Genomic DNA, 55,901 nt, shown 5'->3' on the forward strand with positions numbered 1-55,901 from the left:
TCCTTTCTGTCTGTGGTTTCTGTCATTGTTTTTATTTTCAGTATACTTAATTATTAATTTACAGTCAACTTAAATTTTTAAGTTCTACAAACCCACCAAAAAAGGAGCGGAAAAACTGACAGATAGAACAAAATAAAAAACTTCTTTTCGAAAATTAACCGTTACTTTTATCCCCTGCTATATTTTCTGAAATTTTTTTATTTGATACATCAGTACCTCTTTCTCTCGGGAATTCGTTTCTTTGTCTAGCCATTCCAAAGCAGCCGAAACATTGAGTTCAAATCCTTTCCCAAAATAATTGAGCATTTTTTCATGAGAGCCACAAAACGGTCTGGCAATCACTCTTTTTACATTATCTTCTATTGAAAAATTCCAGTTTACGCTCAAATTTGCCGTCAACAAAGATACTCCATTATCAAAAATAGGAGCCGGTACAAATATACCATCCTGAAATACAACTGCCAGATTATTAAGATGTCTGTCTTCATTTAAAATAATCCAGTCTAACGTAAAAATTTTCTTCATATAATCCGTAATGTCAATTAAACATGTTTGTTTTATAAAGTTAACCACATACCCAATCCGTTCTTCCATTGTTTCCATTCGCCCAATCACTTCAGATAAATCTTTACCAAACTCATTATAATAAAGTCTGTAAAAAGTAATTAATTCTTCTCCTGGATTTAAAAAATTTTTACTTCGACACCCCATATTTTGGTTAATATATCCTTGCTCATATTCTACATATTCACTCTGTTCCAAAGTAGAAAAACTTAATAATTTAGAACACAAATATTCTGTTCTTCCTTCATGTCCTCTGTTATCTTTTTTGTACCAGTAATTATCTTTTCTATATTTGATCTGACTTCCTTCACTTGTTCCTGACTGAATTACAATATATTCATCACTGATTGTTTCCTGAAACATATTCACCTCACTAATACATCCTTACTTGTAAGCTTCTCTCCCGGAAATCTGAACCATATATAATCATTATAAGATACGCCATGAGTCTTACGCACGATTTCATATGGATTATAATACTTAAGTCCCAAATGCCTCAGAATTTCATCAATATCTGCTCTGTTTCTATCCCAACAACGCAGTTCTAAGATTTTATTTAACTGATACCTTGTCATATTCTTATCTGCAAATAGCTGCTTTAATGGATGTTCCACGAATCTGGAAACTGTAACTCTGCCACCTTTTACATAAACTCTTGCTGTGATTTCATCTTTCCAATATACTTCAAAGGTATAATCTTTCAATAGAGATTCTTTCTCTCTTTCACGCTCTAATGACTTAACAAAAGTCTCTAAAGGTTTTTTTAGTTTTTCTAATTCCTTCTTATTTTCCAACAGTTCCTGTTTACGAAGCAGATTTTGTTCTTCTTTCCAGATAATTCCCGGTTGTACAGGGGCAAGATATCTGGAATGTACTTTCCCTTCTGAACGCCATTGTTCATAATAATATATTTTTCCTTTAACCGACTTCGTAATGATAGATTTCCGATGCAAATCCATTGTTCCAAGTTCATATCCAATCATACGAAGCTTCTGTTGAACATCTTCCAATTCCTGTTTCGACTGCCTGTAAATACTTTCAGATCTTTCCATTCCTTTTTCCTCCAGACATGCACCTTACTAGTCTCTATTTTTATGTTATCATACAATATCATTTTTTTCAATTATGTAGGATATGTTTTTAATACATAAAAATAAAGAAAAAACTTCTTTTCAAAAATCATAATAGATTTTAAAAAGAAGTTTCTCTGTATAGCATTTATAATCTTTTATATATCTGTCCCCTATTTCCTGCATTAATTACAGTTACAATCAATTTTACATTCTTTTTTACATTCTTTTTTACATTCCTCCAGAGAATATTCCTCCTCTTTCTCCGGATCTGTATCATTCAATAATTAACTTACTTCTGCGGGATCATGGCAACCTTTTTCCACTGATAGGTTCCATTATCGACTGTCATTACTGCCATGGTGATCTCCTGGTCGAAGCGTCTGGGGCCGCAGCTTCCCGGGTTTAGCCATAGACGGTTGTCTATCATTTTTTCGAAGTATTTATGGGTGTGTCCGAAGATGACTACCTGTGTGTCTTTTAAATCCCAGTCCACATCTTTTTTATTGTGGGTCATGAAAAATTTTACGCCTTCTATGGTGAAGTGTAAGGTTTTCGCCATTCCTTCTGCCCACTCCTTGTCATTATTTCCGCGGACTACATAGATGGAGCCCATCATACGAAGCGTATCCAGGATTTCCGGTTTGTTTACGTCACCTGCGTGGATAATGCAGTCACAGTCTTTTAAAATTTCCAGTATTTCCGATCTGAGCAGGCCATGAGTGTCTGAGATAATTCCTATTTTCTTCATATATTATTTCCTCACCGATTATTCTCTTATAGGCAGTTTTCTAATTTCATCATTCCATGTTTAATTTTCATCAAACAGTTGTATTTTTCCATATTCACCATCATACCCCGGAATTCTCTTCACTTTTCCGGTTCTTACATTCTCAATTCCTTCTGCAATCCGTTCTCCTGCACAGGATTTAATATCTTCTGACGGTACGTTTCGCAGAATGTCGAATTCTGTTCCCAGTGTCTGAATCATCTGTTCAAAACATCCCTGTACTTTCTTGCTTGCAGTGGAATATCCCATACATGCAGAAATTACTTCCGGCAGAGGTACAAGACTTTCATATTTCTTGCCGTCTTCTTTCACAAAACCTTCCGCTCTGTCTGCAAGCTGTTCTACTCTGTGATCTACGCCCATGGTCAGCTTCTTTCCGCAAACGGGACAAATTCCACCCATACGTTCTGCTTCTACAGGACTTAATGATACACCACACTTTCTGTGTCCATCGAAATGATATTTCCCCTCTTCAGGAAAAAATTCTACTGTTCCTTCCAGTCCCTGGCCAGTCTGAATTGCCTGATAAAGTCCCTCATAGGAACAGTCAATATCCAACAGATTCGCCTCACGTCCCAGCTTAGACGGAGAATGTGCATCTGAATTGGATACAAGTTGATAGCGGTCCAGTTTGGAAATTCTCCAGTTCATAGCCGGATCAGAGGAAAGTCCGGTTTCCAGTGCATGCACATACGGTGTCAGTTCCTCGAAACATTCCTCTACAGAATCAAATCCTGATTTCGCACCTAATACAGAGAAATGGGGTGTCCAGATATGAGCCGGGATCAGAATTCCTTCCGGACATACATCCATCATCATTTCCAGAAGATCATGACTGTCCAGACCAAGAATCGGGCGGCCGTCAGAGTGAATATTTCCAATTTTCTCCAGACGCTGAGCCATGGCATCTGCTGCCTCCAGACTTGGAAGCAAAATCACATTGTGTACTTTTCTGGTCTTTCCGTTTTTCTTATAAATAGAACTGATTTCCCCGGAAACAACAAAACGTGTTCCTTCTCCCGGAAATTTCCGGCTATCTTCTTTTACATATTCATCTCTGAGACGATACAGGCCGTTTCCCTCTGAAACAAGTCTCTCCTTCAGTTCTTCTCTCCATACCGGATGCGTGAAATCACCTGTTCCGATCAGAGAAATCCCTTTCTTTCTCGCCCAGAAATCCAGATTCTCAGGCGTACCTTCTTTACTTGTCGCCATGGAAAATCTGGAATGAATGTGCAGATCAGCTATTGTTTTCATTATTCATTATAACCTCCATCCATTCTCTTTCAGCCATAACTTGTACGTTTCATACTCCGGCATTACTTTTTCGACCTCGTCCCAGAATGCCTTCGAATGATTCATCTCTTTCAGATGGCAGAGTTCATGTATCACTACATAATCCAGCACTTCCGGCAGTGCAAGTATCAGTTTCCAGTTAAAATTCAGATTCTTCTCACTGCTGCAGCTTCCCCATCTCGTTTTTTGCTCTCTGATGGTGATATTGCGGTAAGAAACGCCCATGAGTCTGGCAAAATAAGAAGCTCTTTTGGTAATCGTTTCTTTTGCTTTTCGTATATAGACATTCCGTTTTGCCTCGCTCAGATCTGCACTCAATGGCTTCTCTTCCCTGTATTCTTTTGTCCGTTCCAGACATCCCAGAACCCACTCCTGCTTCTGGTTTACAAATCTTTTGATCCGCGGCAGACCTGTACGGAGCGGTGCACGGACAATCACATTTCCATCCCTGCGCACCTCCAGAGTCATGGTTTTTCGGGCACTTCTTATAACCTGATATTCAAATTCTCCGCAGGTGAATTTCTCCTGATTTTTCTCTGTTTTATCCATATCCATTATAATCATTCTTGTCTTTTCATATGTCCCCACCCACTATTTATTGCTTTTCGCAATTGAAGCAGGGGCTTACTTGATTTATTTTTTGTTTCGAATTCTCTCATCCATATATTTCTCCAGCTCTGCCTCCAGAGCATCCATCTTTTCCTGTGTTTCCGGCAATGCATAGGGAACTCTGTCCTTAATCCGTTTCACATAGTCATGTTCACGCATAATCTCATATGTTTCCGAGAAATTGATGTCATAATACTGTGCAATATAGGAAATCCAGTAGTCCATTTTTGAAACCCTGTCTGAAGATAATACAGATTCCTTTGCCATACAGGACTCCCACACCTTTGGCGCGATCACTCCTTCACCAACACCCTTCTCATCCACTCCCAGAAGTGTTTCCATGGACTCTTCCAGTTTTACCCTGCAATTATCCAGCTTGTCTGCATCCCGAATTAATTTTGCATGAAGCAGAGTTCTCTCATCCGTAATTCCTTCCAGTTTGAAATCACTGTGTTTTTCAACTGCAGTACAGATCAGACTGTCAAATCTGTCATCCTTCACAAATCTGCGGATCATTTTCTCCGGTCCGAACAGAAGCTGTGCACCATATGCTGCATGCTCCATAGTTCCCGGTTCAAAGCTGTCAAATCTCCTGATCTGTTCAAATCTGCCAATATCATGGAGCAATCCGATTACCTTCGCCAGTTGTACATCTTCCTCTGTTAATCCCATACGGCGGGCAATGTCCTCTGCAGCATCAACCACTCCATAAGTATGTACGATTTTCAGATGAATCTTATCATCCGCTCTGTCATATTCATCCAGATATGCTTCAAAAGCAGCTTTTGCCGTATCGAAATCTCTTGTTAAGTCTAATAATTTATCCATTATTATAATCCCTTCTTTATTTCTATTTAGACTACTTTACACAAAAACAGCTAATATATACTTTGCATAAATTATAAGGGCTTTATCCAAAGAATTACATTTTCTCAACCATTATTTTCTGCTTCCATACACCTTTTCTCACAATCATAAGATATACCTGAAACGATATGGAATCACAGTCATAAATGAAAGGTTCTTCTCTGTAGATCAGAGTCTGAACATTCGCTGCTTCCAATTCTTCTTTTCTTCGTTCCGCTTTTTCCATCAGTTCATGCAGATATTCATTCTGTTTCCTTCCAAAATCTCTGTCCGGATAGACCGAAGCTGCTTCCCTGATTTTTTCTCCCAACAGAGTAACCACCGGTAAATGACTGCTCCTGCAAAGCATTCCGGCTATCTTTCTGGTATTTGATATATCTGTTTTTTTTTCATAACGCCTGAGCATTTTTCCCAGTTTTTCATCTCCCGCTTCCGTTGCCAGTTCCTGCATAACTGCCAGAGCTTCCGCCGTTGCCTCCCATGGGTTATCCACCGGAACAATATACTTCTCCGGTACTGCCGGATAAAAAAGATAATTTAATGGTGGAAAATCCCGCAGCATCGCCAGCTTTCGTTCCTGTTCAGTACAATATTCTTCTCCCAGATACTCATATTTATCACGCAATATAGCAATCTGGTACTCCATTACCCTGAGATTTTCATAGCCCTTCACCCAGAAATGTCCCAACTCTCCATAGTTGTACAAATGTGTTTCCAGCAAAATATCTTCAAAAAATACAGTAAACACATTTCGCCCCTGATGAACCACCAGAATATACTCTGCCTCACATAAATCCCTGTCTGCTCTCTCTAGAGAACCCTCAAATTCCCCTTTATAATCCCTGACATAATTTCCTGTCATCCTGGCATTTTTCAAAACCAGAAAACTCTCTACCGCATCATTCATCAGGTAGATCAGACGTAGCTCTCCACTCTCTGTCTGTCCGGTAAAACCGTCCGGAATATCCACAAACTCACACAGTTCCTGCTCCAGAAGTAGATTTAATTTTTCAAAATTGTCTTCCATTATATCTTCCATCCTTAATTCCTGCTGTTTCTGTACAATATCTTTCGCCGATTCTGTTTAACACACTTGATAAGAGAATCCATTGCATCGTTTCATGGAATTACTGCAACGCAGAAGCAGGATACATTTGCACAATTTTACAGATATATTTTATGATAGCACTAATCATATTTTCTGCCAAATAGAAAAATTTTTCTGTCCAATAAAGACACTGGTTTTACGCCCTGTTAAAGAAAATACCAGTGGTGAATTTGCCGAACAGATTCTTGCCGATCTGATCAGACAGGGATATAGCGGGGAAGAATTACTTGAGAAATTTAAACAGGCACAGCGAAAAGTCCGTCCGGCAGTTGAAGCAATGCTTGCCGAAGCAGACCAGGTCGCAGAATCTAAATCAGGAGGATACTCCTTAGAGGATGTTTTCGGAACGGAGGATGAAAAATGACACAGGTACAGATCCTTCCACCTGCAGCAAAATTTCTGAAAAAACTCAAAGATAAAAAGCTGAAATCTCTGTACAAAGAAGCTATTGAAATGATATGTGAAGATTATTCCATCGGCGAAGAAAACACAGGTGATCTGGCAGGAATGTACGGTTATGATATTTATTATAATAAGACTAATTATGAACTGGCATATAGGGTGAGACAGCTTGATGATCTGATAATCATCGTTATCATGGCCGGAACCAGAGAAAATTTTTATGAGGAGTTAAAACGTTATATGTGCACTATATAACAGTACATATTTGTATCACCTTTGTCATTTGTATTATTATCAGAAGTTTCCTGATGCTTCCAAGTGCTTTATATATGTCCATAATAATTTTCAGACAGTCATTCTTATAATATTTTTCTTCTCCCATGGAAACAATACCGCTTTCACATATATCTATATTCAGCGCTTGAAAGTACCAGGAATAATAATTTTTTTCACGTACAAAATCTCTAAAACCTCTTCCTTGTTTCCATATCCTGATTGTATCACACAGACTCCCGAAATCGCATGCATTCACACAAACAACTATATTTCACTACATATTTAACCATTTTTTCCAATCTTCCTCACAGATAAATTGCATCCCGTCATTTTTTATAGTATGATTATTGAAAATACAGTTCATTTTATCCATCTGACATATCCGACAGATATTGTCACTGACATAAGAAACTACAACCACGTTAATAAAGGAGCTTAATCCAATTTTGAAACTTGCAATCTGCGAAGACAACCCTTCACATTATGAAATAATACATACTATTCTGCAAAAGTATCCTCCGGGATTTTTTAAAATAACACATTTCACATCCGGTGATGAATTTCTCCGGGCTGTTGCTGAAAATGGATGCTCTTATTCCATTGTACTGACAGATATTGATCTTGGTTCTGACACTGTAAATGGCATCTCACTTGCAGAAAAGATCAACCATATCAGCCCGGACACTCAGATTATTTTTATCAGCCAGTATCTGCAATATGCTACCGCAGTATATGAGACAGAACACACCTACTTTATCCATAAACAGCAGATGGAAAAATATCTCCCTCTGGCTCTGAGAGCAGCATGCCAGAAGCTTGAGAAACTGCATACACGATATCTGTATTTCTCCGGAAATTCACGCAATTATCAGGTGCTCTGCTCCGATATTCTTTATCTGGAGCGGAATCTGAGGCAGACCACCATCTATACCAGAACAGGAACATATACAACAAAAGAAAGACTGACAGCTCTTACAGAAAGAATGAAACCTGATTTCTGTCTCTGTCATAACAGCTTTGCCGTTAATCTTCACGCTGTACGTACTTACAGTCATAAAGGCATTATACTTTCTGATAATACAGAGATCCCTGTCAGCAGGTCTTATTACCAGCAGTTTAAGGATGCTTTTGCTTTCATGATGCTTGCCAGTCACAGGGAGGTGCCGTAAATGGGCAGTCATATGATCAATCTATTTTTGTGTATTCTATCCAGCCTTTATCTGTGTTTTGGACTGCTTTACTTTTACTGCAGGATCCTGCCCTGCAAACGCAAGATCTCACTTCCACTTTTTTTGTGTCTGTCAGTATTTATGGCACTGTTATTTTGGATCAAGCGTGAATCACAGCATAACGAAATTACAATCGTATTTCAGCTTACAGCATTTCTTGTAACACTTTTTTTATTCCAGGCATCTTTTATGAAAAAATTAGCTGTTTATTTTATTTTCCAGCTGCTGATAATCTGTCCGGAAATTTTATGTACCAGTGTTTTCATAGCACTTCATAATCTTTTTATACCGACCCATATCTATACTCCGCACAATCTGATATCCAGCTGTTCACCTGTAGAATATTTCGTCATTGAACTCTCCAACATCCTGCTTGGCCTGTTTCTTCTCTGGAAAATATCAGAAATCCTGCGACAGTGTATAGATTATTTGAAAATACTCACCTTTTTACAACTGTTACTGCCACTGGTCGCTCCGGTTTTTCTCAATGTTATAATTTCCCTTCAGAAAAAGCCCGTAGCAATTCTGGCTCTGAGCATCATTTACTGGATCATATGCATCGGCAATTATCTGCTGTTTCTGCGTGCAGTCCGTTCTTTAGCCCAGCAGCACAGGGAATATTTACAGAAAAAAATGGAAATTGAGTTGATGAAAAAGCAGATGAATGATTCCGTTCAGTTAAGTAATGAATATGCCAATCTCCGAAAATGGAATCACGATATTGAGAATCACATCATGTCTGTCATGTATTTGATGAATATGAAAAAATATGAGGAAGCAGAAACATATACCGCTTCTGTTCTGTCCCGGCTTAATTGCAGACCACAAGAAAAACAACCAGAGGAGAATTGCAGTCATGAAAAAGAACATTAAATTGATTCCTTTATTTCTCTTCCTCTTTATATTCCAGTTGTTATATTTTCTGTCTACGATTTATACAGAAAAAATTGATCATATGTTTCTGATCCTGGCAGTGTTTATGATTCTTATCTGTATTCTTTTATACTGCGTGCTTTCTGATGTGTTAAAGAAATCCAATACTGAAATGGAACTGGCTTTTCTTCAAAAGCAGAAACAATTAAAACAGGAACAGGATTACAGTCTTCAGATCCGCAGACAGGATACTCAGGATTTTCAGGTCAAAACTGCACAGGGACTTCAGAACTTCCAGTCACTCCTGGAGCAGGGAAAACATGAGCAGGCCGACACTGCCATCAAAAATCTGAATCAGACTTTTCAGAAGGATCGTTTTCATCCTTACTGTCAGAATAACCTGTTGCAGGCAATCCTGGAAGGGAAACGGCTCCGCGCCAAACAGGAACATATCCAGGTGTCCTATGAAATCCTTTTACCGGAAAAGATTTCCATTGATACAACTGACCTGAGCAGTATATTTTTTAATCTTCTGGACAATGCTATCGAAGCTTGTAACGCTTCCGGCAATCCTGATTCTGAAATCCGGCTGTCTGCAAACATTTCCAACGGATTTCTGACTGTGTATATGCACAATACCAAAAACCCGATGCAGACTTTTACACATAAGACTACAAAATCAGAACCGGAGGCTCATGGATATGGGCTTTCTATTATTGAAGATATCTGTCAGAGGTATAATGGCTCCTATCAGTGGATTGACCATAATGATACTTTTGATTCCATTGTCTTACTACAGATAAAAAATCTCTGAAAAAAGGAGGCGCTTTCCATGCCAGTTACTCCCACAATTGAAGTAGATGATACCCTGAAAGAACGAAGTTCTCACGGCTCCTTTGAGCTTCCCATAGAAACCTATACAGACAACTGCCAGATCTTCCATTCTCTCTATAACCACTGGCATGATGAGATGGAACTGATCTATATTGAATCCGGCAGCGGTCTGGTACGTCTGAATAAAGAGATTCTCCGCGTCAAGTCCGGTGATCTGATCATCGTAAACCGTGGAGTTCTTCATGGCATAAAAACAGATCTGAAGAATATCCTTTATTTCAGAAGCATTGTATTCGACCTGAGCTTCCTGTCCGGTCCGGTGGGAGATTTATGTCAGGAACGTGTCATTTCCCTGCTGATGGAAAATCAGGCGGAATTTACGCATATTATTTCTCCAGCAGACAGCAACTATGAAAATATCTGCCAGCTTTTTGATACAATCCACACCTGCCATAAGGAAAAAAAGCCTTATTATTTTGTAAAATTAAAAGCTCTGTTTTTCAGTTTCTTCTATGAAATGCTCATGGGAAATTACATCATTCCTGCGGATAAAGAACAAAATAAGAGTCTTGCTTCTATTAAAAAGATCCTGGACTATATTAACCTGAACTACGCCCAGCCCCTCAATGCCGCAGACCTTACTGCCATGTCAAATTACAGTGAATACTACTTTATGAAACTGTTCAAACAATATACGGACAAGACTCTGATTGCCTATATCAATGACCTGCGCATCGAGAAAGCCAAGCCTCTGCTTCTGCACTCCGATTCCTCTGTCACAGAGATCGCACTGGAAGTAGGTTTCAACAACACCAGCTATTTCATCAAGAAGTTCCAGCAGGCAACCGGAATGTCTCCTCACAAGTTTCGCAGAAACCTGTCATAAAATCGCAATTTTGTTGTATTTTTTTAAATTGACTGCTGATATAGTTATAGATGTCAGGAAGAGAACTTCTCTTCCTGATATAAACCAGAAAACAATACACTATTCAAAACTAAAAAATAAGCAATCTAACTCATAAAAAACACATATTCATTTCAGAAAGGGAGATTACGATGGAAAATTTAGAAAAGCTCATCTATGACCTGTATAAGAAAAATGCACGCCAGTGCACAAATGAAGAAATTTACAACGCATTATTGATCTATACAAAAAATCAGCTTTTTGAAAAAGGCTATCAGGATGGAAAGAAGAAAATCTATTACATTTCCGCAGAATTCCTGATCGGTAAATTATTATCCAACAACCTGATCAATCTGGGAATCTATGATGATGTTGCTGCATTCTTAAAAGAGAATGGAAAAGCCATCGCTGACATCGAAGAAGTGGAACCGGAACCATCTCTTGGAAACGGTGGTCTTGGACGTCTGGCAGCATGCTTCCTGGACTCCATCGCAACTCTCGGTCTTCCGGGCGAAGGTATTGGTCTGAATTATCATCTGGGTCTTTTCAAACAGCTCTTTGAGAACAGACTTCAGAAAGAAACTCCGAACCCATGGATTGAAGAACACAGCTGGCTCACACCTGCAGGTGTTTCCTATACTGTACCGTTCCGCGGATTTTCACTGAAATCTTCCCTGTACGATATCGATGTTGCAGGCTACAATAACAAATCCATTCATCTGCACTTATTTGACATTGATCTGGCAGATGAATCCATGGTTCACGATGGAATTTCCTTTAACAAAAAGGACATCCTTCACAACCTGACACTGTTCCTGTATCCGGATGACAGCGATGATGACGGACGTAAGCTCCGTATCTTCCAGCAGTACTTCATGGTATCCAATGCTGCACAGTTCATCCTTGACGAGGCAACAAAGAAAGGCTGCAACCTTCATGACCTTGCAGACTACGCAGTGATCCAGATCAACGATACTCACCCAAGTATGGTCATTCCGGAACTGATCCGTCTCCTGACAGAGCGCGGAATCGACTTCGACGAAGCTGCTGAGATTGTATCCAAAGTATGTGCTTACACAAACCATACCATCCTCGCAGAAGCTTTGGAAAAATGGCCGATGGACTACCTTCTTGATGTAGTTCCTCACCTTGTACCGATTATCGAAAAGCTGGATGAGAAAATCAAAGCAAAATATCCACAGGAAAATGTAGCCATCATTGACAAAAATAATCTGGTTCACATGGCACATATGGATATCCACTATGGATTCTCCATCAACGGTGTTGCTGCCCTGCATACAGAAATCCTGAAAACAAGCGAGCTGAAAGCTTTCTATGATATTTATCCGGAGAAATTCAATAACAAGACTAACGGTATCACATTCCGCCGCTGGTTAATGCACTGCAATCATCCGCTGACAGACTATATTACCTCTCTGATCGGTGATGAGTTTAAAACAAATGCAACTGCACTGGAAAATCTCCTGAAATATAAGGATGATGACGCAGTTCTGAACAAGCTTCTTGAGATCAAAACAGAAGCTAAGAAAACCTGTAAAGAATTTATCCTGTCCAACACAGGTGTTGAAATTGATGAGAACAGCATCTATGATATCCAGATCAAACGTCTCCATGAGTACAAACGCCAGCAGTTAAACGCTCTGTACATCATCAGCAAATATCTGGAAATCAAGGGTGGAAAGAAACCATCTCAGCCTGTAACCTTTATCTTCGGTGCAAAAGCAGCTCCTGCTTATGTAATCGCAAAGGATATCATTCATCTTCTGCTTACACTTCAGGATCTTATCAAAGATGATCCAGAAGTTGCACCACACATGAAGCTTGTTATGGTTCAGAACTACAATGTATCTGCAGCTGAGAAATTATTCCCTGCATGCGATATTTCTGAACAGATCTCCCTGGCTTCCAAAGAAGCAAGCGGTACAGGTAACATGAAGTTCATGCTGAACGGTGCTGTTACTCTGGGAACTATGGACGGCGCTAATGTTGAGATCAGTGAACTGGTCGGTGAAGATAATATCTATATCTTCGGTGAATCCAGTGAGAAAGTTATCGAGCATTACGAGAAAGCAGACTACTGCTCCAGAGATATCTATGAAAATGACAAACGCATCAAAGAATGTGTTGACTTCATTGTAAGTGAAAAGATGCTGGCACTTGGCCATAAAGAAAATCTTGAAAGACTGCATCACGAACTGGTAAGCAAAGACTGGTTCATGACTCTGCTTGACTTCAACGATTATGTTGAGAAAAAAGATCAGGCACTGGCTGATTATGCCGACAGAAAAACATGGGCAAAGAAGATGCTGGTTAACATTGCAAAAGCCGGATTCTTCTCTTCTGACAGAACTATCGAACAGTACAACAACGATATCTGGCACCTGACACCGGCGAAATAATCGTACATCATAGTTATTATCATATAAAAACTAACAGCAGGTACTGTATATTCAATGGAATATACGGATACCTGCTGTTTTTTGTAAATTCTGTAAAGTCCTTACCATCCATTTTTGTTCCCGGCAACATACCTTACTTCGATTTTACTTCAATAAACCTTACCTGATTCTTCTCAAATGAATGGACGAATATCCACAATTTACTTTGCTTATTTATAGCAGAATGACAATTTCATAGTTTAAGTATCTTTATAGTAGTTTAAATATCTTTATAGTACGCCGGCGAGATAACATCTGCCTCTTTGCAGGAACAGCCATTTTCATAGCAGTCACAGCAATCACAGTTAGAACAATACATATGTGTATCCGGGATATAAAATAATCCTCCATAAAGCGGTGATGTACGCAACTCTTTTGATTCTTTTTTACTGTTCGCGAAATGAATTCCATTAGAGATCATCATGTTTTCCGGTTCGTACTGCGAGAAATCAAAATAATGTTCCTGAGTTCCATGATGTGGCACTTTAATGCACCAGTAATGCTCATATAACGGCAACTTCCCATCATAATTTTCTGCGATCATCTTCAAATGTCCCGGCTGTACATCTCCGGTAAACAACAGGTTCAGTTCTCCATCTCTTGCATTCTGAAAAACAATACTGATCTTATGTTTAAACTGTCTCAGATTAACTTTATTTGTATTCAGAAAACTGAGAAGCTCTTTGAATTCAGGTATCGCTTTAATCCTCCGAAACTCCCGGTCATAGACATATGCCAGAGAAATCTTCTCCTGTTCTTCCTCTGTCTGTGCCTTTCCTTCCTCTGTCATAGACCAGATGATTCTGCGCAGTTTTTCTGCAAAATTCAGCAATTCTTCCATAACCGCTGCAAGATTTTCGTTTTTGCAGATCTCATTATATACCTCATCTGTTTCTCTCTGAATGACATCCGTATCCGGCCATAATGCCTGATATTTATCCTCAAAAATCTTACCTCGAGAAAGCAGTTCCAGATTCTGTCTGTTCTCCAGAAGTGCATCCACCAGTGCAAAAAGGCTGACCTGACGGCTCGGAAGCCCTGACTCCTTCAGCAGATCCGCCAGAAGCAACAATACAAGTGTCCTGCTCATTTCTTCTTTTGAAAACACATCCGGCAGATAAATTTTCCCAAAATCCAGAGAACTGTCTCTGTTTTTCATCATATAAAGAAGTCCCGACAGATGGTCCATATGAAAATGTGTCAGAAGCAGGTTCTTACAGTTAATCGTAGATAAATCCGAAATGATCACATCAAAGATTTCTCTTCTCGGGCGCCCCTCTATTCTGCTGTTATTAGTTCCGAAATCCACCAGCAGACTCTTTTTTCTATCCCGGAGACAGAAGCAGTCTCCGAAACCTACATTATACATTCGTACTTTCATTCTTTTCCCTCTTATTTTAAAATAAAATGATTCTTTCTATAACTGATAATACCCTCTTTCTGCATCCTTGACAATTCCGCCGACAATGCACTTCTGTCAACTGCCAGATATTCAGCCAGCTGCTGTCTGTTAAATGGAACAGTAATATCATTGCTATCCTGTTGTCCTGCCTCACTTGATAGATAGGCAAGCACTTTTCCTCTGATTGTTTTCTTGCTGATCTGGTCGATTTTTCTGGTAAGTGTGAGATTTTTCTTTGCCAGGATCCCTACCAGATTTTCTACCAGTCTGCGGTGAAAGTCACAGGCTGAGGTGCAGGTCTGAAGAACTCTGTGAGCATTCAGCATCAGAACCTGAGATTCTTCTACTGCTATCGCACTGACCAGGAGAGGCATTTTCTCCATACATGCATATGCCTCCCCGAAAAGCTGTCCTTTTCCAAAACCGGCAAGAATCTGTCTTTCCCCCCAGTAGTCATCACTGATGATCTGAACTTTTCCCTCTATGATCATTCCAAAATTCTCTGTCACTTCCCCTGCCTGGAAAATGTATTCTCCTTTGCGGTATGTTTTGACAGCGGCATTCAGGCACTCCAGCAGACTTGTTATTTCTTCTTTTGTAAATCCCCTGAACAGACGGGATCTGCATAGAAATTCTGTATCTATCATATAGTTTTCTTTTCGTAACTGTGAAGGTACTGAACAGTTACTCCTTTTCATTATTTTTTATATGCTTTGTTGTAAATACAACGGCTGATTTTATTTTAATATAGGAAAATCGGAAATGCAAGCAGAGCTTGTTTATGATATTATAGAAATACAATAAAATATGAAACGGAGTTAGAAAATATATATGACAAAACAGGAATTAGCCCTTGAGGTTATTGAGCGATTGAAAAAGGAATATCCGGATGCGGATTGTACTCTGGATTATGATAATGCGTGGAAATTATTGGTAAGTGTGCGTCTGGCTGCACAGTGTACAGATGCGAGGGTGAATGTGGTTGTGCAGGATCTGTACGCAAAATATCCTACAGTAGAGGCTCTTGCAAACGCCGACGTAGCTGACATCGAAGCAATCGTGCGTCCTTGCGGACTGGGAAAGAGTAAAGCCAGAGATATCAGCGCATGCATGAAAGTTTTACATGAACAGTATCATGATAATGTTCCTGATGATTTTGATGCTCTGCTGAAGCTTCCTGGTGTGGGAAGAAAGAGTGCAAATCTGATCATGGGAGATGTGTTTGGCAAACCTGCGATTGTTACGGATACACATTGTATCCGTCTGTCTAACCGTATTGGCCTGGTAGATGGTATAAAAGATCCTAAGAAGGTAGAAATGGCTTTGTGGAAGATCATTCCACCGGAAGAGGGAAATGAGCTCTGCCATCGTCTGGTTAATCATGGACGTGATGTCTGTACAGCACGTACAAAGCCATATTGTGATAAATGCTGCCTTAACGATATCTGTGCAAAGAATGGTCTGAATCAGTAAAGCGGACATTCGCAATCCGCTTCGCTACTTGCTCATGAACGCAGTCGCTTCGCGATCTGCGTTCAAACTAATCATTTATTTTCTTTTATATCTGACTTGATACCCCATGGGCTGCTTTTCCACAGGCAGAGAATCCTGCATGCAGGATTCTCCGCCTATGGCGGGTCGCTTTAGCGCTATAATTCCTCTCCGCAACAGTGTGCTCCTGCCCGGAGAGCTTTTTATTATTTTTATTATCATAGGAATTTTACTTATTTTGTTCCAGGCTGGCAAAAAAGAGTTCATAGAAGTCATCTTCCCCTGCCAACTTTGGAGAGTTCTCTCCTCCACCGTTTGTACTTCTTCGCATAGTAGCATAGAATTCTTCGCCGGCGGTGATCAGATCCATTTCATAAATTTCATATCCAAGTTCCCGGCACTTGACACAGAAAGCATCCAGTGGCTGTTTTTCTTTTCTGGTATCCATCAACTGTTGCCAAATGTTACGGTCTTTCAGTGCTTTTTCCCTTAATTCGTCTAACATTGCTCCGATTTCCATAATAACATTCCTCCTTTATTTGCTGCTGTTTGTCAGTTCATAATAGAATATATACTGCTGCATCACGCCTCGGAAACCTTTATATCGTCGATTTGGAAATCCACGTTTATAATGAGCATCCAGTGCCTGGCGGATGTGAGTATCGATAGGAAAAGCATCCAGCTGATGCAGTCCAAAAAGGCAGATGCAGTCTGCTACTTTCTCTCCAACCCCATATAGGTTCAGAAGCTCCTTTCGTGCATTTTTATATGTCATGTCATAGATACTCTCTAAAGATATGTCACCAAAAAAGACTTTCCTTGCTGTATCCAGCACATATTTTGCCCGGTACCCCAGATTACACTCCCGCAATTGTTCTTCAGTTGCAGATGCCAGGGCCTGTGCAGTTGGAAATGCATAATATTCTGCACCTGTACTGCTTTCTTTTTTCTCTCCAAATTCCCGGCTGATATTTTCAATACACTTTTTTATTCTTGTAATATTATTCTGCTGTGAAATCAGGAATGATATAATCATCTCCCACAAATCCTGCTGCAGAATACGGATTCCGCTTCCCATCTCACCTGCTGCAGTCAGATATTTATCTCTGGGATTGATTTTCTGTATGTATTCATTATAATCATGATCCAGATCAAAATACCGGATCCAGAAGAAAATAAAATCCTCTTCCGGACAGAAGAAATTGACAATTCCTCTTTCCTGTGTCAGTTCCAGATATTTATCTCCCGCAATAACCCGGTAACGGTCATCACCAATTTGATCCATTCGGAAACACTGCCCGGATCTGCAGATCTGACCCAAATCAAAATTGTCCATTTCTATTGTAAGCATCCCATATCTCCCTCTTACATTTCCGTTTTTTATCCATTATCACTTGCTGAATATATGAATGTATTATATACTATTCTCGGTATAAACGTAAACCAGAATCACAAAAATATCATTCCGTTTACCATACAGAAAAATATAACGTTTCGTTATGACAGAAAGTGAGGAGTTTTTCAATGAAATTTATATATCCTGCGGTTTTCCGCAAAAATGAAGAAGGCAAATATAAAGCATTCTTTCCGGATCTGGAATGCTGTGAAGCAGAAGGCGACACTCTGGATGACGCTATTGACAATGCAAATGAAGCAGCTTATAACTGGATCTATGCAGAAGTAATGGAAGATGAAATGGATCTTCCTGCAATTTCCGATGAATCCGACCTTGATCTTCTGGAAGGTGATATTGTAAGAAATATTCAGGTCAACATCCGTATGTATGACGGCTGGGATGAATAGTCTTATCAACTTGCAATATCAATCAGATTATATCCTGAGCAATAACAGGAAATTACAGAAATCCAACTCCGTTATGTTAAAATATTTTTAACATTAACGGAGTTTTTTTATTATTTTATCGTATTAAAAAGGAGGTCTTTATCATGAAAGCAAGAAGTTTTAAAAAATTTTTCGTAAGCATCGCTCTTAGCGCAATTCTTACATTTTCATCCACCGCTGCTGTTTTTGCAGCAACTGCACAACTTTCACTGGCAGAACAGTCTGCAAATTCAATTCAGGAAGACACAGATACTCCTTCTGTTGATGATTCTGATGCGCAAGCGGCAGCGGCTTCCTATCTTACTTCTGGATCCGGTATCCAACAGGTTGCTGCCTCTGTAAATTCCATAACCGTTCAATGGAGTTCTGTTTCAAATGCTGATAAGTACGCTGTCAGTATCAGCAATTTTAATTCATCATCTTACCGATTTCTGGGATATGTCGGTAATACCCGAAATAAAGTCACGATAAATAAATTAAAAGCCGGTACTGCCTACAACATAAAACTTACTGCCTTAAATTCATCCGGAACAGCAATAAGCTCCCGCACAGCCGGATGCACAACACTTTATACCAGTGTAAATATTAAATCATCTTATGCTGCCGGAAATGGATATACTTTCAATATGGCTACTGTAAATCCTTCAAATTCCATCAGCGGATATAAAGTTATCTATCAAAGCTACGCTTCTAAAAAAGCTGTTACAAAGTACTTTAATACCAGATATTCCTTTACCCTGCCTATGTCCGGAACTGCATTTTATCAGGTGAAAATTTATCCGTACATCATTCTGAATAATAAACGTTATGTAAGTTCTTCAGCTACAACCAGATACGTTGCTACTGGTGTTACACTTCAGAAAGCGGGTAATACAAGCACTTCAATGTCTGTAAAATGGAATAGAATTTCCGGTGCAACAAACTATACTGTTTATATCAAATACCCGGGAAACAGTTCTTTCAAAAAAGTGAATACAACTACTTCCAACTCATTCACTCTTACAGGAATGAAAAAGAATTTCAAATATGGAATTAAAATAATTGCCAATAAAAAAGTCAAGAACAAAACATGGCATTCCTATGCTAAAGTATATAATATGTCTTTAGTTTGACCACTTTGGATCATGAATTGTTATTGACTTTCTCATATCAAAGTGTTACAATGTGAGCAATTAAGACAAGGGGTGCTTGTGTAAGCAGGCTGAGAGTAAGCTGTATCGCTTTAACCCATAACCTGATTTGGATAATGCCAACGTAGGGAAAGTTATAGTTCTTCCGGACTGCAGTATGCTTGTTGGCGTATTGCAGTCTTTCCTTTTTTATCCGAAAAAATCCAGGGAAATTCATAATAATATATAAAAAATATATTTCTTCGGATATTTTTACGTTCATATATTGTCATATAGATCACTTCCCCATCTTAATTATTACGACAGACCGGGGGCACCACTCTCTGTCACATCGCAAAAGTTTACCCGAAAACTTACGAATATGCGCAGGTGCAAGTCCCTGCTATATGCAGGAGGCGCAGTTCATTTAGAAGCCCACAGTGCAGGGCAAGGAGGAAAAAATGACACAGTACACAACACAGATGGACGCAGCGCGTCACGGAATCATCACACCGCAGATGGAAATCGTAGCAGAGAAAGAACATTTTGATGTGGAAGAATTAAGAGAACTGATTGCAAAAGGACAGGTCATTATCCCATGCAATAAGAATCATAAATGCATCAGTCCAAGCGGTGTCGGTGCAAAACTGACTACCAAAATCAATGTAAATTTAGGTGTTTCCAGAGACTGGAAAGACGTTGATATGGAATATGAAAAGGTACATTCTGCAGTAGAAATGGGTGCAGAAGCAATCATGGATCTCAGCTCTTACGGTGACACCAGAAGCTTCCGCCGCAAACTCACTTCCGAATGTCCGGCAATGATCGGCACCGTTCCGATCTATGATGCAGTTGTATATTACCACAAAGCTCTTGGAAAAATCACATCCGAAGAGTGGATTGATATCGTTCGTATGCATGCAGAAGATGGTGTTGATTTCATGACTATCCATTGTGGTATGAATCGTGCAACTGCAGCACGTTTTAAGCAGAATAAACGTCTCATGAATATCGTTTCCAGAGGCGGTTCTATTATGTTCGCATGGATGGAAATGACAGGAAAAGAGAATCCATTCTATGAACATTTTGATGAAATCCTTGATATCTGCAGAGAGTACGATATCACCTTAAGTCTCGGTGATGCATGTCGTCCGGGATGTCTTGCTGATGCAACAGATACTGCCCAGATCGAAGAGCTGATCACTCTTGGCGAACTCACAAAACGTGCATGGGATAAGGATGTTCAGGTTATGATCGAGGGTCCTGGACATATGCCAATGAACCAGATCGCAGCCAATATGGAAATTCAGAAAACACTGTGCCATGGTGCTCCTTTCTATGTACTTGGACCACTCGTAACAGATGTTGCTCCTGGATATGATCACATCACATCTGCAATCGGAGGAGCTATTGCTGCATATTCAGGAGCTGCATTCCTGTGCTATGTAACTCCTGCTGAGCATCTTCGTCTGCCAAATGCAGCTGATGTAAAAGAGGGTATTATTGCAGCTAAAATCGCAGCCCATGCAGCTGATATTGCAAAAGGAATTCCTGGTGCTGCCGATTGGGATTACAAGATGAGCGAAGCCAGAAAACGCCTTGACTGGGAAGAAATGTTCAAACTCAGCATGGATCCGGAGAAAGCAAGACGCTATCGTGCAGAAGCAAAGCCGGAAAAAGAAGATACCTGCAGTATGTGTGGTAACTTCTGTGCTGTAAAGAATACAAATCGTATTCTGGATGGAGAAATCGTTACTATTTTTGATGAATGATTCCTTCTTTTATCAGGAGGGGCTTGTACCCCTCCTGATAAAAGCCACATTTTCGAATTACTTTATTCATTAGTAATCGTCGAATAAATGTGGCTTTTATATTTCTATACACGCATAATTATATCTGAAAAATCCTTATTTTTTATCCATATGATTTCCGTTTATATCACAGAAATAGTCCAAAACTAACACTCTCTTATTTAACCAGATCAAGTAAAATTTCTTCCATTTGTTTCAAATATTCATACAGCTTAATATGTTCTTTTACTATATTTTCATCATATCAGACATAATACACCCACCAGCAGCACCTCGTGCTATCACTTCAGATATCTGCTCTGTTCCTGGATGGATTCCACCTATTGCATACACCGGAATCGTCACAGAATCACAAACATCCCAAAGAAACTTCAGTCCTCTTGGCGGAAGTCCTTTTTTACAATTAGTTGTATAAATGTGACCGGCTGTAAGGTAAGTTGCACCCAATTTCTGTGCTTCCAGGGCATCTTCTACAGAATGAACTGAACATCCAATTCCCCGGAAATTCACAAGTTTTCCTTGGTATTCTTTCAGAAGAAATAACGGAAGATGGATAAAAGGATGTTCCAGTTTTCTGGCTGTATTTATATAAGTATGAAGCATACAGGGAACATCATATTCCCGGCAGATGTTCAATATTTTCTCTGCCAGAAGAAGATATTCTTCCTCCGGCAGATCTTTCTCTCTCAGTATTATTGCTTTAGGATGACAATTGCATACTCTTTCTATCTGCTCCGGAAAAGGACGTTCACACAGAGATCTGTTGGTCACCGCAATCACATTTTTATAAAAATCAGAGGTACACATAATCATTCATAACCGGCTGAAGATTATGATCCAGAAGCGCCTGATAAACCTCATTTACAGATCTTCCGTCAGAAATCTCAAACTGGTCATCTCCTTTATCTTCTATGTCTTCTACATGGCTTCCGATTCCTGTACTTACGCCAGCTGATATCTTTGTTGCCGCGATACTTACCAGATTATCTCTCACACACTCGCATTCCCTTGTAGAAACAGTAATGCTTGCAAATGGCATAAATAATCGATATGCACATACTACCTGAAGCAGCTGTGGCTCATGTACATCCATCGGATTGATTCTGTCATTATTAATGATCGGGCGAAGTCTCGGGCAGGAGAAAGCAATCTCTGCATGAGGGTATTTTCGCTGGAGCAGCCATGCATGATATCCCGTTGCAAAGGCATCTTTCCGGAAATCATCAAGTCCCAGAAGTGCTGCAAATCCTACTCCTCGCATTCCACCTTTTAATGCACGTTCCTGCGCATTCAGACGATATGGAAAAATACGTTTATGTCCTGCCAGATGCAGAGTCTCATACTTATCGGAATTATATGTTTCCTGAAAAACAGTTACATAATCTGCTCCGCATTCATGCAGATACGCATACTCATCAGAGTTCATCGGATATACTTCAAGACCAATAACTTTGAAATATTTTCTTGCAATCTTACATGCTTCTCCAATATATTTTACGTCCGATTTCGCTCTGCTTTCTCCTGTCAGAATCAGAATTTCCTGTAGTCCTGTCTTTGCGATTGCAGACATTTCTTTATCAATTTCTTCTTCATTTAACTGTGCCCTGCGAATCTTGTTATGGCAGTTAAATCCACAATAAATACAATAATTTTCGCAGTAATTAGCGATATAAATCGGTGTAAACATATATACACTGTTTCCAAAATGTTTTCTTGTTTCTATCTGTGCTGCCTGTGCAATCTCTTCCAGCAACGGCAATGCTGCCGGAGAAAGCAATGCCTGAAAATCTTCCAAAGTACGGTTATCATGCGCCAATGCCCTGCGCACATCTGCTGCCGTATATTTATCATAATCATATTCCTGCATTGCGGAGATTACCTGCTCCATTACATCTGACTCTTCCAGAACTTCCATTCCAGGAAGATATTTCATATGATCGATTCTGTTTTTTTTCATGTCCTCCAGAATCACTTCATTTACAATACTTTCATTAAAATGTTCCCCGTGTTCTGGAATTGTTTTTGTTTCTGCTTCCATCTTATATTTCCTCCAAATTTATGTAATATGTTATATATACTAAATAAAAATATCTTAATCATGAAGGAATCCCGTCAGCGGAGAAGATGCACTGCCGCCTTTGTCTAATGTACGGCCAAGACCAGACAGATAAGCACTTCTTCCTGCTTCAATAGCTTTCTTAAATGCTTCTGCCATCACCTGTACATCCCCAGCTGTTGCAATCGCAGTATTTGCCATTACTGCTGAAGCTCCCATCTCCATGGCTTCGCACGCCTGGGAAGGTCTTCCGATTCCTGCATCTACAATGATTGGAAGGTCAATCTCATCAATCAGAATCTGTATAAATTCTTTTGTGCAGAGACCTTTATTTGATCCAATCGGAGAGCCCAGCGGCATGATACAGGCTGCTCCTGCGTTTACCAGATCTCTTGCAACATTTAAATCAGGATACATATATGGCATTACCACAAAGCCTTCTTTTGCAAGAATCTCTGTTGCTTTGATTGTCTCATAATTATCCGGAAGAAGATATTTAGAATCATGCATAACTTCAATCTTTACGAAATCTCCGCATCCGATCTCTCTTGATAATCTGGCGATACGGACTGCCTCCTGTGCATTTCTTGCTCCTGATGTGTTCGGAAGCAAGGTCACATTCTTTGGAATATAATCCAGAATATTTGCAAGTCCGCCTTCATTTGCGCGACGTAAAGCCAGTGTAATAATCTGTGCATCCGCTTTTTCGATACATGCTTTCACCAGATCCAGTGAAAATTTACCTGATCCCAGAATAAAACGGGAGGTAAATTCATGTCCTCCTAAAACTAATTTGTCCTCGTATTTCTTTTCATTATTTGTGTTTGCAATTGTACTCATTATTTATGTCCTTCTTTCCTGAAATATCATAGTTGTTTAACCGAATCAAGTAAGTCCCCTGCGGAGGTTGCGAAGAGCAATAAGCAGTGGGTGGGGACTTACTTGTATCAGCAGCTTCCGCCACCCATAAAGCTTACTATTTCCATTACGTCTCCATCCTTCAAAACAGTGCTCACATACTCTGTTTTTGGCAGAATTTCTTCATTTAACTCTACTGCGATCTGACTGATCACATATCCATTCTGTTCCAGATATTCTTTCACAGAAAATACACCCGGCAGTTCTTTTTTCGTTCCGTTTACTGTAAACATGTTCCTCTCCTTTTCCGGAAATAAATGGGAGTAAAACAGACATTTTTCCATATTTTCATATCAACGGAACAATATGGAAGAATTTCCAATAGTATAAAAAAGGAGTCCACAAAAGAATGTACCCGCGGTGGTGCACCCCTTCATGAACTCTGTTCACTCTCATTTTTCCAATATTCAATTCAAGTCTACCAACAAGTTGTTTTCTCTTGTTGATACACTATAGCAATTCCACAAAATAATGCAAATTGCTGTAGTTACTGTTCATTTTATATTCGGTAACTACTCCTGTTTCAGATAGATATCATATAGCCACATAAAAAAGGAGATACCAAAGTATCTCCCGTAAATTCACTATCATATACGTTCCTACGTTGGCATTATCCAAATCAGGTATAAGGGTCGAAGTTGATGACTTCCTCTCAGCCTGCTGTCACAAGCTCCCCTGTTCTTTTACAGTAATAAAGTATAATATTTTGCAGTCCACATGTCAACTACATTCTAAGTTTTTTATGAAACTCCTGCAGAGTATCTTTGAGACAGAAAATAAATAATGCCGCCACAGTGAGAAAACTAATCCCCGCACAGACAACCGAAGGATATACCAATCTCACAATTCCCGTCCATACAAGAACTATTGGAATCAGTCCCGCAACACCTGCCTGAACAAGATAAAACAGGTATTCTTCCCGTTCCAGACGGTTCACTTTTGCAATTACAGGAATGGAAAACTGTACCGCCAATGCCCCAAAAGGAAGAACAAAATCTACAGACCAGCCTCTCCATCCGATAAACCAATCCCAAAAAATTGCTATCACAGATATGATCAACAGCTGCCACATTTCATTCTTAAGAATGTTCCTTCTTTTAAAATATGCTACCATAACTACCAGCCAGGCACAGGCACATCCCGCCCCTGCAAACCAGAACCAGTTTAACATACCGGTGGTCATAAAATTAATCATCCCACAGACCACTGCTATCGCCAGACACAGAAAACTGAAAGTCTGAACAATTCTCTGGTTCTCTTTCTTCTCCAGTTTCTGTTTCTCTCCATATCCTGGAAATTCATTCTTCAGTTCCCGATGAGCAACTTGTTCTTCACCAAGCATTCTCTGAAAATTTCTCTGAATACTGTCATCCGGTATCTTGGAAGTAAATCCCACAACCATTTCATCTCCATAAGAACAGGAACATATCTGGAGTGAATTGGGACTGGCAAATATCCCAAAATGCTGAATGTATTCTTTATACTCTTCCGGAAGACGGATAATACCAATATTAGAATAAACTGCAGTAATACTTCTGCTTCCCAGATTAGCGCCTATCATCAGGAAATATTTCTTAATCTCCAGCGGAACAGCTCTCACAAAAGGATTCTTTTCGATTCTTACATAGCCATTCATATGCATGGCAATTTTATCTTTCACAAGTTCCTGCTCAAACTGCCTTTTTACATCTGCTACTACTTCTTCAAAGGTTGTTGTTTCTGAAAATGTATATCCGACTTCAATCCAGCCAAAGAAGTTTGTCATGGACTGAGATGGAAAATAATTTCTCAGATTCACCGGTATCATTAATGTTACCGGTCGTTTCTGCTGGTTTTTCGGAATTTCTTCTCTGATAGAACATAACATCATTGCAGTTAACAATACTGTGATAGAAGCACCATAAGAACGCGCCTTCTGATGAATATCCTTCACCGAAAGAACCACCTCTGTGATATGCATATCTGAATGAACCAACTTCTCACCTTTCAGCTTCACTGCTGTCTCTTTCTTCTCTTTATTCTTTGGCATATCGGAAGAATAATACTGCGAAAAACTGTCCTCTTCTTTATCTCCATGAGTGACTTCTTCTGCATTTTCTATTCGCGGAATATCGTCCTGCGGATGAGCCAGAATAAGATAATTCTGCACCAATTCCTGCAAAAAATGCATTGCTCCGGTGCCGTCTGTCAATGCATGAAACACCTCGAAGTTAATCCTGTCTTTATCATAAGTCACCTGAAATAAAAGAGATTTTTTATCCGGAATATACAGGCGGCTGCATGGCGGTTCTGTCTCCTGTTTTACAACCGCTCTGATATCTCTGTGTTCCAGATAAAACCAGAACAATCCTTTTCGCAAAACCGCCTGAAATAATGGATATTTCTCCATTGTCTGATCCAGCGCGGATTGAAGAATTTCTCCGTCGACCTTTTCTTTTAACTGACAGTAAAAACGAAATACTCTGGTATCATTTTTTCCGCTTACCAGTGGAAATGCCAGTGCTGCATTATCCAGTTTTCTCCATTTTGAATATCCTGTATCCATAGTTTTCCTGCTTTCTTTCTCATTATCCTCTTTCGTCACTTACTTAATTCGATTAAAGGATTTTCTCATAACTTTTATTCAAAAATCCATTAATATACTGGAAGCTTTCCTGTACATGCAGAAACTTAATCCCCAGTGCAAAAAATCCATGAAACGCTCCGTGAATTCTATAAACTTCCACATGATTTCCTGCCGCCTGAAGCTTTCTTCCATATACTTCCCCTTCGTCTCTGAGAGGATCATATTCTGCTGTAAGAATTAATGTTTCCGGCAGATTTCTCAGATTTTTTTCAAGAATCGGCGCAAAGTATGGGTTCTGTCTGTCCTCTGCTGTCCTTTGATAAAGAGTAAGGTAATCCTCCATTTTTACCGCTGTCAGCAGATAATCACTGCCATTTTCATGTACTGATCTGTATGGTGATTCCTCTGTATAACAGTTTCCCAATGCCGGATAGATAAGTATCTGCCGGCGCGGTGTAAACTCACCTCTGTCTCTCGCCATCAGACACACTGCCGCAGTCAGATTTCCACCCGCACTGTCACCGATGATCGTAATCTTCTCGGGGTCTGTATTCAGAATCAGCTGGTTCATATAAAGCGCTTTTGCCGCAGCATAACAATCCTCCAATGGAATCGGAAATTTATGTTCCGGCGCCAGCCTGTATTCTACGGAAACCACGATATGTGCAGTTGCCTGAGCCATTCTGGAGCAGACACGATCATAATTCTCTACACTCTCAGTTACCCAGCCTCCGCCATGGAAGAACAGCAGAATTGGAAAGGTATTTCCTTCCACAATCCCTGCCTGCATCGCTTCCTCCGTCGGAAAATACAATCTGATCGGTACTTCATAATCGCCATTATAAACTTTGGCATCCAGTTTTTTCAAAAAAATACGTGTGGCATCCAACTGTTTCAGGTCTGCCATTTTTCTGGAATTTTCTACCTCTATATTTCCATAGGAAAGTGTATGCAAAATTGCTTTCATTGTCTTTGATATCAATATTTTTATTTCCTTTCTACCATATATATTCAGTCGTGGCGCTCCTCTTTATTATCATATGTTTCACAAAATCTGGCAGCAAATGCCGGTGGTTCATCATGTGCATAAAGATGTGAAATATCACCAAATGCACTGATACGGAAGCTCGCAATTCCTTCTCTTCGCTCCTCGGTATTTATTGTTGTAACAGAACTTGGTGCAGCACAAAATCCATGCCACATCACCATCGGAGACACACTTAACAGATGGCTAAGTAACACACACTCCAACCCAAAATGGCAGAAAAATACCAGTGTATCATTATTTGCCTTCTCAGCTCTATAGTAATGTCCCTCCCGCACATATCCATGAGACGCCAGAAGTTCATCAAACTTTCCCGTCACATAGTCATAATAGCCTTTTGCATCCGCTTTCTGTAATCTTTCGTTTTCAAACCAGTGGTCATACTGATAAAATCGCTCGTCCTTCGTCCAGTCCTGCGGAAGCCAGTCCCATAAGATAATCTTTCGGTCTGTAACATCAGGACGGTCGATCAGAACGTCAAACTCTCTCAGCCAGTCACATTCTACAGCGGTGCGATTCATCTTTTTCAAGGTCAGAGAAGCGGTGTCTTTTGCTCTTCCAAGTGGAGAAACATAGAACTCTTTTACATCAAACTTTGACAATTTTTCTGAGAGATATTCTACCTCTTTCCATCCTTTCTCAGTAAGTGAATCAATCGAATAATCCGGATCTCCATGTCGTACGATTATTAATCTCATTTGTATTTCCCTTTCTTGCACTCTCTATCGCATATGATAGTTTATTTTTATTATATATCACAGGGCTTTATATTCCAATATCCCAAGTTGTTTATTCTTTATCAAAATGCTTTCATATTTATTGGCATATTTTTTTCTATCATTCCGCTATATTCTTAATCATTCTCACTATTCGCATAAAAATAGTTTTTTAAGATATTATTTTTTGAAACTTTTCTTCCTTTTTGATGATTTTACTATTATCATATGGTATACTGAATCTATAATAAAACGCAATTTTACAGTAACATTATTATCTATAATCGAAAGGAAAAAATCATGAAAATTCTGGTCTTTGACATCGGTGGAACCGCAATCAAATACGGTATCTGCCAGAGCGGAAAACTCTTGTCAATTAACGAATGTCCTACTGAGGCATATAAGGGCGGACCACATATTCTGCAAACCATTTGTAGTCTCGCCGAACACTCTCTCCCATTTGATGCCATCGGAATTAGTACTGCTGGTCAGGTCAATCCGCAGGAAGGTTCTATTATTTATGCTAACAGCAATATTCCTAATTATACCGGCACACAATTCCAGAAAATCCTGCAGGAACGTTTTCATGTTCCTGTTGCTGTAGAAAATGATGTTAACAGTGCAGCACTCGGAGAGGCCATTTTTGGTGCAGGAAAGGGAAATCATTCTTTTCTGTGCCTTACATATGGAACCGGAATTGGAGGTGCTATTATTGAAAATGGGAAAATTTATCATGGTTCTTCTTTCTCAGCTGGAGAGTTTGGTGCTATTACCACTCATGCAGAAGAAAAGCTTACCAGTACTGACCCATTTGATGGATGTTACGAACGCTACGCTTCTGCCACTGCACTTATCAAAATGGTTTCTTCCGTTGATTCATCGCTTACCAACGGACGCCAGATTTTTGCGAATCTTGAACGACCAGAAATTAAAACTGTTGTAAATAAATGGATTGATGAAATCGTACTGGGACTTGCTACACTAATTCATATTTTTAATCCTTCCTGCATTATTCTCGGAGGTGGTATCATGGTTCAGCCTTATATTCTTAAACAGATTCACACACGAATCCCTCAGATGATAATGTCCAGCTTTACACATGTAGAGATTTTCAGTGCACAACTTGGTAACTCCGCGGGGCTTCTTGGCGCTTATTATTTAGCTTCTCAGAAATTATAAAATTATTATACAATCATGACCATCGGCTTAGCCGGTGGTTTATTTTGCTTCTGCAAGTTTTATTATCGATACTGGCATCTAAAAACTCATTGAAATAAGTTATTCACTCGCAACATCAATTCCCTGCTAATCTCTTTCGAAATCCATCTTTGGATCAGCAGTGCTTCGTCTATTTGCCACACCCCTAACCGTTTTATTGATGATGTTCAGGCACTTTTTCCATATCAAATATCACAGTTCTTATGATGGTTCACATTGTTTTCCCCAACTTCACAATGTTAAACAGAGGCATATCCGACAAAAAGGGTTACCTCTTAGCCTATATCTGCCTCAGGTAACCCTCTCTTTAAAATTCTTTTTAATCAACAAAATTTCTTGATTGCTTCATCAATCATAGATGCGCATTTTTTTATCTGTTTCATATCTTCAGGAATAATTTCCGGCAACGGTTTACGTACTCCTCCAATATTCAGATTTTCACGAATACGAAGAATTTCTTTTATTACTGCATACATATTTCCATGACAACTGCACATTCCATAGATAATTTCATCAGCAGCATACTGAATTTCCCTGGCTTCTTCAATCTTCCCCACATCTGTAAGTTCTTTAATCCTAAGATACAATTCCGGCATCACACCATAAGTACCTCCAATCCCTCCATCTGCGCCCATCGCCAGCCCAGATACAAGCTGCTCATCCGGTCCATTAAAGACCACAAAACCCTTTCCACCCTCCATTTTAAACATTTGAATGTCCTGTACCGGCATAGAACTATTCTTAACAGCTGCTACTCTAGGATTTTTCTTCATCTCACGGAACAAAGGCATTGTAAGAGCTACTCCAGCCAGCTGTGGGATATTATAAATAACGAAATCAGTGTCTGGTGCCGCACTGGAAATATCATTCCAATACTCTGCAATCGCATATTCCGGTAGATGAAAATAAATAGGAGGAATCGCTGCAATTGCATCTACACCCAGAGCCTGCGCATGAGCTGCAAGTTTCTTACTGTCTGAAGTATTATTACAAGCTACATGAGCAATCACGGTAAGTTTTCCCTCAGCCGCCTTCATCACATGCTCCAGAACAATTTTTCTCTCCTCAACGCTCTGGTAAATACATTCTCCTGAAGAACCTCCAACATAAACTCCTTTCACACCTTTTTCAATCAAATGCTTAGTCAATGTCTCCACTCTTTCAGGGCTGATTTCTCCATCATCCTCATAGCACGCATAAAACGCCGGAATAATTCCCTGATATTTTGTGATATCCTTCATTTTATTATCCTCCTGTTATTTTATTTTAATTTTAAAAACCAGCTTATCAACATCACTATTTTCAGTATTTTTTACTTTTACCATATGAACATCCTCCGGAAACACAATTAATACTTTTGCATTATCCATCAAAACCCATGTCGTCACCTTACCATCATATCCAACAAAATCTTTTTCCTCATCCCTTTCTGTCTCAGAAAGATCTTCACAATTGCTTATACCAATTTTTTCATTTCCGCTCAACAAAATATGCATATCTGCATATCTGATATGTCCTTCCCACGAGGCATCTTTCTCCTCTACAGTCTGATAGCAAAAGTGATTTACAAATACTTCATCTTGATCTATCACCGTTTTTCCTTTCCCTAAATCATTTAAATCATATTCCCTAAGAAAACGAATCGCTGTATCAAGATTCTTTGAAATCCCCAAATAAGTCTCTATATTCTTAATCTTCGTATAAATCATATTAGATCTCCCCCTATCTTCTGACTGTTTTATCAAACCATGCTTCTACTTCTCCGTTTACCGCTCTGATTCTAATTGGAAAATTCATATTTACATTTTTGTCTGGATAATCCATTCGAAAGTGGCTTCCTCTGCTTTCTTCTCGAAGTAATTCTGCTTTCAGTACGCAAAGGGCTGTGTTTATCTGTGCCTGTACTACTTGAGTCTTAGCACAAATTTCATCAGATTTACTCCCTGTACCCTGCCCACAGCCACATCTTAGTCTTTCTTTGAGTCTTTCCATTTCTGCTATTCCCTGATTCAGATCATGTTGATTTCTTTCCGGAAAAGAACTCGTGTCCATGATTTCGCGAATTTTTCTTGTTATTTCTAGCACATTATCATTTCCTTTCGGTTCAACTATCACATATCCCCTTGATGACAATTTACCAGACTGTGCCGCATATTCTCCTGCCGCTTTACCAAAAACAATTCCATTAGCTGTAGAGAGACCACCAATTCTGTTTGCACCATGCATCCCTCCCGTGATTTCACCTGCTGCATATAACCCAGGTACACCTGTATATCCATATGAATCAATACAGATTCCTCCATTTGAAGCATGCGCAAACATTCCAATTTTGATAATATCCTTTACTGTCATTCCATATTTCTGATGTAGCCATTCAAAATATGTTTTACTAAATTCAGGCATATTTTTTTCAATATCAGAGCGATATCTAAGTCGTATTCCTCCATGATATCGTTCGCTTAATATCGCAAAATCAATTCCATAATCTCCCAGACTGTATGTAAACGGTCCATGCGTGGAACGTCTGATATATAAGTCTCTATTCTCGTCAAAGAGCGTTTCACCATTAGCATTCAATAATTCAGACCATTGAAACGCTTTCTCATTAAAAACAGTTCCGAAAGCAGGTTCTATATATCCCGGCATAAACTGCTGAAATTCCAGATTTACAGCCTGCGCTCCCACCTTCAGTGCCACCCAATGGCAAAAAGAAGAAACATCTTCTGTTGTCAATCTGCTTTGATATAATCCCGAAAGCCCTCCTGTTGCCAATACAACAGAGCCACTTTTAATCCACATGATTCGTTTCTGATGATATACGATTGCACCATCTATCCGCTGTCCAATCTCTGTTAGATCCAACAAAACAGTATTAGAAAGAATCCTCACATTCTTATCTATTAAGCGTTTTCCAAAAAAAATTTTTATTGCTTCTTTCGAAAGCCCCATCCAATGCCTGTGTTTTCTGTCAAAGCACGGAATAAATTCAGACTGTTGCTTGTCTCTGGCTTCCATTGGTATCAGTCCATTTCTTCTCAGAGATTCTATTCCCGGATCTATTCCATTCACAAATGCCTCTACCAACAACGGATCCGCCATTCCCTCTCCGACAATCTGAATGGATTCTGCCAAATCTTTTTTATCATTCTCTCCATCTGGTGCAATCAGTCCAAATCCCCACGTGCCCGGATAAAAGCTCGCGCCTGAAAACAATTCTCCCTGGCTGATAAGAATCACTCGGGCACCTTTTTCAGATGCCGCATCTGCTGCCTGAAGTCCTGCAATCCCTGATCCGACTATTAGTACATCACATTGCAACTCTGATTCTAATTTCATTTTTCCCCCTTAGTTTTCTCATCCTGATAAAGGAAACACGAAACCATATGTCCCATTTCTCCATGTGATTGTAATTTGGGTTCCTGTTTTTTACATATTTCCATGCAGTGAGGACACCGATTATGAAATGCACACCCGGATGGTTTATGAATAGGACTTGGAACTTCCCCTCCGAGTACCTCTCTTTTCTTTTTTCTATGAATATCCGGAACAGGAATTGCCGAAAGGAGAGCCCGTGTGTATGGATGAAGCGGATTATCATACAAAGCTCTATTATCCGCGATTTCCACGACTTTTCCCAGATACATAACCGCAATTCTATCTGACATATACTGGACAACACTTAAATCGTGTGCTATAAACAAATATGTCAGTCTCATTTCCATCTGAATATCCTTCATCAAATTTAATACCTGTGCCTGAATTGATACATCCAAAGCAGATACCGGTTCATCACAGATCAACACCTCCGGTAACACTTCCAAAGCTCTGGCAATGCAAAGTCTCTGTCTCTGTCCACCGGAAAATTCATGTGGATAACGCATAAGATAATCCGGTTGGATGTTGACCATTGATAAAACCTGCCGCATTCTTGCCTCTCGCTCTTCTTGCAAACTCATTCCATGCACTTTCAGCGGTTCCTCAAATGATGTGTATATTTTTTTCTGAGGGTTCAAGGCAGAATACGGATCCTGAAAAACCATCTGTACTTTTCTTCTGAAGTCAAACATCTCTTTTTTATTGAAAGCCGTAATATCTCTGAATTCATTGTCATAATTGAAAAACACATGACCCCCTGTGGCATGTTCCAACATCATAAGCGTTTTACCAAGTGTAGACTTTCCACATCCTGATTCGCCTACAATCCCCAGCGTTTCGCCTTTATAAACTTCAATATCAACTCCATCCACTGCCTTCACATGTCCTACAACTTTTTTAAACGGTCCCTTGGTAATCGGAAACCATGTCTGAAGATTTTCCGCTCTAAAAATAACTTCTTTTTTTTCATTCATATCAGTTTACCTCCGGATAATCTTTATATTTCAGACAACGTACATGATGTCCTGATGAGACTTCAAATAACGGAATGTCTTTCTCTCTACACTCGTCACAGCACTGATCACATCGGTCCGCAAATTCACAACCGCCTTTTAAATCTGCCGGATTAGGTGTAGAACCAGGAATCGTCTCCAGCTTCTGTCCATCTGCAAGCCCCAGAACAGGAACGCTCCGAAGCAATGCTTTGGTATATGGATGAGAAGTTCTGTCAAAAATATCTTCCAAAGTACCAAACTCTACAATTCTTCCCATATACATTACACAGACCTCATCCGCCATTTCTGCTACAAGTCCCATATTGTGAGTGATCAATACAATGGATTTTCCTTCCTGCATCTGCATAGATTTTAACAGTTCCATGATCTGAGCCTGTATAGTAACATCCAATGCAGTTGTAGGTTCATCGCAAATAATCAATTCCGGATTACAGATCATAGCAATTGCGATGACAACCCTCTGCTTCATTCCTCCCGAAAACTGATGCGGATAACTATTGATTCTCTCTTCAGGATCCGGGATTCCAAGCTTATTAAAAATTTCCAGTACTTTTTGTCTGGCTTCTTTTTTCGTCATACCCTTATTATGCTGCAACAACCCTTCTGCTACCTGATCCCCTACTTTATATACAGGATTCAAGCTTGACATAGGATCCTGAAAAACCATGCTCATCTCCGGTCCTCTCAAACTCCTCATCTCCGGTCCATTCGGATTTTTATACTGTTCCAGATGATATTCTTTTACTATGCCATCGTGCAATGCATTATATTGAACTTTATCTGCATGAATTACAGCATTTCTTCCAAGAAATCTCATGATAGAATTCATAGTCACACTCTTTCCACATCCAGACTCTCCTACCACAGCAAGTGCATGACCTCTTTTCAATTGAAACGAAACATTCTTTACAATTTTTACTTCTTTACGGTCTGATACAAAACTGGTATTTAAATTCTTTACATCTAATATTATTTCCTTATTATTCATCCGGGTTTCCTCCTACTGTTGTTTTGCATCAAGTACGTCTCGAAGGCCATCTCCCAAAAAATTGATTGCAAGTACAAACAATGTAATTGCAAGTCCCGGGAACACCCATATCCACCATTGATTTGTAACTACAGATACACTCTTTGCCGCATTTAATATGTTTCCCCAGGTCGGAGTTTGATCTGAAATTCCAAGCCCTATAAAACTCAACGTTGCCTCCTGAAGAATATATACAGCCACATTAGTCGTCGTAGATACAATAATCGGAGTCATTACATTTGGCAAAATCTGTTTAAACATAATATTAATTCTGTTCATTCCAAAAGCTTCACAGACTTTTACATAAGTCTCTGACTTTATACTCATGAACTCATTTCTTACCATACGGAAAGTAGTCATCCATCCTGTAAATGTAAAAATCATAATAATGTTTGTCATTCCTCTGGTCCCTGAAATCGCAACCAACATCATAACCAATACAAGCTGTGGAAAAGTCTGAAATAATTCTGATATTCTCACCAGAAGCTTATCTGCCTTCCCTCCGAAATATCCCGCAATCGCACCAAGAACCGCCCCAATAATACCAGACATCACAGAAGAAAATACACCGATAAAAATAGAATAACAGCCTCCATATAATACCCTCGCAAACAAATCCCTTCCAATTGTGTCTGTTCCAAAAATATGTCCTTCCGTACCTGGTGCCACCTTCATATTTCTAAGATCTGGCGTAGAATAATTTAACTTTAATACCACACTCATGATACTGGCTATAATCATTACTACCACAATAACCAGTCCTAAAACCGCCAGTTTATTTCTCAGAAATTTACGAATATTTTTCTTCATCAATGAGGAGGCAGCACTTTTATTCTGTTCTTTAATACTTACCGTTTTTATATTATCCATAGCAACCTCCTTAACTATTCACTCAGTCTTACTCTCGGATCAAGAAGAGCATTCATAACATCTACCATAAACGAACAGATTAGCATTACAGCTGCAATAATCAGAGTAATAACCATAACTGTCGGATAATCATTTGATACGATCGCATTCGTCATTGTTAATCCAATACCAGGATATGAAAACACCGATTCAATAACAACAGAACCACCAATGAGTACTGGAATTCTAAACATAACAATAATCAGAACAGGTTTCATTGCGTTTCTAAATCCATGTTTCATATAAACTTTATACTCTGGAATTCCCTTCGATCTGGCTGTCCGAATATAATCACTATTCATTACATCCAACATTGTATTTCTTGCATAACGCATCAACACTGCAACCATACCAATTGTCAAAGTCAACACTGGCAAAAACAGATGTATAAACGCATCCCATATTTTATTCGTCGCATCTGGACTGACTCGATTCGCTGAAGGAAACCAGCCAAGTTTAATAGAAAAAATCTGAATCAGAATAATGCCGACTAAAAACTGTGGCACAGCCTGTCCCAGTACTGCAAAAATCCTTCCAATATAGTCTACTATACCATTTTGTCTGGCTGCACTGATGATTCCAATTGCTACTCCAATAACCGTACTGAATACCAGCGCATACCCCGACAATTCCAATGTATATGGCAGTCTGACAGCTACAATAGATGCAATACTCTGTCCACTAAACGAATATCCGAGATCTCCGGTAACAATTTGTTTCAGCCAGTTAAAATATTGAACGATTAGAGGATCATTCAATCCCAAGCTTTCTCTGAGTTCTGCAACAATTTCCGGCGATTGTGCCTGTACTTCCATGCTCACCATATAAGTAATAGGATCAATTCCTGTAGCTCTTAATCCCAGAAAAACTATAAGACTAATCACAAGGAGCATCGGAATCATCTGCAGTAATTTTTTTAATATATATTTAACCATGTGTTCGCTCCAATCTGTCAAAGATAAAAGAAGGGAATTGCAGATTACTGCAAATTCCCCTCTCCAGTAAACCGTTTTACTTACATAAATGCGGTTTTAGTCAAATGCAAATCATTTTACATTCCAGTCTACATAATCTATATCACATGTATACAGCGGATTACAGAATTCTACACCCTCCGGCAATTCCACATTATCACTGAGGTATACATAATTACCTACGGTAAATAACGGAACTTTATATAAATTTTCCTGTTCCAAAGTTTGCAGAGTATTTAATGCCGCATCTCTGTCCTCCTGTGTAGTAGCTGCGCTTAATGCAGAAACTGCTTCATCAAACTGTGTATCTCCTCCGAAAATGTTGGCAAAAGTTGCACTATTGCTCATATATTCTGCATACCATTCATTCAAAGAGAAACTACTTAATCCCTTAAAACCGATATCATAATCTCTGGTTGTAAATAAATCTGTTGTCCCATCATTAGATAAGGTAGCTTCTACGGTAAGTCCCGCCTGTTCCAGATAGTATACAATTGTATTAATCAAATCAATGCTAGTTTGATCGTTATTATAATAACAGATCTTTAAGGTACGACTCATATCATATCCAGAAGCTTCTAAATCTGCCTTTCCTTGTTCCGCATCAAAGGTATATTCAAATCCATTGTAAGCCTCATCGCTATTCGGAACACCGCTATTAAGTACTGTTGCGTTCGGGTAAAGGGTTGCCAGTGTTGCTCTATCAATACATTCAATTAACGCTTTTCTTACATCGACCGACTGCATTGCTTCATTTTCTTTCCCGTCAATCCCCTTCATATTAAAGATAAAGTACTTATAGAAAAGCACATCTACCGGGATAGAAGTATAATTATCCAGGCTTGCCATTCCATCTACCAGATCAGAAGCATTTCCATAAAGGAAATCAGCAGAACCGGACTGTGCTGCGGTCAGGAAATCAGATACAAAGGAAACTGTAACATTTTGAATTTTAGGAGCCGTTCCCTCATAATTTGGATTTGGAACAAGTGTGAAATAATTACCCACATTAAATTCTCCTACCATATAATATCCTGATGTTACAGGATTTGTCCAATAAGAACAGGAATCTACAGATTCTCCATCTTCGTTTTCCAGACAATGTTTAGGTAAAATAGAAAACTGTGCCAAAATATCTTTCATCTGAGCATATGGAGTGCTTAATACCATTGTGATCACATTTCCGTCTGATGTAAGTTCTGTTATATTTCCAAAAGCCGCAGAATAAATACTGTTCTTTCTGGTTGCTTCCTGAACCATATTAATAGACCATATAACATCATCTGCTGTGATTGCTTCTCCGTCAGACCATTTCAGCCCATCTTTTAAAGTAATCGTATAAGTAAGTCCATCTTCACTCATATCTACACTTTCCGCCAGATCAGGACCTGTTTCCTGAAGTGAACTGTCAGCAATCAGAAGAGAACGAAACATCAAAGAAGTGGCAAGATTATGGTTCATCCATGGCGTTGGAACTCTATCATCTGTCGTAGAACCATCATTTGTAGATAAGACCAGTTTCAATGTATTACTATCAGAAGAAGCATCTGCAGCATATACAGACATTGCTGAACCCATTGTTGCTATTGCCATTGATAATGCAAGTGTCGTAGCTAAAATTTTTTTCTTCATTAAAAAATCCTCCTTTTATGTACATTATTTTATTAAGTTCTTACTACTTTCTCTTTCCCAGAGTTTTTAACGATTTGGAACGATTACTTCTTTATATATTTTCTGAAGTTCTCTTTTTCCCTCTTCAGTCATCGGAGCAAATGGTCTGCGAACCCCATGAAATGCAAAACCATCCATCTCCAAAATCTCCTTCACCGATGCAAATACCCCATATTTACATATCACCTTTATAACCTGATTCAGTTTTTCTTGGAACTTATGTGTTTTTGCAATATCACCCGAAACAAAAGCATCATAAACTTTATGCGCCAGTTCAGGCATACAATTATATGTGCTTCCTATTCCTCCATCCGCTCCCATAATTAATCCCGCCGACAACATTTCATCAAACCCATTCCATACTACCAGCTCCGGATGAAGGGTCTTAATCTGCTCCAAAAGAAACATATCAGAACTGGTAAATTTTACTCCTATAAGATTTTTATTCTGCTTCAATTTTTCCAAAATCTCTTCTGTAAGAGAAAATCCTGAAAAATTTGGAAAATTATATATAAACATAGGTAATCCGGTTGCAGACATAATGTCCTGATAATATTGTATGATTTCCTGCTCGCTGAATTTATAATAAAACGGACTGATAGCCGACACTGCATCTGCTCCACATTTTTCTGCATTTTTTGCATAACCAATTGCCTGATCTGTAGAAATAGCTCCCACATGGCAGATTACTTTTTTTCGTCCTGCATTTGCCTCGACAACCGCTTTAATAATGTTATTTCGTTCCTCTTCTGAAAGTAGAAATGCTTCTGCAGTACTTCCATTGACATAAAATCCATCCAGGCCCTTTTCAATCAGGTAGTTTACAAGCTTTTGCAACTCTTTATAGTCAACTTTTCCTTCTGATGTATAGGGAGTTACCAACGCTGCATAAATTCCGTGATATTCTGCATTCATTTAACCTTCTCCTCCTTTTTTAGAATTTATAGTTCTCCTTTTCCAAGGCAACTTTCTCTTTCTACTATAGTAGGCTGATATAGATATTCATTAAAATTAGAATTCAACTTTTCACCAATTATAAGTTTCACTAATATTTCTGCGGATTTTTCTCCAATCTCCAAGCTCTTAAACGATACAGATGTAATCGGTGGATGATTCATAGAAGCATAAATATTATTATCATATCCTATAATTCCTACATCCTTAGAAACGCTCATTCCCATGTCTTGTACAGCCCTGCAAACATCTACTGCTACTTTATCATTAAAGCAAAAAACTGCATCTGGCTTTTTCTCTCCCTGCAGCAGCTTTTTCATGTTATTATATGAAGCACATTTTTGATCTTCATAAGGAATAACAATCATACTGCGGTCTATTTCATATCCCTTTTCCATCAGCGCACTTATATAACCCTGACATCGTTCAATACTTACGCTATACATAGTTTCTGCGATATATGCAATTGAACGATATCCTTTGGAAATTAGATGTTTTGTTGCGATATATCCACCATAAAAATCATTCGAACGAACTGTTGGTGCATGTATTCCTTCCACCGAACGATTACATAATACAAAAGGAATATTGGACTTCAATAAAGTTCCATAAAGAATATTACTCACTTCCACATTATATGAGATAATAGGAACAATAATAAATCCACTTACTCCCGAAAGAAGAAGTCGTTCTATATAACATCTTTGTTTCTCCGGATTATTGTCCGAATTGCACAAAATAATATTAGCTCCATGCCGACAAGCTATATTCTCTATCCCCCTAGTCAATAACGAATAAATGTCCTCACTGATACTCGGAACAATTACACCCCAGTTTTCCACTGTGTCAATTTTTCCCTTGAGAATACCTATCGCATAAGTTCCGCTTCCAGATTTCGAATATACAATACCTTCTTTCTCAAGTTCCTGCATCGCCCTGTCTAATGTTGTTCTTGTTGTCTCTAATTTTTCACAAAGCTTCGGTCTGGATGGAAGCGGTTTACCCGGTTCCATTTCTGCTATAATTTTAATTAATTCTTCTTTTATTTCCAAATACCTTTTCATAGTTATTGTGTATTTTGTATGTTTTTATCTGTTTTTTATCTTAGTTTCTGTATATATTAACCATATTTTATAGTGCCTGTTTGTTTTTGTCAATATATTCAAGGTAAAACGGGCAGGTTTTCAGATAATACGGGCAGCATTTATTAAATTCTTCCGGCATATTTTGTTATTTCCTTTAACTTAATAAAAGTATATCAGTATTGAAATATATTTTCAATATTATTAGTAAATGAAAATAATTTTATTTTTTGTGCACTTTTTATAGAATTATTTTTTATACCAAATGTTTATATGTCAAAATGTACATTTCATTTCTTGCAACATGAGAAATATTGTCTTATAATAAATTTGTAATTCCTATATCCGATTCTAAAGGAGGTCAATCTCATGGCAGACACTATCCTAGATTCTATTACCAAACAATATCATACACTCACCAAATCCGGAAAAAAATTAGCTGACTATGTTTTTTCCCATACAGCCGAGACCCAATATCTTTCCATTTCATCGCTTGCTGAAAACTGCAAGGTATCAGAAGCTACCATCACGCGTTTCTGTAGAGGATTGGGACTTTCCGGTTATAATGCTTTTAAACTAGCACTCGCCCAGTCGGATCGAACTACAGATCTAGGCGATTCTGGTAATTCAACTGAACCTATATCTTCTGATGACTCCATACGTACCATAGCCGAAAAAGTACATTCAGCAAATATTCTTTCTCTTAATGAGACACTTGAGCTTTTAGATTTCCAAGCTATAGAAACAGCCATTTCTATTTTGTCTCGTTCCAGACACATTTATTGTTTTGGACAGGGTGGAAGTATGATTATGGCGATGGAAGCATGGGCACGCTTTTCAACTGCTTCTCCCGACTTTATACATATTAGTGATTCACATATGCAGGCCAGTGCTACGGCTCTTGCCGAGCCTGAAGATGCAATTCTTTTTTTTTCCTACTCAGGTTCTACTAAAGATATGTGTGACACCTTATCAATTGCTTCTCAGAAGGGAATTCCTGTGATTCTGATTACTCATTTTCCAAAATCGGCAGGTACTGAATATGCAACAGTCGTTTTACAATGTGGTTATAATGAAAGTCCGCTTCAGTCTGGTTCTGTTGCTGCAAAGGTCGGACAGCTTTTTCTGATTGACTGTCTTTTTTATGGTTATTGTAGCTTGAAACCAGAGTTACGGTCTGCTGCCCGTTCAGCAACAGCTCAAGCAATTGCTGGTAAATTGCTGTAGCTCTATCTCCAATACTGTCACAAGAAAAAAACTTGCGAGAGAACATTTTTATATCATAGAAATATTTCAGAATGATTTTCTGTAATATAAAAAACACAGCAGGTAATTTACTAAGTTACCTGCTGTATTTCATAATATTTTATGTTTTATTTCAATATTTCCTTTATTTATTCTGTTCAATAGCTGACTGAAAACGCTGAGCAATTTCCAACGGACGTGTAATCGCCCCACCTACTACAATTGCCCAAACACCAGTTTTAAGAGCTTTTACCGCCTGATCCGGGTAATGAATCTTACCTTCTCCAATAACGGGAATGTCTATATCTTTTGCCAACCTTTCCATCAATTCATAATCCGGTTCGTCCTTTTTAGATGTATAGGCAGTATAACCACTCATGGTTGTTCCTACAATATCCACACCACATTTCCACGCATTAACACCCTCTTCATAGTTGGAAATATCTGCCATAAGAATAATATCCGGATATTTTTCTTTAATCCGAGCAACAAATTCATTTACTGTTGTTCCATCACCTCGTTTGCGAAGTGTACAGTCTAATGCTACAATATCAGAGCCCGCTGCCACCAAATCATCAACTTCTTTCATCGTAGGTGTAATATATCCTTCATATCCTGGATACTGAATCTTAACCAAACCAATAACTGGAAGTCCAGTTTCTTCTTTAATCGCAATTACATCGCGGATGCTGCTGGTACGAATTGCTGGTGTACCAGCCTGCTTCGCAGCACGAGCCATCAAATACATGATTGATTTTTCTTCCACATACAGCGGCTCACCTTTTACAGCCTGACAAGAAATAATCATTTTTCCATGAATCGCATCCAGAATCTCTTTTTTAATCATAAATTTTCTCCTCTTTTTAGATATCTTAGAATTCTTTCGTTGCTTACAACACTTTTACAACATTTAATTCATCATCTGTCAGAACAATATCCGCACGTTTCCCCGGTGCGAGAGAACCCACCTCATCATAGATTCCAATACTTCTTGCCGGATTCGCAGTCGCGGCAAGAATCGCTTCTCTTTCCGGTACTCCCATGGAGATAACACTCTTCATACAGTCAAAGAGGCATGTCGCAGAACCGGCAATCGTTCCATCTGCCAGAGTTGCTTTTCTGTCCTTCATAGTTACTTCCTGTCCACCCAGTTCATAAATTCCATTCTCCATACCTGTTGCCATCATAGAATCACTGATCAGGATCACTCTGCTGTCTCCAAAGAGACGGAAAGTATTGCGCACAGTCACAGGATGAATGTGAATTCCATCCCCGATCAGTTCCACCATACACTTCTCATTATCTGCTGCCGCGCCAATCACGCCAGGTTCTCTGTGTCCCATAGGATTCATGGCATTATAAAGATGAGTGACATGAAGTGCTCCCAATTCCATAGCCTCTGCGGCACACTCATAGTCTGCCGCTGTATGTCCGATAGAAATCACTACCTCGTTATGTAACTCCTGGATAAACTCTTTCGCACCCTCCATGTTCGGAGCAAGAGTCACCAGTTTAATCATTCCGCCGGCAGATTCATTGCACTCCCTGAAAAATTCCACGTCTGGTTTACGAATATAACCTTCTACATGCGCTCCCTTTTTCACAGGATCAAGGAAAGGTCCTTCCATATTGATGCCAACGATTCTCGCACAGGTTTCATCCTGTTCTACATCCTTCGCTGTCTGAAAAATTTTAAGAAGTTCTTCCTTCGGAAGTGTCATGGATGTAGGACAATAAGAAGTGATTCCCTGTGATTTTTCATACTGTAGAATTGCCTTCAGTCCTTCTACATCTGCATCTGAAAAATCATGTCTGATCGCACCATGACTGTGAATATCCACCAGCCCCGGTAAAACCTTCAGACCGGATGCATCCAGCTCTGTTTTATCTGTCACTTCTTCTGCTGATGATACAATTCTGCCATTTTCTATATACAGATCCGTTACTTTATAACTTCCATCCTCCTGGAAAACTTTTCCGTTTTTTATAATCATTATTATAACTCCCTTCCCATCCTGCTCGCTCCATTCTCTGCAATATTTCACCAGATACATGCTCTCAGTCAACAAGAATTAATACTTTCATTATCTGCCTTCAAAGCCTATATTGTTATTATCTCACAGGCGTCAAATTTACAAAAGACCTTTTTCTCTGATAATGCTCAAAGCCTCTTCATCTGCTACTACTGTTACATCTGAATGAAGCTGCAGAATAGATGCCGGTACATTCGGAGTGATCGGTCCATACAGAGATTTATAAAGAGCATCTGCCTTTGCACTTCCGGTTGCCACAAGCAAAATCTTCTTTGCCGCCATAATGTTCTTGATTCCCATGGTATATGCCTGTTTTGGCACCTCATCCATGCTTGCAAAGAATCTTGCATTTGCTTTAATCGTACTCTCTGTAAGATCTACACAATGCGTTTCTTTTTCAAAAGCTTCTCCCGGCTCATTAAATCCAATATGTCCGTTTCCACCAATTCCCAGAAGCTGCATATCTACTCCACCTACACTGCGGATAATTTCATTATAATCCGCGCAGGCTTTTTCGCTGTCCTCCTCCAGACCATTCGGTACATAGGTTCTGCTTTTATCAATATTTACATGATCAAACAGATTTGTATTCATAAAGTAGCGGTAACTCTGGTCATTATCCCCTGAAAGTCCTTTGTACTCATCAAGATTTACTGAGGTTACCTGAGAGAAATCAAGATCACCTTTTTTGTACCACTCTATCAGCTGTTTATACATTCCGATTGGTGTAGAACCTGTTGCCAGTCCAAGAACTGCTCTTGGTTTCATAATAATCTGAGCAGACATAATATTCGCTGCCTTTCTGCTTACATCATAATAGTCTTTACCTGCATAAATAATCATACCAATTCTCCTCTTCTGGTTATTTTTTTAATATCCACTCTACCATTTGTTTCATCCAGATTTACTTTATCTGTTATCCATTTAAGGTAAACCCATTATAAGTGTCATTGAATTTATTTTCAATGAATGGCAGGGTTTTAGATTCTTCTTTCAATTCCTATCAAATCATCCTGCATTCTATATCCATTTCAGATATTTTTATGAAAATACTTTCTTGTTTTATTTTTATGTTGAAATTATTTACATCATATCTTGAGAACCGTTTTCTAAAATGATATAGTATATCTTAATCAAACAACACATACTGTATTTTCCCCCTATTGCTTGTCACTTTTCGCAATTGAGGCAGGAGGCTTACCTGATTCTGTTAAATAGGTAGTCAATCCATATACCATTACTACGAAGGGAACTAATTATTTATGGCACTCAACAAGCACAATATCATTCCGTTGATTGAGTCTTATTATCATACATTTACTCCACTTGAAAGAACTATCGCGGATTTCTTCATTCATAATACAGACGAACAGGATTTCTCGTCCAAAAATGTTTCCAGACTTCTCTATGTTTCAGAAGCATCCCTTTCCCGTTTCGCACAGAAGTGCGGATTTCATGGGTACAGAGAATTCATTTACGAATACAAGCAAAGCCTGATTCCTGCCCCCGAAGAAAACATTCCCAGTTTCGAAATCTCGGAATTCAATACCTATCAGGAGCTTCTTAACAAATCCAACGCCTTACTGGACAAGGCTCAGATTGCACGAATCACTAATCTTCTGGTATCTAAACCACGTGTTTATGTTTATGGCAGAGGCAGCTCAGGACTCGCAGCTCAGGAGATGAAGCTGCGTTTCATGCGTATCGGACTGAATATCGAAGCTGTTACAGACAGTCATATTATGAAAGTAAACTCCGTTATTCTCGATGAAAACTGTCTGGTTATCGGAATTAGTGTCAGCGGACAGACAGATGACATTATCTCTTCCTTAACAGCCGCGCATCAGCGAGGAGCTTACACTCTCCTTATGACCGCCAGACAGGACAAATCCTATCAGGAATTTTGCGATGAAACACTGATCTTCGCCAGTATGGAGCACCTCGAATATGGAAATATTATTTCTCCGCAATTTCCGATTTTGCTGGTTTTGGATGTACTCTATGCACACTATCTTCAGATTGACAGGAGCAAAAAAGAAGCGCTGCATGAATATACCATACAGACGCTTCAGCCTTATCTTATTAAATAAAATTAACAAACTGCATGAATCAAGTCCCCACCCACTGCTTATTGCTCTTCGCAACCCCCGCAGAGGACTTACTTGATTCGGTTAAATTCTGTTCAACAGAACACAGTTGCAGAGACAAAATTCATGCAGTATTTCTTTTATAACAGTTTCCTATAATCCAACATTCCCACTATTCAATCCTTCTTTACTGTTCTTATCAAGTGGAAGCCAGTCTAGGACTTTCTTAATATAGCGGTTCCAGAAATCCCACTCATGAGCTCCCGGTCCTTCCTCATAGGTCACATCTACACCAAGTTCACGCATGGTGTCTCTGAATTTACGGTTCGGAGGAAGGAGAGGGTCATCCAGCCCACAGGCAAGATACATATGCGGAAATGGAATTCCATCTTCTTTCATATTTCCAGCGATCCATTCTGGATTAATCTCGCAGTCCTGAATTTTGGACAAATCTCCAAATACACTTTCCAGAAAACTTTTTTTCTCAAAAAACAGTGGTGAACTGTCATCTGCAACATTCGCTTTTTCTAAAATCATAGCTGAAGATAATCCGGCAATATATCCAAATGTATCATGATATTTCAGTCCGTTTCGGATTGCTCCATAACCACCCATAGATAATCCGGCAATAAAAGTATCCTCCCTTTTATGAGATAGTGGAAACATTTTTCTCGTGATCTTCACCAGTTCTTTTCCAATAAATTCACTATAGTTCTCGTTCAGATTTGGGTGATCCATGTAGAACATATTTGCTCCGGATGGCATCACAACTGCCAGATTTTTCTCCTCAGCCCATCGCTTGATACATGTTCCTGTTACCCAGTCTGTATAGTTTCCCATTACTCCATGAAGTAAATACAAAGTCTTGAACGGTTTATTATCTGCTTCTGTTTCCTCTTCAAAAAATACTTTATCTGCCGGCAGAATCACGTTCATTGTTACCGGACGCATCAGTGCTTTTGAGAAAAAATTTACTTCCATTAATGCCATTATTTTATCCTCCTGCATCTTTTGTAAGATATCTGAATCTACCAGTTATTATACAAAGAACAGGTCAAAAAATCTACTGTCTATGCTGATGCAAATACTTTTCTCTGGTTGCAAGACCACCTCTGATATGACGTTCCTCTTTATTCACATCCAGAACCTGCCGGACTTCGCATGCCAGTCCGGGATTTAACTGTCTGAGACGATCCGTGCAGTCCTTATGTACCGTACACTTACTGATTCCAAACTTCTTCGCCGCCTGACGTACGGTTGCCTTTGTCTCAATAATATATTTTGCAATTTCCACTGCCCACTCTTCGATATAATCTTTCAAAAGAAAAAATCCCCCGAAGACACTGTTTTTACAATGTATGCTTTAGCGCAAAAAGTATGTCTTGAGGTTGTTACTCTACTACATCGAAAATTAAGTTGTTGATAGTTTAAATAGTGGCTGCCTCATCCGGATCAATTTCATCCATTTTATATGTCCAATGATAAACAATCGGGTCAGCATTGATCTCATCGAAGTAGTGATATATTCATTCCGATAGTTCCTCCTTTAAATTGACACGAATGCCTTTTAACATCTGCTTAGTCATTTTGCTAAAGAAGCTTTCAATCATGTTCAGCCACGAGGTGTGTGTCGGTGTAAATACAAACACAAATCGATCTTCTGGCAGTGCTGCAAGAAACTGATGTGTTTCCTTTGATGTATGATCTGAGTGATTGTCCAATATCAATCGGATTATGTCACCTTCTGGATATTTTGCACCGAGCATTTTTTAAAACTTAATAAAATCAGAACTTTTGTGTGTCTGGCTCACCAATGGAATTGCCTCACCTGTCAGGAGTCAATACCAGCAAGCAATGACAGCGTTCCAAGCCGCACATACTCATAATCTCGACAGATATAACCGTTTTCCTCTGTTGGATTATGGTCGGGGTATTTGTCGACAACAGCCTGAATGCCGGGTTTTTCATCATACGAAATAGTATGTGTCAAATGCCCGTTGTCCGGTATGATGATTCAGAATCTTCTCGTTCAAGATAATACTTGATTTTGAACGGCTTAATCTCCGTCTTTTTGAGATATTTTTGAAGCCATGGTTTTGTAACCGTTTTTAAACGTGGATAGCCGGCTTCTTCAGCATGTGCCTGTATGTGTTTGTGAGTGCTGCCAACGTCCATAATTCTGCGGCATAGCCAAGATTACAGGGCTTTTGGCAGGTTATACTGACAATCCATGATTTTGCATCGTCAGTAATTTCAGCCGGGCGGCCGGAACGTTCATCATCAAATATAGCAAGGTTAATTCCGCTGTTAAGATAACGGTCAATACAGCGACGGACAGTATTCACGCTAACACCAAGACCATCTGCAATAGCTTTGTCTGTTTTGGCTTCAGACTTCCATAACAGCAATTCATTTATGAATATAAGAAGAGCCTTATTCCCGCTCCTGAAGAAAATATTCCCAGTTTTGAGATTTCAGAATTTAACACTTATCAGGAATTCTGTGATGAGACACTGATTTTCGCCAGCATGAAGCATCTGGAATATGGAAATATCATTTCTCCACAGTTTCCGATTTTACTGGTTTTGGATGTACTTTATGCACGCTATCTTCAGATTGACAGAAGCAAAAAAGAAGCGCTGCATGAATATACCATACAAACGCTTCAGTCTCATCTGAACAAATAAGCCCGGCAAATATTCGCCTCAAAAACAGAATCTCTACCTATATCAGCCAAATAAACAGATACCATCATTATATAGCCAAAAATAACAGGACTGTATGTTTTTTCATACAGTCCTGTTGTTTTTACTTATTTTCAGGTATGCAAAATCTAAATTTTTACTTAATTCTCATCTTTCACCAGACGAATCACGTTCCATGAAGCTTTGTGAAGCATACTTGTCAGTTCTCCGTTGTCCATAGTTGTCTGCTGTGTTGTTTTTGGTTTTACATTTTCCTGTCCAAATGCGTTAACTACTTTCAGGTCGTCGCTTTCGAGCACGATATGCTCAGCTACTCTGTAGCCTTCGAAACTTCTTACATCTGTGTTCAGAACGACATCTTCTTTCAGGTTTCTGTTTACTGCGAAAATAGTAACTTCTTCTTTTTCTTCATTATAAACAGCAACTGCTTCCACATCTGCGATACTTCCATGTCCGCTTGTCTCATGCTCTGTGGATGAGATTACTGGCTGAAGGGCAACGCCACGGCCATATTTGGAAGCATGCATAAACGGATAGAAGATTGTCTGTTTCCAGGAACCACCACCATTTGGATCTGTCATGATCGGAGCAATAACATTGATCAACTGTGCCAGGCACGCTACTTTAACTCTGTCAGAATGACGAATAAGCACGATCAGCATCAGACCTACCAGCAGGGCATCTTCAAAGTTGTAGATATCCTCAAGAAGCGGCGGTGCCACCTGCCATGGATGGTTCTCTGTAATGTCATTGTCAGCTGCATTGGAATGATACCATACATTCCATTCATCAAAGCTGAGATACATATTCTTTTTGCTACGTTTTTTCGCTTTTACATAATCACAGGTTGCGATGATCGTGCGGATAAATTCATCCATATCATCGGATTTGGCAAGGAAATCATTACTGTCATCAGAGCGATTTCCATAATATGTATGAAGAGATAAATAATCTACATAATCATAAGTATGACTCAGTACATGATCTTCCCAGAGCGCAAAAGTAGGCATTTCCTGATTAGAGCTTCCACATACAACAAATTCGATGGACGGGTCGATCAGTTTCATTGCTTTGGCAGTTTCTTCTGCCAGTCTGCCATACTCATCCATAGTCTTATGTCCGATCTGCCAAGGACCATCCATTTCATTTCCAAGACACCAGGTTTTAAATCCATATGGATCTTTCTGTCCATGTTTGATACGAAGATCGCTGTATTTTGTTCCGCCCGGATGGTTGCAGTATTCCAGAAGGTTGCAGGCATCTGTGATTCCTCTTGTTCCAAGATTTACTGCCATCATTACTTCTGAATTGGCTGCATCTGCCCATTTCTTAAACTCATGAAGACCTACTTCATTTTTCTCAAGGCTTCTCCATGCAAGTTCCAGTCTGTGAGGCCTTTCCTCAACCGGACCTACGCTGTCTTCCCAGTAAAAGTTAGATACGAAGTTTCCACCTGGGTAACGTACGATCGGTACATCCAGTTCTTTTACCAGATCGATTACATCTTTGCGGAATCCGTCCGCATTGGAAAGCGGATGTCCCGGCTGATAAATTCCATCGTATACAGCTCTTCCAAGATGCTCAATAAAAGAACCGTAAATTCTCTTGTCAATTTTTGAAATGGAGAACGCTTTGTCCACTACCATTTTTGCCTGTTTTGCCATAGAACTTGAACCTCCGTTCATTAAAATAAATTCAAAATTAACCCTTAACCGCGCCAGATGTCATACCATCAATCAGGTATCTCTGGAAGATCAAGTAGATAATCAGGATTGGCAGGATACCGAACATAGAACCGGCAATCAGCAGGTTGTAGTTGTTTCCGTAAGGTGTCAGCAGTGTGTTCAGACCGATCTGAAGTGTAAACTTGCTTGTATCACGGAATACTAACATCGGCCATAACATATTGTTCCAGGAACCCATTGCACACAGGATTGCCATAGATGCGAATGCCGGTTTTGTGATTGGCATCATAATTTTCACACTGATACCATACTCTGTACATCCGTCAATTCTTCCTGCATCCAGAAGTTCTTTCGGAAGACTCTGCATATACTGCTTGAAGAAGAAAATCGTCGAGGCTCCACATAGTCCGGGCAGGATAACGCCAGCTCTTGTATTGATGATTCCCAGCGTTGTAACTTCATTATAAAGAGGAAGCATCAGAATTTCAAAAGGAACGCACATCGTTGCAATTACCAGGAAGAATAAGAATCCCTGAAGTTTAAATTTGTACATGGTCAGTCCATATGCGATGAAATAGCATACCAGCAGTGTCAGAACTACTGTGATCAATGTAAGGATCAGACTGTTTTTATACCACATGAAGTATTTACGGGAGTCTTCATTTCCGGAGAAAAGGTATTTGTAATTATCCAGATGCATCTTGGAAAAATCAAGATTCAGGGACATACCCTTCATAACAACTTCACGGCCTTCCTGGAAGGAAGCGAAGAATCCGGCAAGAAGCGGGAATGCGATCAGCACACACAGAACAGCAAACAGTCCTGTGGACAATACAGTCGCAACTTTATGATTTGATGCCATTGTTTTTGGCGCATCTGTTTTTGCCATATCACTTTTCCTCCTTCTTGAATGTTCCTGTTGCCACAAGCTGAACAACATTGATAGCAAGGGCAATGACCAGAAGTACCATGCCTACGGCACACGCATAACCCATATCGTTTTTCTCTATACCACGTTTATACAGATATCCTACGATTGTAAGACCAATGTTCTTTGGTGAGGAGTTACCATTCCACAGCATAAAACTCTCAAGGAACATGGAAAGACCTGCGTATACGGAGATTGTAATAACATAGATGGTTGTTGGTTTCAGAAGCGGTAATGTCACATACCAGAATTTCTGTTTTGCATTGGCACCGTCAATGTCTGCAGACTCATAAAGAGAAGTATCAATACTCTTTAATCCAGAAATAAAATACAGCATGTTAACACCGGTCCATCTCCACATACAGAGTAATAGCAGTGCTACCCATCCGGTAGTTTTTGCTTTTAACCACGGAATGCTTGCATTGCCCAGTAAATGCATTAACTGGTTCATCTGTCCGTTATCACCTTCTGAGAACATCAGTCGGAATAACATACCGGAAATAACTACAGATGTCAGTGCCGGAATGTACATGATCACTTTCCATACACCTTTTGCTTTGGTCAGACGGCTTTCCATCAGTACCGCAAGCATCATTGGGATGGGAATCAGCAAAAGCAGTGTCAGAAGCATATATTCCACACTGTTGAATACGGCTGTTTTAAAGAACTTATCAGAAGCAAGTTTCTGGTAATGTTTTAATCCAACCCACTGAGAACCACCAAAGGAAATATCCTGAAAACTCATTACAATACCGCTGATGAGTGGATATAACCAGAAGATCAGAAGGCTGACAACAAACGGAAGTACGAATACGTACGGTGCTACCTTCTGAGAATAGAGCATCTTTTTCACTTTATTCACAATGAATTCCTCCTCTTCCTTTTCATTATTTTAATGATTTAAAATTGAACTGATTCAAGACAGAACGTTGTCTTTTTATCTTACAGTCATCCTGACAAAAAATCAGATCCTCATACAGAAATTTCCATTATTTAGATTATTGTGGATCTCATTTTCTGTCAGGATAACAGTAAAGGAGGTCAGGGAATGCGATTCCCTGGCCTCCCATATCACTTCGGTTTCTGCAGTTTTTTGCAATCATTCAGTATCTTCACAATTGCAGATTTCTTACAGTTCCCATTTCATTATTCACTTAATCAGTGAACAGTTATCTTATTATTCGCACTCGAAATCAAGATAATCCTGAGCATCCTGAAGTGCTTCATCTACATCCATGCCATCCTCTAATACATTGTTCAGAGTTGTTGTGCACATGTAGTCATTCAGTGTCGGTGAATTCTTTGTTGTGTAAACAGTTCCGATTGCATCGTTTTCAGCAAGTTCATTCAGAACTTCGTAAGGTTTTACACGGAAGAATGTGTTGTAAGTATTGGACTCGTCATAAGCAAATGCTTCATCAGACCATAATGCTGTGTTACAAACGTCAAATCCAAGTTCATTCCAGATCAGGTTTTCACCTTCTTCAGAGCATTTTGCCCATGCAAGCCATTCAGCTGCAAGTTCCGGATTTTCACACTGATTAGTTACAACTGTACCTGTACCGCCGATACCAACGGAGCATTTCTGTCCTTCTTCAAATACAGGGCATGTTGTGATGTCATATTTGCCTTCCATTTCCGGCATGTAATCTTTGAAACGGCTCATATACCACATAGCTTTCGGGAAGGAAGCAATCTTGCCGTCCATGATGTTGGAGAAACCAGCTTCAAGGTCAACATGTCCGTCTGTGGATACCATTGCGATTCCATCGTTTAACCAGTTCTGCTGCATTGTAAGCATTTCTTTTACGGAATCAAGCTGAACATTTACTGTTCCGTCCGGACCGCCTGTCCAGTCTTCACCGTTCTCAGCCATTGCAAGCCACATCCAGTCAACACCGCCTGTATCAACAGATGTTAAGTACACTTCACCGTTGGAAGCTTCTTTTAATTCTTCACCAAGTTTGGTGTAATCATCCCATGTCTTTACAGATTTGTAATCTAATCCATAAGATTCAAGAAGATCTGCATTCCAGTACATAACTGTTGCACCTACATGGAAAGGAACGCCAAGTCTTGTTCCATCAGCCTTGGAATAAACATCAAGTCTGGACTGTACCATTGTGTCTTCATATGGAGCAAGTGCATCATTCATGGAGTACAGAGGGCTGTCATCACCAGAATAGTTCGGGAACTGTCCGATCTCGATGTCGCAAAGGTCAGGAGCACCTGAACCAGCCTGTAAGGACATCATTAATTTGTTATGCATGTCAGAGTATGGATAAGTACTGAATGTAATCTGAATCTGTTTGTCAGGGTTCTCCTCATTCCATTTCTCTACCATTTTGCCGTAGAATTCGTTATGCAAGTCTACGAATGACCACATCTCGTATTTTGTTCCATCATCAGGACCTACGGTTGTAACTGCAGTAGGTTCTCCCTCAGCCGGTTCTTCGCTGTCAGCAGCTTCTTCTGTTGTGTCTTCTTCTGCGAAGACATTCACTGCCATACTCATGCTGGATACTGCCATAGCTGCAGTCATAAGCAACGCGAACAATTTTCTTCTCTTCATAAAAAAATCCTCCTTTTTTTGGTTTCTTTGCGCTCTTCCGGTTCCAATGATGCTATTGTACAAACTTCATAATCAATTCGTGTTTTTCTAAAATATGCAGTCCACTGTTTCGTTATGGGCATTTTGCACAACTTTTTTCTTTTTCGCTCCGGTTTATGTTGATATTATATAATTTATTCCTGTAAATGTCAATATATTTTTGATTTATTTTTATTATTTTAGATAAATCCAAAATAAATATTTGTCATTTCTTCGTCATTCTCACTACTTTTTAGCTAATTTTCACTGTCTTTTTGACTATTTTTATGATAGAATTAATAATCAAAACGTATTTTTCTAAAACTTCTTGTTTAGTATAATCTACGAAGAAATCCGTCAGAATATGCGAAAACAAGCCGTAAAAAGGAGGTTTTTGATTTGAAATCCTATTCTGTAACAGATGGTCTTATGATCTTCAAAGCTCTTGGATCTCCTGTCCGTGTCAAAATCCTGCGTCTTATTCAGGAAAAAGAGGGTTTAAACATTAAGCAACTTGCACAAAATCTGCAGCTTCCGGTCACTACTTTGTCCCCTCATCTGGTTTTACTTGAGGAAGCAGGACTTATTGAATTCAGAGATGAGTCTCTGACTCACGGCACACAGAAACGCTGCTATTTCGTCAAAGACTGGGATCAGCTTCTGGTAAATATGACTTTGTCCGGTCCCGACCTTCAGATTTACAGTGCAGAGATCGGCGTGGGACATTTTTCTGATTTTTCTGTAACTCCTACCTGTGGAATGGCCACCGCTACTTCCTTTGTGGGACAACTGGATCAGCCTCGCTATTTCGTACATCCCAGTAGTTACCAGGCACGTATCGTCTGGTTTACTACCGGATATCTGGAATATATTCTGCCAAATTTTATTCCTGACCGCAGTGTGATCGAAGAACTTACGATTTCTTTTGAAATTAGTTCAGAAGCCCCCAGATTTTGTAATGTCTGGCCTTCTGATATTACATTTTCCCTAAACGGAGTGATTCTCGGCACCTGGACAAGCCCAGGGGATTACGGTGACCGAAAAGGAAAATATAATCCTTCCTGGTGGTTTCCGTTCCTGAATCAGTATGGTCTGTTGAAAAAACTGACAATCACTTCGGAAGGAACTTTTCTGGACGCAGAAAAGCTGTCTGATGTTTCCACCAGACAGCTTGCCCTTACCGATCAGTCTGTTATGAAGTTTCGATTTTCCGTTTTACCGGGTGCAGAGCATCCCGGCGGATGCACTCTTTTTGGTGCAGGATTCGGAGATTATAATCAGCATATCCAGATTACCATCGGATATCATCCTGAGAATACCTGAGTCAATCGGATATTCGCAGTTGAAACAGGAGACTTACTTGATTCGGTTAAATCACGGAAGAAGATATTTCACACCCCAGATTGTTTCATTATTTTCACCTTTCGCACTGAAGCACATCGTATCATTACCTGCCTCATCAGTCATTTCCAGAACGACACCTGTATAGGTAGTTTCGCCAAGAGTCACGTCAATATATGGTGTGCCTTCCTCTGCGCTCCATGTTCCATCCAGTTCTTCGCCTGTAACTGTTCCGTCCGCATTGAGCTGAATCTTCTGTGGTTTATGTACTTTATCAGAGATATCTGTTCCATGATTCACCAGATAATAGACTCCCTGAATCTCGTCTGCCACATATCCGTCTTCTTTTAAAGTCTCTCCACTGGTCGCAAAAGGCGCGGCAACCAGCCAGCCATCTTTAGTGCGGAACAATTGGTGAACACGCGGCTCATGAAGTTCTCCTGTTTTGGCAAATCTCTGATGGTAAACCAGATACAGTTTGCCGTCTTCATCCTCAAATGCAGTCTGTCCGCCTGGTGCCATGTAGGTCTGGGTAAGACTTGGGAAAGTATAATTTCCCATCATTTTCAGTCCATGGTCTTTGTGTTCCACAAAGAGATACATATCTTTTCCTGCTGCATCTGTATAAGTGCCGTCTACTGTATCGCAGCGGAACAGACGCATCTGGTAGCCACCTTTCGCCTGAAGATTTCCGTAGGATAAGAACAGATAATAATATCCACTGGTCTTATCATACATGATATGCGGACCTTCAATGGAATTGTGATAACCACCAAGAAGCTTCTTGCCATAATAACTGTCTACATGGTTTTCTTCATCTGCTT

Annotated in this window: 53 protein-coding genes, 2 pseudogenes and 2 riboswitches; of the genes and pseudogenes, 16 read left to right on the top strand and 39 right to left on the bottom strand. The window is 39.4% G+C overall.

Annotated features, from left to right (window positions below):
- Positions 1 to 177: 177 nt before the first annotated feature.
- The 7 genes and pseudogenes from WKT11_RS17395 to WKT11_RS17425 form a co-directional block, all read right to left on the bottom strand.
- Complete coding sequence (locus tag WKT11_RS17395) at positions 178 to 927, bottom strand: hypothetical protein (RefSeq protein WP_340285269.1); 750 nt, start codon at positions 925 to 927, stop codon at positions 178 to 180.
- 2 nt (positions 928 to 929) lie between these two features.
- Positions 930 to 1,616 carry a hypothetical protein gene (locus WKT11_RS17400; protein WP_117677684.1) on the bottom strand — a complete coding sequence of 229 codons (687 nt, stop codon included), beginning with the start codon at positions 1,614 to 1,616 and terminating at the stop codon, positions 930 to 932.
- A 310-nt stretch (positions 1,617 to 1,926) separates the two neighbouring features.
- The gene (locus WKT11_RS17405; RefSeq protein WP_117677683.1) at positions 1,927 to 2,385 is read right to left on the bottom strand and encodes a metallophosphoesterase family protein; all 459 of its coding nucleotides are present in this window, start codon (positions 2,383 to 2,385) and stop codon (positions 1,927 to 1,929) included.
- A gap of 69 nt (positions 2,386 to 2,454) precedes the next feature.
- A pseudogene (locus WKT11_RS17410) lies at positions 2,455 to 3,681 on the bottom strand (endonuclease Q family protein); the annotation flags it as partial.
- A 6-nt stretch (positions 3,682 to 3,687) separates the two neighbouring features.
- Positions 3,688 to 4,308: a M48 family metallopeptidase gene (locus tag WKT11_RS17415; RefSeq protein ID WP_340285270.1), complete on the bottom strand. Its 621-nt coding sequence runs from the start codon at positions 4,306 to 4,308 to the stop codon at positions 3,688 to 3,690.
- 45 nt (positions 4,309 to 4,353) lie between these two features.
- Complete coding sequence (locus tag WKT11_RS17420; RefSeq protein ID WP_178762206.1) at positions 4,354 to 5,157, bottom strand: HD domain-containing protein; 804 nt, start codon at positions 5,155 to 5,157, stop codon at positions 4,354 to 4,356.
- 94 nt (positions 5,158 to 5,251) lie between these two features.
- Positions 5,252 to 6,235 carry a DUF3878 family protein gene (locus tag WKT11_RS17425; protein WP_340285271.1) on the bottom strand — a complete coding sequence of 328 codons (984 nt, stop codon included), beginning with the start codon at positions 6,233 to 6,235 and terminating at the stop codon, positions 5,252 to 5,254.
- Positions 6,236 to 6,350: 115 nt separating this feature from the next.
- Between WKT11_RS17425 and WKT11_RS17430 the strand changes: the two genes are divergently transcribed.
- The 7 genes from WKT11_RS17430 (at position 6,351) to WKT11_RS17460 (ending at position 13,242) form a co-directional block, all read left to right on the top strand.
- Positions 6,351 to 6,668, top strand: a complete 318-nt coding sequence (locus WKT11_RS17430) for a hypothetical protein (protein WP_340285272.1) — start codon at positions 6,351 to 6,353, stop codon at positions 6,666 to 6,668.
- Complete coding sequence (locus tag WKT11_RS17435) at positions 6,665 to 6,961, top strand: type II toxin-antitoxin system RelE/ParE family toxin (protein ID WP_340285273.1); 297 nt, start codon at positions 6,665 to 6,667, stop codon at positions 6,959 to 6,961. The genes WKT11_RS17430 and WKT11_RS17435 overlap by 4 nt, the downstream gene beginning before the upstream one ends.
- Positions 6,962 to 7,428: 467 nt before the next feature.
- The gene (locus WKT11_RS17440) at positions 7,429 to 8,151 is read left to right on the top strand and encodes a LytR/AlgR family response regulator transcription factor (RefSeq protein ID WP_340285274.1); all 723 of its coding nucleotides are present in this window, start codon (positions 7,429 to 7,431) and stop codon (positions 8,149 to 8,151) included.
- Complete coding sequence (locus WKT11_RS17445; protein ID WP_340285276.1) at positions 8,152 to 9,084, top strand: hypothetical protein; 933 nt, start codon at positions 8,152 to 8,154, stop codon at positions 9,082 to 9,084.
- A complete protein-coding gene (locus WKT11_RS17450) occupies positions 9,068 to 9,898 on the top strand; it encodes a sensor histidine kinase (RefSeq protein WP_340285277.1) in 831 nt (276 codons plus the stop codon). Before WKT11_RS17445 ends, WKT11_RS17450 begins: the two co-directional genes overlap by 17 nt.
- 18 nt (positions 9,899 to 9,916) lie before the next feature.
- On the top strand, positions 9,917 to 10,804 hold the full coding sequence (locus WKT11_RS17455) for an AraC family transcriptional regulator (RefSeq protein WP_117845410.1): 888 nt from the start codon (positions 9,917 to 9,919) through the stop codon (positions 10,802 to 10,804).
- Between the two features lie 170 nt (positions 10,805 to 10,974).
- A complete protein-coding gene (locus WKT11_RS17460) occupies positions 10,975 to 13,242 on the top strand; it encodes a glycogen/starch/alpha-glucan phosphorylase (RefSeq protein WP_118410725.1) in 2,268 nt (755 codons plus the stop codon).
- 259 nt (positions 13,243 to 13,501) lie between these two features.
- Here the strand turns inward: WKT11_RS17460 and WKT11_RS17465 are convergent, their stop codons facing one another.
- Both WKT11_RS17465 and WKT11_RS17470 read right to left on the bottom strand, forming a co-directional pair.
- Positions 13,502 to 14,662, bottom strand: coding sequence for an MBL fold metallo-hydrolase (locus WKT11_RS17465; RefSeq protein WP_340285278.1), 1,161 nt, complete (start codon positions 14,660 to 14,662; stop codon positions 13,502 to 13,504).
- 11 nt (positions 14,663 to 14,673) lie between these two features.
- Positions 14,674 to 15,330, bottom strand: a complete 657-nt coding sequence (locus tag WKT11_RS17470; protein WP_340285280.1) for a Crp/Fnr family transcriptional regulator — start codon at positions 15,328 to 15,330, stop codon at positions 14,674 to 14,676.
- 184 nt (positions 15,331 to 15,514) lie between these two features.
- Here WKT11_RS17470 and WKT11_RS17475 point away from each other — a divergent pair, with 184 nt between their 5' ends.
- Positions 15,515 to 16,156: an endonuclease III domain-containing protein gene (locus WKT11_RS17475; RefSeq protein WP_340285281.1), complete on the top strand. Its 642-nt coding sequence runs from the start codon at positions 15,515 to 15,517 to the stop codon at positions 16,154 to 16,156.
- A gap of 247 nt (positions 16,157 to 16,403) precedes the next feature.
- On the opposite strand, the gene WKT11_RS17480 is transcribed toward WKT11_RS17475, so the two are convergent.
- Both WKT11_RS17480 and WKT11_RS17485 read right to left on the bottom strand, forming a co-directional pair.
- Positions 16,404 to 16,694, bottom strand: coding sequence for a hypothetical protein (locus WKT11_RS17480; RefSeq protein ID WP_118410724.1), 291 nt, complete (start codon positions 16,692 to 16,694; stop codon positions 16,404 to 16,406).
- Between the two features lie 15 nt (positions 16,695 to 16,709).
- Positions 16,710 to 17,525, bottom strand: a complete 816-nt coding sequence (locus WKT11_RS17485) for a DNA-3-methyladenine glycosylase family protein (protein WP_117845402.1) — start codon at positions 17,523 to 17,525, stop codon at positions 16,710 to 16,712.
- 173 nt (positions 17,526 to 17,698) lie between these two features.
- Between WKT11_RS17485 and WKT11_RS17490 the strand changes: the two genes are divergently transcribed.
- The 3 genes from WKT11_RS17490 (at position 17,699) to thiC (ending at position 20,897) form a co-directional block, all read left to right on the top strand.
- Positions 17,699 to 17,977 carry a type II toxin-antitoxin system HicB family antitoxin gene (locus WKT11_RS17490; RefSeq protein ID WP_117676908.1) on the top strand — a complete coding sequence of 93 codons (279 nt, stop codon included), beginning with the start codon at positions 17,699 to 17,701 and terminating at the stop codon, positions 17,975 to 17,977.
- Positions 17,978 to 18,120: 143 nt separating this feature from the next.
- Positions 18,121 to 19,128 (top strand): fibronectin type III domain-containing protein, encoded by a 1,008-nt coding sequence (locus WKT11_RS17495; RefSeq protein ID WP_117676909.1) that lies wholly within the window; start codon positions 18,121 to 18,123, stop codon positions 19,126 to 19,128.
- A 58-nt stretch (positions 19,129 to 19,186) separates the two neighbouring features.
- Positions 19,187 to 19,295, top strand: a riboswitch (TPP riboswitch).
- Between the two features lie 291 nt (positions 19,296 to 19,586).
- Complete coding sequence (gene thiC, locus WKT11_RS17500; RefSeq protein ID WP_117676910.1) at positions 19,587 to 20,897, top strand: phosphomethylpyrimidine synthase ThiC; 1,311 nt, start codon at positions 19,587 to 19,589, stop codon at positions 20,895 to 20,897.
- Between the two features lie 267 nt (positions 20,898 to 21,164).
- Here the strand turns inward: thiC and WKT11_RS17505 are convergent, their stop codons facing one another.
- The 7 genes from WKT11_RS17505 to WKT11_RS17535 all read right to left on the bottom strand — a co-directional run bounded on the left by WKT11_RS17505 (position 21,165) and on the right by WKT11_RS17535 (position 28,219).
- Entirely contained in the window at positions 21,165 to 21,749 is a 585-nt protein-coding gene (locus WKT11_RS17505; protein ID WP_340285283.1) for a thiamine phosphate synthase, read from the bottom strand.
- Positions 21,730 to 22,974, bottom strand: a complete 1,245-nt coding sequence (gene thiH / locus WKT11_RS17510) for a 2-iminoacetate synthase ThiH (protein WP_340285284.1) — start codon at positions 22,972 to 22,974, stop codon at positions 21,730 to 21,732. The genes WKT11_RS17505 and thiH overlap by 20 nt, the downstream gene beginning before the upstream one ends.
- Before the next feature lie 54 nt (positions 22,975 to 23,028).
- The gene (locus WKT11_RS17515) at positions 23,029 to 23,832 is read right to left on the bottom strand and encodes a thiazole synthase (RefSeq protein ID WP_117676912.1); all 804 of its coding nucleotides are present in this window, start codon (positions 23,830 to 23,832) and stop codon (positions 23,029 to 23,031) included.
- Between the two features lie 107 nt (positions 23,833 to 23,939).
- Entirely contained in the window at positions 23,940 to 24,143 is a 204-nt protein-coding gene (gene thiS / locus WKT11_RS17520) for a sulfur carrier protein ThiS (RefSeq protein WP_118137620.1), read from the bottom strand.
- 345 nt (positions 24,144 to 24,488) lie between these two features.
- A riboswitch (TPP riboswitch) is annotated at positions 24,489 to 24,597 on the bottom strand.
- 37 nt (positions 24,598 to 24,634) lie between these two features.
- Positions 24,635 to 26,455 carry a DUF6320 domain-containing protein gene (locus WKT11_RS17525; protein ID WP_340285285.1) on the bottom strand — a complete coding sequence of 607 codons (1,821 nt, stop codon included), beginning with the start codon at positions 26,453 to 26,455 and terminating at the stop codon, positions 24,635 to 24,637.
- Between the two features lie 52 nt (positions 26,456 to 26,507).
- Positions 26,508 to 27,443: an alpha/beta hydrolase gene (locus WKT11_RS17530; RefSeq protein ID WP_117845432.1), complete on the bottom strand. Its 936-nt coding sequence runs from the start codon at positions 27,441 to 27,443 to the stop codon at positions 26,508 to 26,510.
- 44 nt (positions 27,444 to 27,487) lie between these two features.
- Positions 27,488 to 28,219: a histidine phosphatase family protein gene (locus tag WKT11_RS17535; protein WP_178762194.1), complete on the bottom strand. Its 732-nt coding sequence runs from the start codon at positions 28,217 to 28,219 to the stop codon at positions 27,488 to 27,490.
- Positions 28,220 to 28,537: 318 nt separating this feature from the next.
- Here WKT11_RS17535 and WKT11_RS17540 point away from each other — a divergent pair, with 318 nt between their 5' ends.
- A complete protein-coding gene (locus WKT11_RS17540; protein WP_117676916.1) occupies positions 28,538 to 29,416 on the top strand; it encodes an ROK family protein in 879 nt (292 codons plus the stop codon).
- A 362-nt stretch (positions 29,417 to 29,778) separates the two neighbouring features.
- Here the strand turns inward: WKT11_RS17540 and WKT11_RS17545 are convergent, their stop codons facing one another.
- The 10 genes from WKT11_RS17545 to WKT11_RS17590 form a co-directional block, all read right to left on the bottom strand.
- Complete coding sequence (locus tag WKT11_RS17545; protein WP_117676917.1) at positions 29,779 to 30,696, bottom strand: dihydrodipicolinate synthase family protein; 918 nt, start codon at positions 30,694 to 30,696, stop codon at positions 29,779 to 29,781.
- Between the two features lie 15 nt (positions 30,697 to 30,711).
- Positions 30,712 to 31,200 carry a YhcH/YjgK/YiaL family protein gene (locus WKT11_RS17550; protein ID WP_147324778.1) on the bottom strand — a complete coding sequence of 163 codons (489 nt, stop codon included), beginning with the start codon at positions 31,198 to 31,200 and terminating at the stop codon, positions 30,712 to 30,714.
- On the bottom strand, positions 31,178 to 32,791 hold the full coding sequence (locus WKT11_RS17555; protein ID WP_117676919.1) for an FAD-dependent oxidoreductase: 1,614 nt from the start codon (positions 32,789 to 32,791) through the stop codon (positions 31,178 to 31,180). Before WKT11_RS17555 ends, WKT11_RS17550 begins: the two co-directional genes overlap by 23 nt.
- Positions 32,788 to 33,804, bottom strand: coding sequence for an ABC transporter ATP-binding protein (locus tag WKT11_RS17560; RefSeq protein WP_117676920.1), 1,017 nt, complete (start codon positions 33,802 to 33,804; stop codon positions 32,788 to 32,790). Before WKT11_RS17560 ends, WKT11_RS17555 begins: the two co-directional genes overlap by 4 nt.
- Position 33,805: 1 nt before the next feature.
- On the bottom strand, positions 33,806 to 34,834 hold the full coding sequence (locus WKT11_RS17565) for an ABC transporter ATP-binding protein (RefSeq protein WP_117676921.1): 1,029 nt from the start codon (positions 34,832 to 34,834) through the stop codon (positions 33,806 to 33,808).
- Between the two features lie 12 nt (positions 34,835 to 34,846).
- Positions 34,847 to 35,743: an ABC transporter permease gene (locus tag WKT11_RS17570; RefSeq protein ID WP_242986859.1), complete on the bottom strand. Its 897-nt coding sequence runs from the start codon at positions 35,741 to 35,743 to the stop codon at positions 34,847 to 34,849.
- A 14-nt stretch (positions 35,744 to 35,757) separates the two neighbouring features.
- Entirely contained in the window at positions 35,758 to 36,717 is a 960-nt protein-coding gene (locus WKT11_RS17575) for an ABC transporter permease (protein ID WP_117676922.1), read from the bottom strand.
- A gap of 111 nt (positions 36,718 to 36,828) precedes the next feature.
- Entirely contained in the window at positions 36,829 to 38,388 is a 1,560-nt protein-coding gene (locus WKT11_RS17580; protein ID WP_117676923.1) for an ABC transporter substrate-binding protein, read from the bottom strand.
- Positions 38,389 to 38,454: 66 nt separating this feature from the next.
- Complete coding sequence (locus tag WKT11_RS17585) at positions 38,455 to 39,342, bottom strand: N-acetylneuraminate lyase (RefSeq protein WP_117676924.1); 888 nt, start codon at positions 39,340 to 39,342, stop codon at positions 38,455 to 38,457.
- A gap of 26 nt (positions 39,343 to 39,368) precedes the next feature.
- A complete protein-coding gene (locus tag WKT11_RS17590) occupies positions 39,369 to 40,433 on the bottom strand; it encodes a GntR family transcriptional regulator (RefSeq protein WP_178762190.1) in 1,065 nt (354 codons plus the stop codon).
- A gap of 399 nt (positions 40,434 to 40,832) precedes the next feature.
- Here WKT11_RS17590 and WKT11_RS17595 point away from each other — a divergent pair, with 399 nt between their 5' ends.
- Positions 40,833 to 41,690 (top strand): MurR/RpiR family transcriptional regulator, encoded by an 858-nt coding sequence (locus WKT11_RS17595; RefSeq protein ID WP_117676926.1) that lies wholly within the window; start codon positions 40,833 to 40,835, stop codon positions 41,688 to 41,690.
- A gap of 163 nt (positions 41,691 to 41,853) precedes the next feature.
- Here the strand turns inward: WKT11_RS17595 and WKT11_RS17600 are convergent, their stop codons facing one another.
- From WKT11_RS17600 to nagB, 3 genes are all read right to left on the bottom strand, one after another.
- Positions 41,854 to 42,555, bottom strand: coding sequence for an N-acetylmannosamine-6-phosphate 2-epimerase (locus WKT11_RS17600; protein ID WP_117676927.1), 702 nt, complete (start codon positions 42,553 to 42,555; stop codon positions 41,854 to 41,856).
- A gap of 43 nt (positions 42,556 to 42,598) precedes the next feature.
- On the bottom strand, positions 42,599 to 43,702 hold the full coding sequence (gene nagA, locus WKT11_RS17605; protein WP_118591211.1) for an N-acetylglucosamine-6-phosphate deacetylase: 1,104 nt from the start codon (positions 43,700 to 43,702) through the stop codon (positions 42,599 to 42,601).
- A 138-nt stretch (positions 43,703 to 43,840) separates the two neighbouring features.
- Positions 43,841 to 44,584, bottom strand: a complete 744-nt coding sequence (gene nagB, locus WKT11_RS17610) for a glucosamine-6-phosphate deaminase (RefSeq protein WP_117676929.1) — start codon at positions 44,582 to 44,584, stop codon at positions 43,841 to 43,843.
- Positions 44,585 to 45,003: 419 nt separating this feature from the next.
- On the opposite strand from nagB, the gene WKT11_RS17615 reads away from it, so the two are divergent.
- A complete protein-coding gene (locus WKT11_RS17615; protein ID WP_117845394.1) occupies positions 45,004 to 45,831 on the top strand; it encodes a MurR/RpiR family transcriptional regulator in 828 nt (275 codons plus the stop codon).
- Between the two features lie 150 nt (positions 45,832 to 45,981).
- Here the strand turns inward: WKT11_RS17615 and WKT11_RS17620 are convergent, their stop codons facing one another.
- The 3 genes and pseudogenes from WKT11_RS17620 to WKT11_RS17630 form a co-directional block, all read right to left on the bottom strand.
- Positions 45,982 to 46,818 carry an alpha/beta hydrolase gene (locus tag WKT11_RS17620; RefSeq protein ID WP_117676931.1) on the bottom strand — a complete coding sequence of 279 codons (837 nt, stop codon included), beginning with the start codon at positions 46,816 to 46,818 and terminating at the stop codon, positions 45,982 to 45,984.
- A gap of 73 nt (positions 46,819 to 46,891) precedes the next feature.
- Entirely contained in the window at positions 46,892 to 47,149 is a 258-nt protein-coding gene (gene spoIIID, locus WKT11_RS17625; protein ID WP_117676932.1) for a sporulation transcriptional regulator SpoIIID, read from the bottom strand.
- A gap of 106 nt (positions 47,150 to 47,255) precedes the next feature.
- Positions 47,256 to 48,236: pseudogene (locus WKT11_RS17630) on the bottom strand (IS630 family transposase); the annotation flags it as partial.
- 120 nt (positions 48,237 to 48,356) lie between these two features.
- On the opposite strand from WKT11_RS17630, the gene WKT11_RS17635 reads away from it, so the two are divergent.
- On the top strand, positions 48,357 to 48,515 hold the full coding sequence (locus WKT11_RS17635; RefSeq protein ID WP_182439675.1) for a hypothetical protein: 159 nt from the start codon (positions 48,357 to 48,359) through the stop codon (positions 48,513 to 48,515).
- A 158-nt stretch (positions 48,516 to 48,673) separates the two neighbouring features.
- On the opposite strand, the gene arfA is transcribed toward WKT11_RS17635, so the two are convergent.
- The 4 genes from arfA to WKT11_RS17655 form a co-directional block, all read right to left on the bottom strand.
- Positions 48,674 to 50,197 (bottom strand): arabinosylfuranosidase ArfA, encoded by a 1,524-nt coding sequence (gene arfA, locus WKT11_RS17640; protein WP_118609692.1) that lies wholly within the window; start codon positions 50,195 to 50,197, stop codon positions 48,674 to 48,676.
- A gap of 37 nt (positions 50,198 to 50,234) precedes the next feature.
- Positions 50,235 to 51,107: a carbohydrate ABC transporter permease gene (locus WKT11_RS17645; protein WP_118591207.1), complete on the bottom strand. Its 873-nt coding sequence runs from the start codon at positions 51,105 to 51,107 to the stop codon at positions 50,235 to 50,237.
- A 1-nt stretch (position 51,108) separates the two neighbouring features.
- Complete coding sequence (locus WKT11_RS17650) at positions 51,109 to 52,008, bottom strand: carbohydrate ABC transporter permease (protein ID WP_330489836.1); 900 nt, start codon at positions 52,006 to 52,008, stop codon at positions 51,109 to 51,111.
- A gap of 315 nt (positions 52,009 to 52,323) precedes the next feature.
- Positions 52,324 to 53,718: an ABC transporter substrate-binding protein gene (locus tag WKT11_RS17655; RefSeq protein ID WP_118516823.1), complete on the bottom strand. Its 1,395-nt coding sequence runs from the start codon at positions 53,716 to 53,718 to the stop codon at positions 52,324 to 52,326.
- A 417-nt stretch (positions 53,719 to 54,135) separates the two neighbouring features.
- Here WKT11_RS17655 and WKT11_RS17660 point away from each other — a divergent pair, with 417 nt between their 5' ends.
- Positions 54,136 to 55,059, top strand: a complete 924-nt coding sequence (locus WKT11_RS17660) for an ArsR/SmtB family transcription factor (RefSeq protein WP_117676935.1) — start codon at positions 54,136 to 54,138, stop codon at positions 55,057 to 55,059.
- 51 nt (positions 55,060 to 55,110) lie between these two features.
- On the opposite strand, the gene WKT11_RS17665 is transcribed toward WKT11_RS17660, so the two are convergent.
- Positions 55,111 to 55,901, bottom strand: a 791-nt coding sequence (locus WKT11_RS17665; RefSeq protein WP_340285291.1) for a glycoside hydrolase family 43 protein, incomplete at its 5' end; no start/stop codon positions are given.

Origin of the sequence: Blautia sp. HCN-1074, assembly GCF_037890165.1 — a bacterium.
Lineage (GTDB): Bacteria > Bacillota > Clostridia > Lachnospirales > Lachnospiraceae > Blautia_A.

Coding starts and splice junctions, on each gene's coding strand:
- WKT11_RS17395 (WP_340285269.1), bottom strand. CDS start 927: ATGTTTCAGGAAACAATCAGTGATGAATATATTGTAATTCAGTCAGGA.
- WKT11_RS17400 (WP_117677684.1), bottom strand. CDS start 1,616: ATGGAAAGATCTGAAAGTATTTACAGGCAGTCGAAACAGGAATTGGAA.
- WKT11_RS17405 (WP_117677683.1), bottom strand. CDS start 2,385: ATGAAGAAAATAGGAATTATCTCAGACACTCATGGCCTGCTCAGATCG.
- WKT11_RS17420 (WP_178762206.1), bottom strand. CDS start 5,157: ATGGATAAATTATTAGACTTAACAAGAGATTTCGATACGGCAAAAGCT.
- WKT11_RS17425 (WP_340285271.1), bottom strand. CDS start 6,235: ATGGAAGATATAATGGAAGACAATTTTGAAAAATTAAATCTACTTCTG.
- WKT11_RS17435 (WP_340285273.1), top strand. CDS start 6,665: ATGACACAGGTACAGATCCTTCCACCTGCAGCAAAATTTCTGAAAAAA.
- WKT11_RS17445 (WP_340285276.1), top strand. CDS start 8,152: ATGGGCAGTCATATGATCAATCTATTTTTGTGTATTCTATCCAGCCTT.
- WKT11_RS17450 (WP_340285277.1), top strand. CDS start 9,068: ATGAAAAAGAACATTAAATTGATTCCTTTATTTCTCTTCCTCTTTATA.
- WKT11_RS17455 (WP_117845410.1), top strand. CDS start 9,917: ATGCCAGTTACTCCCACAATTGAAGTAGATGATACCCTGAAAGAACGA.
- WKT11_RS17460 (WP_118410725.1), top strand. CDS start 10,975: ATGGAAAATTTAGAAAAGCTCATCTATGACCTGTATAAGAAAAATGCA.
- WKT11_RS17465 (WP_340285278.1), bottom strand. CDS start 14,662: ATGAAAGTACGAATGTATAATGTAGGTTTCGGAGACTGCTTCTGTCTC.
- WKT11_RS17470 (WP_340285280.1), bottom strand. CDS start 15,330: ATGATAGATACAGAATTTCTATGCAGATCCCGTCTGTTCAGGGGATTT.
- WKT11_RS17475 (WP_340285281.1), top strand. CDS start 15,515: ATGACAAAACAGGAATTAGCCCTTGAGGTTATTGAGCGATTGAAAAAG.
- WKT11_RS17480 (WP_118410724.1), bottom strand. CDS start 16,694: ATGGAAATCGGAGCAATGTTAGACGAATTAAGGGAAAAAGCACTGAAA.
- WKT11_RS17485 (WP_117845402.1), bottom strand. CDS start 17,525: ATGCTTACAATAGAAATGGACAATTTTGATTTGGGTCAGATCTGCAGA.
- WKT11_RS17490 (WP_117676908.1), top strand. CDS start 17,699: ATGAAATTTATATATCCTGCGGTTTTCCGCAAAAATGAAGAAGGCAAA.
- WKT11_RS17495 (WP_117676909.1), top strand. CDS start 18,121: ATGAAAGCAAGAAGTTTTAAAAAATTTTTCGTAAGCATCGCTCTTAGC.
- thiC (WP_117676910.1), top strand. CDS start 19,587: ATGACACAGTACACAACACAGATGGACGCAGCGCGTCACGGAATCATC.
- WKT11_RS17505 (WP_340285283.1), bottom strand. CDS start 21,749: ATGATTATGTGTACCTCTGATTTTTATAAAAATGTGATTGCGGTGACC.
- thiH (WP_340285284.1), bottom strand. CDS start 22,974: ATGGAAGCAGAAACAAAAACAATTCCAGAACACGGGGAACATTTTAAT.
- WKT11_RS17515 (WP_117676912.1), bottom strand. CDS start 23,832: ATGAGTACAATTGCAAACACAAATAATGAAAAGAAATACGAGGACAAA.
- thiS (WP_118137620.1), bottom strand. CDS start 24,143: ATGTTTACAGTAAACGGAACGAAAAAAGAACTGCCGGGTGTATTTTCT.
- WKT11_RS17525 (WP_340285285.1), bottom strand. CDS start 26,455: ATGGATACAGGATATTCAAAATGGAGAAAACTGGATAATGCAGCACTG.
- WKT11_RS17530 (WP_117845432.1), bottom strand. CDS start 27,443: ATGAAAGCAATTTTGCATACACTTTCCTATGGAAATATAGAGGTAGAA.
- WKT11_RS17535 (WP_178762194.1), bottom strand. CDS start 28,219: ATGAGATTAATAATCGTACGACATGGAGATCCGGATTATTCGATTGAT.
- WKT11_RS17540 (WP_117676916.1), top strand. CDS start 28,538: ATGAAAATTCTGGTCTTTGACATCGGTGGAACCGCAATCAAATACGGT.
- WKT11_RS17545 (WP_117676917.1), bottom strand. CDS start 30,696: ATGAAGGATATCACAAAATATCAGGGAATTATTCCGGCGTTTTATGCG.
- WKT11_RS17555 (WP_117676919.1), bottom strand. CDS start 32,791: ATGAAATTAGAATCAGAGTTGCAATGTGATGTACTAATAGTCGGATCA.
- WKT11_RS17560 (WP_117676920.1), bottom strand. CDS start 33,804: ATGAATGAAAAAAAAGAAGTTATTTTTAGAGCGGAAAATCTTCAGACA.
- WKT11_RS17565 (WP_117676921.1), bottom strand. CDS start 34,834: ATGAATAATAAGGAAATAATATTAGATGTAAAGAATTTAAATACCAGT.
- WKT11_RS17570 (WP_242986859.1), bottom strand. CDS start 35,743: ATGGATAATATAAAAACGGTAAGTATTAAAGAACAGAATAAAAGTGCT.
- WKT11_RS17575 (WP_117676922.1), bottom strand. CDS start 36,717: ATGGTTAAATATATATTAAAAAAATTACTGCAGATGATTCCGATGCTC.
- WKT11_RS17580 (WP_117676923.1), bottom strand. CDS start 38,388: ATGAAGAAAAAAATTTTAGCTACGACACTTGCATTATCAATGGCAATA.
- WKT11_RS17585 (WP_117676924.1), bottom strand. CDS start 39,342: ATGAATGCAGAATATCACGGAATTTATGCAGCGTTGGTAACTCCCTAT.
- WKT11_RS17595 (WP_117676926.1), top strand. CDS start 40,833: ATGGCAGACACTATCCTAGATTCTATTACCAAACAATATCATACACTC.
- WKT11_RS17600 (WP_117676927.1), bottom strand. CDS start 42,555: ATGATTAAAAAAGAGATTCTGGATGCGATTCATGGAAAAATGATTATT.
- nagA (WP_118591211.1), bottom strand. CDS start 43,702: ATGATTATAAAAAACGGAAAAGTTTTCCAGGAGGATGGAAGTTATAAA.
- nagB (WP_117676929.1), bottom strand. CDS start 44,584: ATGATTATTTATGCAGGTAAAGACTATTATGATGTAAGCAGAAAGGCA.
- WKT11_RS17615 (WP_117845394.1), top strand. CDS start 45,004: ATGGCACTCAACAAGCACAATATCATTCCGTTGATTGAGTCTTATTAT.
- WKT11_RS17620 (WP_117676931.1), bottom strand. CDS start 46,818: ATGGCATTAATGGAAGTAAATTTTTTCTCAAAAGCACTGATGCGTCCG.
- WKT11_RS17635 (WP_182439675.1), top strand. CDS start 48,357: ATGAAGCATCTGGAATATGGAAATATCATTTCTCCACAGTTTCCGATT.
- arfA (WP_118609692.1), bottom strand. CDS start 50,197: ATGGCAAAACAGGCAAAAATGGTAGTGGACAAAGCGTTCTCCATTTCA.
- WKT11_RS17645 (WP_118591207.1), bottom strand. CDS start 51,107: ATGGCAAAAACAGATGCGCCAAAAACAATGGCATCAAATCATAAAGTT.
- WKT11_RS17655 (WP_118516823.1), bottom strand. CDS start 53,718: ATGAAGAGAAGAAAATTGTTCGCGTTGCTTATGACTGCAGCTATGGCA.